The organism is Bradyrhizobium hipponense (assembly GCF_008123965.1).
GTDB classification, from domain to species: Bacteria; Pseudomonadota; Alphaproteobacteria; order Rhizobiales; family Xanthobacteraceae; genus Bradyrhizobium; species Bradyrhizobium hipponense.
The window spans coordinates 1-57,671 of record NZ_VSTH01000124.1 but is presented as its reverse complement, the minus strand read 5'-3'; the positions used below and the strand labels follow the sequence as shown (position 1 = coordinate 57,671).

At 63.7% G+C, this 57,671-nt stretch carries 47 protein-coding genes and 1 pseudogene (1 of these 48 running past the window's edge); 22 read left to right on the top strand and 26 right to left on the bottom strand.

Going from position 1 to position 57,671, the window contains the following annotated elements:
* Positions 1–175, bottom strand: the beginning of a protein-coding gene (locus FXV83_RS31190; RefSeq protein WP_148743420.1) for a sigma-70 family RNA polymerase sigma factor. Its footprint begins 371 nt before the window's first position; the window shows 175 of its 546 coding nt (coding positions 1–175); the start codon lies at positions 173–175; its stop codon lies beyond the left edge, outside the window.
* A 287-nt stretch (positions 176–462) separates the two neighbouring features.
* Here FXV83_RS31190 and FXV83_RS31185 point away from each other — a divergent pair, with 287 nt between their 5' ends.
* From FXV83_RS31185 to FXV83_RS31155, 7 genes are all read left to right on the top strand, one after another.
* Positions 463–1,155, top strand: a complete 693-nt coding sequence (locus FXV83_RS31185; protein ID WP_148743419.1) for a hypothetical protein — start codon at positions 463–465, stop codon at positions 1,153–1,155.
* Positions 1,156–1,269: 114 nt separating this feature from the next.
* The gene (locus FXV83_RS31180; RefSeq protein WP_148743418.1) at positions 1,270–2,049 is read left to right on the top strand and encodes an enoyl-CoA hydratase; all 780 of its coding nucleotides are present in this window, start codon (positions 1,270–1,272) and stop codon (positions 2,047–2,049) included.
* 202 nt (positions 2,050–2,251) lie between these two features.
* Positions 2,252–3,682: a TolC family outer membrane protein gene (locus FXV83_RS31175; RefSeq protein ID WP_148743417.1), complete on the top strand. Its 1,431-nt coding sequence runs from the start codon at positions 2,252–2,254 to the stop codon at positions 3,680–3,682.
* 95 nt (positions 3,683–3,777) lie between these two features.
* Positions 3,778–4,068: a type II toxin-antitoxin system RelE/ParE family toxin gene (locus FXV83_RS31170; RefSeq protein WP_148743416.1), complete on the top strand. Its 291-nt coding sequence runs from the start codon at positions 3,778–3,780 to the stop codon at positions 4,066–4,068.
* The gene (locus tag FXV83_RS31165; RefSeq protein ID WP_148743415.1) at positions 4,068–4,418 is read left to right on the top strand and encodes an addiction module antidote protein; all 351 of its coding nucleotides are present in this window, start codon (positions 4,068–4,070) and stop codon (positions 4,416–4,418) included. The genes FXV83_RS31170 and FXV83_RS31165 overlap by 1 nt, the downstream gene beginning before the upstream one ends.
* Positions 4,419–4,496: 78 nt before the next feature.
* Positions 4,497–5,054, top strand: coding sequence for a P-loop NTPase family protein (locus tag FXV83_RS31160; protein ID WP_148743414.1), 558 nt, complete (start codon positions 4,497–4,499; stop codon positions 5,052–5,054).
* Between the two features lie 94 nt (positions 5,055–5,148).
* Positions 5,149–6,060 carry an amidohydrolase family protein gene (locus FXV83_RS31155; protein ID WP_148743413.1) on the top strand — a complete coding sequence of 304 codons (912 nt, stop codon included), beginning with the start codon at positions 5,149–5,151 and terminating at the stop codon, positions 6,058–6,060.
* Positions 6,061–6,065: 5 nt separating this feature from the next.
* On the opposite strand, the gene FXV83_RS31150 is transcribed toward FXV83_RS31155, so the two are convergent.
* The 3 genes from FXV83_RS31150 to FXV83_RS31140 all read right to left on the bottom strand — a co-directional run bounded on the left by FXV83_RS31150 (position 6,066) and on the right by FXV83_RS31140 (position 12,205).
* On the bottom strand, positions 6,066–9,182 hold the full coding sequence (locus FXV83_RS31150; RefSeq protein WP_148743412.1) for an efflux RND transporter permease subunit: 3,117 nt from the start codon (positions 9,180–9,182) through the stop codon (positions 6,066–6,068).
* Between the two features lie 221 nt (positions 9,183–9,403).
* Positions 9,404–10,648, bottom strand: a complete 1,245-nt coding sequence (locus FXV83_RS31145) for an efflux RND transporter periplasmic adaptor subunit (protein WP_148743411.1) — start codon at positions 10,646–10,648, stop codon at positions 9,404–9,406.
* A gap of 156 nt (positions 10,649–10,804) precedes the next feature.
* Positions 10,805–12,205, bottom strand: a complete 1,401-nt coding sequence (locus FXV83_RS31140; protein ID WP_148743410.1) for a CoA transferase — start codon at positions 12,203–12,205, stop codon at positions 10,805–10,807.
* Positions 12,206–12,260: 55 nt separating this feature from the next.
* Between FXV83_RS31140 and FXV83_RS44415 the strand changes: the two are divergent.
* A pseudogene (locus tag FXV83_RS44415) lies at positions 12,261–12,546 on the top strand (hypothetical protein).
* A gap of 135 nt (positions 12,547–12,681) precedes the next feature.
* On the opposite strand, the gene FXV83_RS31125 reads toward FXV83_RS44415, so the two are convergent.
* Genes FXV83_RS31125 through FXV83_RS31115 form a run of 3 tightly spaced genes read right to left on the bottom strand, consistent with a single transcriptional unit; the run spans position 12,682 to position 18,411 of the window.
* The gene (locus FXV83_RS31125) at positions 12,682–16,140 is read right to left on the bottom strand and encodes an error-prone DNA polymerase (protein WP_148743408.1); all 3,459 of its coding nucleotides are present in this window, start codon (positions 16,138–16,140) and stop codon (positions 12,682–12,684) included.
* A complete protein-coding gene (locus FXV83_RS31120) occupies positions 16,137–17,726 on the bottom strand; it encodes a Y-family DNA polymerase (RefSeq protein ID WP_187436287.1) in 1,590 nt (529 codons plus the stop codon). The genes FXV83_RS31125 and FXV83_RS31120 overlap by 4 nt, the downstream gene beginning before the upstream one ends.
* Positions 17,626–18,411: an ImuA family protein gene (locus tag FXV83_RS31115; RefSeq protein ID WP_148743407.1), complete on the bottom strand. Its 786-nt coding sequence runs from the start codon at positions 18,409–18,411 to the stop codon at positions 17,626–17,628. Before FXV83_RS31115 ends, FXV83_RS31120 begins: the two co-directional genes overlap by 101 nt.
* A 165-nt stretch (positions 18,412–18,576) precedes the next feature.
* On the opposite strand from FXV83_RS31115, the gene FXV83_RS31110 reads away from it, so the two are divergent.
* Both FXV83_RS31110 and FXV83_RS31105 read left to right on the top strand, forming a co-directional pair.
* Positions 18,577–19,986, top strand: coding sequence for a UdgX family uracil-DNA binding protein (locus FXV83_RS31110; RefSeq protein WP_148743406.1), 1,410 nt, complete (start codon positions 18,577–18,579; stop codon positions 19,984–19,986).
* Between the two features lie 98 nt (positions 19,987–20,084).
* Positions 20,085–21,713, top strand: coding sequence for an inorganic phosphate transporter (locus FXV83_RS31105; protein WP_148743405.1), 1,629 nt, complete (start codon positions 20,085–20,087; stop codon positions 21,711–21,713).
* A gap of 167 nt (positions 21,714–21,880) precedes the next feature.
* Here the strand turns inward: FXV83_RS31105 and FXV83_RS31100 are convergent, their stop codons facing one another.
* Positions 21,881–23,053, bottom strand: a complete 1,173-nt coding sequence (locus FXV83_RS31100) for a M20 aminoacylase family protein (protein WP_148743404.1) — start codon at positions 23,051–23,053, stop codon at positions 21,881–21,883.
* Positions 23,054–23,229: 176 nt separating this feature from the next.
* On the opposite strand from FXV83_RS31100, the gene FXV83_RS31095 reads away from it, so the two are divergent.
* Positions 23,230–24,849 (top strand): GMC family oxidoreductase, encoded by a 1,620-nt coding sequence (locus FXV83_RS31095; protein ID WP_148743403.1) that lies wholly within the window; start codon positions 23,230–23,232, stop codon positions 24,847–24,849.
* Between the two features lie 83 nt (positions 24,850–24,932).
* Here the strand turns inward: FXV83_RS31095 and FXV83_RS31090 are convergent, their stop codons facing one another.
* The 4 genes from FXV83_RS31090 to FXV83_RS31075 all read right to left on the bottom strand — a co-directional run bounded on the left by FXV83_RS31090 (position 24,933) and on the right by FXV83_RS31075 (position 28,558).
* On the bottom strand, positions 24,933–26,165 hold the full coding sequence (locus FXV83_RS31090; RefSeq protein WP_148743402.1) for an ABC transporter permease: 1,233 nt from the start codon (positions 26,163–26,165) through the stop codon (positions 24,933–24,935).
* Entirely contained in the window at positions 26,165–26,884 is a 720-nt protein-coding gene (locus FXV83_RS31085; RefSeq protein ID WP_148743401.1) for an ABC transporter ATP-binding protein, read from the bottom strand. The genes FXV83_RS31090 and FXV83_RS31085 overlap by 1 nt, the downstream gene beginning before the upstream one ends.
* A complete protein-coding gene (locus tag FXV83_RS31080; RefSeq protein ID WP_148743400.1) occupies positions 26,881–28,053 on the bottom strand; it encodes an efflux RND transporter periplasmic adaptor subunit in 1,173 nt (390 codons plus the stop codon). The genes FXV83_RS31085 and FXV83_RS31080 overlap by 4 nt, the downstream gene beginning before the upstream one ends.
* A 187-nt stretch (positions 28,054–28,240) precedes the next feature.
* Positions 28,241–28,558: a hypothetical protein gene (locus FXV83_RS31075; RefSeq protein ID WP_148743399.1), complete on the bottom strand. Its 318-nt coding sequence runs from the start codon at positions 28,556–28,558 to the stop codon at positions 28,241–28,243.
* A 381-nt stretch (positions 28,559–28,939) separates the two neighbouring features.
* Here FXV83_RS31075 and FXV83_RS31070 point away from each other — a divergent pair, with 381 nt between their 5' ends.
* The 4 genes from FXV83_RS31070 to FXV83_RS31055 all read left to right on the top strand — a co-directional run bounded on the left by FXV83_RS31070 (position 28,940) and on the right by FXV83_RS31055 (position 31,655).
* A complete protein-coding gene (locus tag FXV83_RS31070) occupies positions 28,940–29,878 on the top strand; it encodes a metallophosphoesterase family protein (protein WP_148743398.1) in 939 nt (312 codons plus the stop codon).
* 13 nt (positions 29,879–29,891) lie between these two features.
* On the top strand, positions 29,892–30,230 hold the full coding sequence (locus tag FXV83_RS31065; RefSeq protein ID WP_148743397.1) for a cupredoxin domain-containing protein: 339 nt from the start codon (positions 29,892–29,894) through the stop codon (positions 30,228–30,230).
* Between the two features lie 115 nt (positions 30,231–30,345).
* A complete protein-coding gene (locus FXV83_RS31060) occupies positions 30,346–30,894 on the top strand; it encodes a sigma-70 family RNA polymerase sigma factor (RefSeq protein WP_187436286.1) in 549 nt (182 codons plus the stop codon).
* Positions 30,891–31,655, top strand: coding sequence for an anti-sigma factor family protein (locus FXV83_RS31055; RefSeq protein WP_148743395.1), 765 nt, complete (start codon positions 30,891–30,893; stop codon positions 31,653–31,655). Before FXV83_RS31060 ends, FXV83_RS31055 begins: the two co-directional genes overlap by 4 nt.
* A gap of 153 nt (positions 31,656–31,808) precedes the next feature.
* On the opposite strand, the gene hpnO is transcribed toward FXV83_RS31055, so the two are convergent.
* Positions 31,809–33,200, bottom strand: coding sequence for an aminobacteriohopanetriol synthase HpnO (gene hpnO, locus FXV83_RS31050; RefSeq protein ID WP_148743394.1), 1,392 nt, complete (start codon positions 33,198–33,200; stop codon positions 31,809–31,811).
* Positions 33,201–33,342: 142 nt separating this feature from the next.
* Here hpnO and FXV83_RS31045 point away from each other — a divergent pair, with 142 nt between their 5' ends.
* Positions 33,343–33,975 carry a DUF2147 domain-containing protein gene (locus tag FXV83_RS31045; protein ID WP_187436285.1) on the top strand — a complete coding sequence of 211 codons (633 nt, stop codon included), beginning with the start codon at positions 33,343–33,345 and terminating at the stop codon, positions 33,973–33,975.
* On the opposite strand, the gene hpnN is transcribed toward FXV83_RS31045, so the two are convergent.
* Positions 33,943–36,531: a hopanoid transporter HpnN gene (gene hpnN, locus FXV83_RS31040; protein WP_148743392.1), complete on the bottom strand. Its 2,589-nt coding sequence runs from the start codon at positions 36,529–36,531 to the stop codon at positions 33,943–33,945. The genes FXV83_RS31045 and hpnN overlap by 33 nt on opposite strands.
* A 461-nt stretch (positions 36,532–36,992) precedes the next feature.
* Between hpnN and ispH the strand changes: the two genes are divergently transcribed.
* Positions 36,993–37,919 (top strand): 4-hydroxy-3-methylbut-2-enyl diphosphate reductase, encoded by a 927-nt coding sequence (gene ispH, locus FXV83_RS31035; RefSeq protein WP_148743391.1) that lies wholly within the window; start codon positions 36,993–36,995, stop codon positions 37,917–37,919.
* Between the two features lie 35 nt (positions 37,920–37,954).
* Positions 37,955–39,115: an adenosyl-hopene transferase HpnH gene (gene hpnH, locus FXV83_RS31030; RefSeq protein ID WP_148743390.1), complete on the top strand. Its 1,161-nt coding sequence runs from the start codon at positions 37,955–37,957 to the stop codon at positions 39,113–39,115.
* A gap of 125 nt (positions 39,116–39,240) precedes the next feature.
* On the opposite strand, the gene FXV83_RS31025 is transcribed toward hpnH, so the two are convergent.
* From FXV83_RS31025 to FXV83_RS30995, 7 genes are all read right to left on the bottom strand, one after another.
* The gene (locus FXV83_RS31025; protein WP_148743389.1) at positions 39,241–39,543 is read right to left on the bottom strand and encodes a hypothetical protein; all 303 of its coding nucleotides are present in this window, start codon (positions 39,541–39,543) and stop codon (positions 39,241–39,243) included.
* Between the two features lie 430 nt (positions 39,544–39,973).
* A complete protein-coding gene (locus FXV83_RS31020; protein WP_187436284.1) occupies positions 39,974–40,723 on the bottom strand; it encodes a phosphorylase in 750 nt (249 codons plus the stop codon).
* Positions 40,720–42,672: a squalene--hopene cyclase gene (shc, locus tag FXV83_RS31015; RefSeq protein ID WP_148743387.1), complete on the bottom strand. Its 1,953-nt coding sequence runs from the start codon at positions 42,670–42,672 to the stop codon at positions 40,720–40,722. The genes FXV83_RS31020 and shc overlap by 4 nt, the downstream gene beginning before the upstream one ends.
* Before the next feature lie 68 nt (positions 42,673–42,740).
* Positions 42,741–44,009, bottom strand: a complete 1,269-nt coding sequence (gene hpnE, locus FXV83_RS31010) for a hydroxysqualene dehydroxylase HpnE (RefSeq protein ID WP_148743386.1) — start codon at positions 44,007–44,009, stop codon at positions 42,741–42,743.
* Positions 44,009–44,848, bottom strand: a complete 840-nt coding sequence (gene hpnD / locus FXV83_RS31005) for a presqualene diphosphate synthase HpnD (protein ID WP_148743385.1) — start codon at positions 44,846–44,848, stop codon at positions 44,009–44,011. The genes hpnE and hpnD overlap by 1 nt, the downstream gene beginning before the upstream one ends.
* The gene (gene hpnC, locus FXV83_RS31000; RefSeq protein WP_148743384.1) at positions 44,838–45,722 is read right to left on the bottom strand and encodes a squalene synthase HpnC; all 885 of its coding nucleotides are present in this window, start codon (positions 45,720–45,722) and stop codon (positions 44,838–44,840) included. The genes hpnD and hpnC overlap by 11 nt, the downstream gene beginning before the upstream one ends.
* 182 nt (positions 45,723–45,904) lie before the next feature.
* The gene (locus FXV83_RS30995; RefSeq protein WP_148743383.1) at positions 45,905–46,138 is read right to left on the bottom strand and encodes a hypothetical protein; all 234 of its coding nucleotides are present in this window, start codon (positions 46,136–46,138) and stop codon (positions 45,905–45,907) included.
* Positions 46,139–46,598: 460 nt separating this feature from the next.
* On the opposite strand from FXV83_RS30995, the gene FXV83_RS30985 reads away from it, so the two are divergent.
* A complete protein-coding gene (locus FXV83_RS30985) occupies positions 46,599–47,096 on the top strand; it encodes a hypothetical protein (RefSeq protein ID WP_148743381.1) in 498 nt (165 codons plus the stop codon).
* A gap of 100 nt (positions 47,097–47,196) precedes the next feature.
* Here the strand turns inward: FXV83_RS30985 and FXV83_RS30980 are convergent, their stop codons facing one another.
* From FXV83_RS30980 to FXV83_RS30965, 4 genes are all read right to left on the bottom strand, one after another.
* Positions 47,197–49,563 (bottom strand): efflux RND transporter permease subunit, encoded by a 2,367-nt coding sequence (locus tag FXV83_RS30980; RefSeq protein ID WP_148743380.1) that lies wholly within the window; start codon positions 49,561–49,563, stop codon positions 47,197–47,199.
* Positions 49,564–49,771: 208 nt separating this feature from the next.
* Complete coding sequence (gene eutC / locus FXV83_RS30975; RefSeq protein ID WP_148743379.1) at positions 49,772–50,557, bottom strand: ethanolamine ammonia-lyase subunit EutC; 786 nt, start codon at positions 50,555–50,557, stop codon at positions 49,772–49,774.
* Complete coding sequence (locus tag FXV83_RS30970; RefSeq protein ID WP_148743378.1) at positions 50,554–52,140, bottom strand: B12-binding domain-containing radical SAM protein; 1,587 nt, start codon at positions 52,138–52,140, stop codon at positions 50,554–50,556. The genes eutC and FXV83_RS30970 overlap by 4 nt, the downstream gene beginning before the upstream one ends.
* Positions 52,141–52,320: 180 nt before the next feature.
* Positions 52,321–53,703: an ethanolamine ammonia-lyase subunit EutB gene (locus tag FXV83_RS30965; RefSeq protein ID WP_148743377.1), complete on the bottom strand. Its 1,383-nt coding sequence runs from the start codon at positions 53,701–53,703 to the stop codon at positions 52,321–52,323.
* Positions 53,704–54,038: 335 nt separating this feature from the next.
* Between FXV83_RS30965 and FXV83_RS30960 the strand changes: the two genes are divergently transcribed.
* The 3 genes from FXV83_RS30960 to FXV83_RS30950 all read left to right on the top strand — a co-directional run bounded on the left by FXV83_RS30960 (position 54,039) and on the right by FXV83_RS30950 (position 56,822).
* Positions 54,039–55,769, top strand: a complete 1,731-nt coding sequence (locus FXV83_RS30960; protein ID WP_148743376.1) for a methyl-accepting chemotaxis protein — start codon at positions 54,039–54,041, stop codon at positions 55,767–55,769.
* Between the two features lie 463 nt (positions 55,770–56,232).
* Positions 56,233–56,403: an RNA polymerase sigma factor region1.1 domain-containing protein gene (locus FXV83_RS30955; RefSeq protein WP_148743375.1), complete on the top strand. Its 171-nt coding sequence runs from the start codon at positions 56,233–56,235 to the stop codon at positions 56,401–56,403.
* A gap of 107 nt (positions 56,404–56,510) precedes the next feature.
* The gene (locus FXV83_RS30950) at positions 56,511–56,822 is read left to right on the top strand and encodes a 1-deoxy-D-xylulose-5-phosphate synthase (RefSeq protein WP_148743374.1); all 312 of its coding nucleotides are present in this window, start codon (positions 56,511–56,513) and stop codon (positions 56,820–56,822) included.
* Positions 56,823–56,962: 140 nt separating this feature from the next.
* Here FXV83_RS30950 and FXV83_RS30945 read toward each other — a convergent pair whose 3' ends face one another.
* Positions 56,963–57,595, bottom strand: a complete 633-nt coding sequence (locus tag FXV83_RS30945) for a CPBP family intramembrane glutamic endopeptidase (RefSeq protein WP_148743373.1) — start codon at positions 57,593–57,595, stop codon at positions 56,963–56,965.
* Positions 57,596–57,671 lie beyond the last annotated feature (76 nt).

Sequence of the window (57,671 nt, the reverse complement as noted above, 5' to 3'; positions counted from 1 at the left end):
TCTCCTGCACGATATCCTCGGCCTGGTCGGGAGGCTGCCCAGCCCGCGCCAGGCCGCGCCTCGCGGCAGCGCGCAGCACCGGCGTGACCGCCCTCAACAGACGATGATACGCTGCATCATCCCCTGCCATGGCCGACCGCATCAGGCCGGTCCACTCGTCCTCACGTCCGCGCACGCGCGCTCCTACACGGCAATTCGGCCGCTCTTTCAATTTGTTACGCCGGCACCCCAGAGATCACGAAGTCGTGATCAGGACGCAACCCAAAGGCTCCGATCCATCCTAAAGGCCGGGAGGCTCATAACACCGATCGGTTCGACTCGCATCCGGGTGGCTGGGGCGCTGCCCTGATTTGCCCCGCTTTCGCCCGGTCTAGCCCGAAGATTCCCATTTTTTGCCCCGCTGTCGTCATGCGCCGGGGTCTCTGTTCGGTTCGGGATGGCGCAATCGGGGAGACCCTCAACATGTTGAAAGCCAGCAGGCGTGCGGCATTGCTTCTCTTGGCCGCGGTATTCGTGCTGTTCGGCGGCGCGGCGCAGGCGGCGCCAAGCTCGACCGCAAGCTCCAAGGAGGACAGCGCCAGCAAACAGGCAGATGACGTCAAATCCGGCAAGCAGCGGCGCCGAGCTTCTCACCATCGCACCGATAGCAAGACGGCGCAGAAATCCTCGGGCGACAGCGCGGACAAGAAAGAGGCGACAAAAGCAGACGACGCCAAGGCTGGCGATGCAAAGGCTGGCGATGCAAAGACCGCCAGCGACGTGCCGGCCTCCAGCCAGATGCCGCCCGCAGTCGCCGACGCCAATGCACAGCTCGCGGCCGGCGATACTCCGCCCGCGGCGGCGGCCTCCGCGATGACCGGTCGCGCCAACGACAATGTGCAGGCAGCGGCCGATGATACCGCCACCTCCGGCGCGGAGAACCAAGTGGTCCCACCCGACCAGCTCAACGACCTCGACCGTGCCCTGCAACAGGACAGTTCGACTGCGCAGAAGGCGGTTATTGCCGCGACCGACGCACAACCGCGACCAGCGCCGGTGATGGCGAGCAGCCAGCAGAATTCGGCCTGGGACCAGAGTTCGCTGATCGGCAAGATCTTCATCGGCGTCGGCACGCTGCTGACGCTGGCCTCCGCCGCGCGCATGTTCATGGCCTGACGGCCGGTTCCGTAAGGGCGCGCGGCACGCGCGTCCCTGCGGGGCGTTTGGCCCTCTTGAAGCCCACCGCGCCAGCGGGCACATTGCTCGCTCATTCAAATGCGTGGGTGGAGCATGAGCACGTTCGAACACATCATCGTCGAAAGCAAAGGCGCGGTCGGCATCATCAAGCTGAACCGGCCGAAGATGCTCAATGCGCTCTCCTTCGGCGTGTTCCGCGAGATCGCCTCCGCCGTCGACGATCTGGAGGCCGATGACGTGATCGGCTGCATCGTCGTGACCGGCAGCGAGAAGGCCTTTGCCGCTGGCGCCGACATCAAGGAGATGCAGCCGAAGGGCTTCATTGACATGTTCTCCGAGGACTTTGCCGCGATCGGCGGCGATCGCATCGCGCGCTGCCGCAAGCCGACGATTGCCGCGGTCGCAGGCTTTGCGCTCGGCGGCGGCTGCGAGCTCGCGATGATGTGCGATTTCATCATCGCCGCCGACACGGCCAAATTCGGCCAGCCCGAAATCACGCTCGGCACTATCCCGGGCATCGGCGGCACCCAGCGCCTGACGCGCGCGATCGGCAAGTCCAAGGCGATGGACCTTTGCCTCACCGGCCGCATGATGGATGCAGCCGAAGCCGAGCGAAGCGGCCTCGTCAGCCGCATCGTGCCCGCTGACAAGCTGATGGACGAGGTGATGGCGGCGGCCGAGAAGATCGCCGCGATGTCACGGCCCGCAGTCGCGATGGCCAAGGAAGCGGTCAACCGCGCCTTCGAGACCACGCTCGCCGAGGGCATGAGCGTCGAGCGCAACCTGTTCCATTCGACCTTTGCGCTCGAAGATCGCTCCGAAGGCATGGCCGCGTTCATCGAGAAGCGCAAGCCGGTGAACAAGAACCGCTAAGGCGAGCACCGGCAAGACGAGCGCAGGTAAGGCTGGTGTAAGGCTCTGACGCCTCCAGCAGAATCCCTGTGACGAAGCTGCAACAAGCACGGAATACATGGGGGTTTTGCCCGCGGCAGTTTGCCTGCGGGACCGGCGCTGGTTAAACAGGTAAGAGGGCGGCCGTTGGCGGGGGCGGACAGCCGAAAGTTTGCGGGATTACATGATTGGGCGTGCCGCCAGAGCTGGTCGCGTGATGATGCGGCATCGATCGGGCGTGGCTCCTGTCCTGGCGACATGGACCGCGCTGACGCTGTCCTGCGCCGTGACTGCCACCGCCAAGGCTGAAGCCTTGCCGGAAGCGCTGGCAAAAGCCTACCAGACCAATCCGCAACTCAACGCCGAGCGAGCGCGGCAGCGCGCCACCGACGAGAACGTGCCGCAGGCGCTCGCCGGCTACCGCCCGCAGATCGTGGCAAGCCTCAGCGCCGGTCTGCAGTCGGTGCGCAATTTGCTGCCCGACAACACCATCCAGACCGCGAACCTGAAACCATGGGTTATCGGCGTCACCGTGACGCAGACCCTGTTCAATGGCTTCCGCACCGCCAACAGCGTGCGGATGGCGGAGCTCCAGGTGCAGTCGGGCCGCGAGGCGCTGCGCAATGTCGGCCAGGGCGTGCTGCTGGACGCTGTAACCGCCTACACCAACGTGCTGGCCAACCAGTCGCTGGTCGAGGCGCAGCGCTCCAACGTCGCATTCCTGCGCGAGACGCTCGCCGTCACCCAGCGCCGCCTCAACGCCGGAGACGTCACGCCGACCGACAGTGCACAGGCCGAGGCCCGGCTCAACCGCGGGCTCGCCGATCTCAATGCCGCCGAAGTCGCGCTGGCGGTGAGCCAGGCGACCTACGCCCAGGTGGTCGGAAATACCCCGTCGCAGCTTCGGCCCGCCGAGGTCGTCGATCGCTATCTGCCAAGGAGCCGCGAGGACGCGATGACGATGGCGATCCGCGAGCATCCGGCGGTGATGGCAGCCAGCTTCGACGTCGATGTCGCCTCCACCACCATCCGCATTGCCGAAGGCACGCTGCTGCCGAGCGCGAGCATTCAAGGCAGCGCCAGCCGCAGCCGCAACAACGACCCGACGCTCGGCACCCTCGCAGAAGACCAGGCCTCGATCGTCGCCAACGTCACCGCACCAATCTATGATGGCGGCCAGGCCGCCTCGCAGACGCGGCAGACCAAGGAGATTACGGCGCAGAGCCGGCTCGTGCTCGACCAAGTGCGCAACCAGGCGCGCACGGCAGCGACCAGCGCCTGGGTCACCAATGAGGGGGCCAAGATCGCTGTCTCGGCCTCGGAATCCGAAGTGAAGGCGGCAAGCGTGGCATTGCAAGGCGTGCAGCGCGAAGCGTCCGGCGGACAGCGCACGACCGTCGACGTCTTGAACTCGCAGGCCGACCTGATCCAGGCCAGGGCCCGCCTGATCGGCGCGCTGCGCGACCGCGTGATCGCGTCCTACACGCTGCTCAGCGCTGTCGGCCGCCTCGACGTCAAGACGCTGAGCCTGAACACGCCGGACTACCTACCCGAGGTGCACTACCACCAGGTCCGCGACGCCTGGCACGGATTGCGCACGCCCTCGGGGCAGTAGCCGTCCGCAACGCCTTCAGCCTCCCTGCACCGCCCACCGTCCGGCGCGCCACTCTTCTTGACATTTTGTAGCCCATGGACTACAGTTGCGCTCTCATGATCGAGGTGAGACAAACCGAGCATTTTTCGGAGTGGCTGAACCGCCTCAAAGACGCCAGCGCGGTTGCCCGGATCACTGCCCGCATTCGCCGCATGGAGATGGGCAATCCCGGCGACAGCAAGAGCGTCGGCCGTAAGGTCCGGGAAATGCGCATCGACTACGGACCGGGCTATCGGATCTACTATGTGCAGCGCGGAACGCAGATCGTGATCCTGCTGTGTGGTGGGGACAAGCGAACGCAGCGACAAGACATCAAGCTAGCCCAGCAACTAGCGGAGACATTGTGATGCCAAAAGCAGCGAAAACGACGGTCAAAACGGCATCCAGGACGACACGCTTCGACGCTGCCGACTATCTCAACACCGAAGAGCGTCAGGCGGCCTATATCGCGGCCGCATTGGAGACTGGCGATGCCGATTTCGTGCGTGACGCGCTTGGCCTCGTCGCGCGTGCGCGCGGCATGAGCGCGATCGCGAAGAAAGCCGGCTTGAACCGCGAAAGCCTGTACAAGGCACTCGGAGAGACCGGAAATCCCGAGTTCGGCACGGTCATGCGTATTGTCGGAGCGTTAGGCCTGACATTGTCGGCCCAACGCGCGACAAGCGGTCGTCCATCAAAGCGCCGCCGCGCCGCGTAAGGGAGCGCACCGCGCCCTGGAACGTAGCGATCGCGTCACGGCCGCCAAAATCGGTTCAGACAGTCTCAGGATGTGAACATGAAGAGTCGTCGCATCCATCTGATGGGAGCTTCAGGCTCCGGCGTGACGACGCTCGGTCGCGCGCTCGCCGACAGGCTTGCCCTTCCCCATCACGACAGCGATGATTATTTCTGGTTGCCGACTGCGCCGCCCTACCAGACCACGCGCCCCGCCTCCGAGCGCCTGCACCTGATGCGCGAGATGTTTCTGCCGCGTCTCGATTGGGTGCTGAGCGGATCCGTCACCGGCTGGGGCGAGGAGCTTGTGCCGTTCTTCGATCGCGTCGTCTTCGTGGCCGCGCCGCGCGAAATCCGGTTGATGCGATTGCGCGCGCGCGAGGCCGCCCATTTCGGCGCCGATGCCGTCGCGCCGGGCGGCTGGCGCCATGACGAAACCGAAGCCTTCGTCGAATGGGCCTCCCATTACGAGGCCGGTGATCGCGAAGGCCGCAATCTTGCAAAGCATGACGCGTGGCTCGCCGGCCTGTCCTGTCCGGTGGTACGCGTTGACGGCTCACGCCCGCTTGCGGACCTTGTCGAGCAGCTATGCAGCGAAGCACAACGGTTGTCCGACTGATGTGATATTCTCCCGGTGCCCGCCGCCAAAAGATAAGCAGGGAGACAACCACCGACGCAGCGTCCTGCTTGCCTCCCTTGCCGCCGGAGTAGCCATGACCGACAAAGCCCGCGCCAAGCCGTCGCAGCCTGCGACGCAGGTCAATTTCGACGTGCCGCCGCATGCCTGCGACTGCCACACTCATATCCATGGCGATGTCGAAAAGTTTCCGTTCTTCGCCGGGCGCGTCTATACGCCGGAGCCGGCGAGCCCGGAAGAAATGGCGGCGCTGCACAAGGCGCTGCATATCGAGCGGGTGGTGATCATCACCCCGAGCGTCTACGGCACTGACAACTCCTCCACCCTGTTCGGCATGAAGGCGCGCGGCGCGACCGCGCGCGGGGTCGCCGTGATCGATGACAAGACGACCGAGGCGCAGCTCGACGCGATGCGGGCGGACGGCTTCCGCGGCATCCGCATCAATCTCGCGACCGGCGGAATCAGCGATCCCAATGTCGGCCGCGCCCGCTTCACGGCGGCCGTCGAGCGCATGAAGTCGCGCGGCTGGCACGTGCAGCTCTACACCACACTGCCGATGATCTCGGCGATCAAGGACCTGGTGCTGGCCGCACCGGTGCCCGCTGTGTTCGACCATTTCGGCGGGCTCGAGGCTTCGCTCGGACTGGAGCAGCCGGGATTCTCCGACCTCGTCGCGCTCGTCAAATCCGGCAGGGCCTATGTGAAGATTTCGGGAGCCTACCGCTCGTCTAAGCTCGTACCCGAATACCAGGACATGGTTCCATTCGCGCAGGCGCTGATCGCGGCGAACGCGGATCGCATCGTCTGGGGCACCGACTGGCCGCATCCGGATTCGAGCCATGTCGAGGGACGCAAAGCCACCGACATCGCGCCGCTCTACAATATCGACGACGGGCGCCTGCTCAACCAGCTTCTGGTGTGGGCGCCGGATGCGGATGTCCGCAGGAAGATCCTCGGCGACAATCCGGCCCGGCTTTACGGGTTCTGACTGCCCTAGCGTGCGCGGCGGGAGAAGAAGGAGATCAGGACGGGCAGGGTCACCAAGATCACGACCGGCGCCAGCATCATGCCGGTGACCACGACCACCGCAAGCGGCTTTTGCACCTGCGAGCCGATACCCTCCGACAGGGCGGCAGGCAGCAGACCGATGCCGGCGACGACGCAAGTCATCAGCACCGGCCGGAGCTGCAATTCGCCGGTACGTATCACTGCGCTCATGCGGTCCATGCCTTCGTCGATCAGCTGGTTGAACTGCGACAGGATGATGATGCCGTCCATCACTGCGATGCCGAACAGCGCGATGAAGCCGATGGCGGCGGAGACGCTGAACGCCGTACCGGTGATCAATAGCCCGAGCACGCCGCCGAAGATCGCCATCGGGATCACGCTCATGGCGAGCAGCGTGTCGGTCATCGAGCCGAAATTGAACCAGAGCAGGACGCCGATCAGCGCCAGCGAGATCGGTACCACGATCGACAGCCGCCGGATCGCGTCCTGAAGATTGCCGAACTCGCCGACCCAGTCCATGTGCGCGCCGGGCGGCAATCGCACCTGATCGGCGATCTTCTGCTGCGCCTCGCGGATCGCGCTGCCGAGGTCGCGCTCGCGCACCGAGAACTTGATCGGCAGATAGCGCTCCTGCTGCTCGCGGTAGATGTACGCCGCACCCGAGACGAGGCTGATGCTGGCGACCTCACTGAGGGGGATCTGCGTGACGGTGCCGTTCGGGCCGGGCGCGCCGATCCGCAGGTTCTGGATCGCCTCGGCGCTCCTGCGGAATTCCGGCGCAAGGCGAACGATGATCGGGAAGTGGCGGTCGCTTCCGGGCTCATAGAGATCGCCCGCGGTGTCGCCGCCGATCGCGACCTTGATGGTGGCGTTGATGTCGCCGGGCGCGAGCCCATAGCGCGCGGCCTTGGCCCGGTCGATGTCGATCTGGATGGTCGGTTGTCCGAGCGAGGTGAACACCGCAAGGTCGGTGACGCCCTGCACCGTCGCCAGCACCGACTTGATCTTGTTGGCGGTGTCGGTGAGCGCTTGCAGATCGCTGCCAAACAGTTTGATCGAGTTCTCGCCCTTCACGCCGGAGACGGCTTCGGAGACGTTGTCCTGGAGATATTGCGAGAAGTTGAACTCGACCCCGGGGAAGCGGTCGTCGAGCTGCTTGAGCAACTGCGCTGTCAGTTCCTCCTTGTCATGCGTGCCGGGCCAATCGCTGGCGGGCTTGAGCGGCGCGAAGAACTCGGCATTGAAGAAGCCCGCCGCGTCGGTGCCGTCATCTGGACGGCCGTGCTGCGAAACCACGGATTCCACTTCGGGCCGGGCGCGTATCAGCTTGCGCATCTCGTTGACGTAGGTGTTGCCTTCCTGGAGCGAGATGGTCGGCGGCAAAGTGGCGCGGATCCAGAGGTTGCCCTCTTCCAGCTTGGGCAGGAATTCGAGGCCGAGCAGCCGGCTCAGCGCCACCGTCATCAGCACGAGACCGAGCGCGCCCGCGAGCATGATCTTGCGGTTGGCGACCGCCCAATTCAGCACCGGCATGTAGATCCGGTGCAGGATCAGCATGATCCTCGTCTCGGTCTCCTCGACATGCGCGGGCAGGATGATCGCGGACAGCGCCGGGGTGACGGTGAAGGTCGCAAGCAGCCCGCCGGCGAGCGCGTAGGCATAGGTACGCGCCATCGGCCCAAAGATGTTGCCCTCGACGCCGGAGAGCGTGAACAGCGGCAGGAACGCCGCGATGATGATGGCGGCGGCAAAGAAGATCGAGCGCGACACGTCCGCCGCGGCGCTGAGGATGGCATGGCTCTTCATGCCGAACAGCGTCTCGTTCGACATCTGCTCGGATTCCGACATCGGCGTCGTCTGGGTCAGTCGGCGGAAGATCGCTTCGACCATGATGACGGTGGCGTCGACGATCAGGCCGAAATCGATCGCGCCGACCGACAGCAGGTTCGCCGATTCCCCGCGCAGCACCAGAATGATCACTGCGAAGAACAGCGCGAATGGAATGGTGGCGCCGACGATCAGCGCGCTGCGCAGGTCGCCGAGGAAGATCCATTGCAGCAGCACGATCAGCAGCATGCCGAGCACCATGTTGTGCAGCACGGTGTGGGTGGTGAGCTCGATCAGGTCCCCGCGGTCGTAGATGCGCTCGATGCGTACGCCGGGCGGCAGGATGCTGGAATTGTTGATGGTTTGAACGAGTTGGTGGACGCGCTTGATCGTCGGCGAGCTCTGCTCGCCACGGCGCATCAGCACGATGCCCTGCACGATGTCGTCGGCCTCGTCGAGGCCGGCGATACCGAGACGAGGCCTCTGGCCCACCGTAACCGTGGCGACGTCCTTCACCAGCACCGGATTGCCGCCGGTCTGGGCCACCATGGTGTTGGCGAGGTCGTCAATGGACCGGATCAGGCCCACGCCGCGCACAACCGCCGATTGCTGGCCGATATTGACGGTGTTGCCGCCGACATTGACGTTGGAGTTGCCGACGGCCTGGAGCAGCTGCGGCAGCGTCAGACCGTTGGCGACCAGCTTGTTGAAGTCGACCTGAAGCTCATAGGTCTTGCTCTTGCCGCCCCACCCCGTCACGTCGATCACGCCGGGGACGGCGCGGAAGCGGCGCTGGAGGATCCAATCCTGGATGGTCTTGAGGTCGAGCACGCTGTAGTTCGGCGGACCGACCAGCCGGTAGCGGAAGATTTCGCCGATCGGGCTGAGCGGCGATATCTGCGGCTGCACGTTGCCCGGCAGCGGCGCAAGCTGCGCCAGGCGGTTCAACACCTGCTGCAGCGCCTCGTCATAGGTATAAGCGAAGGAGAACTGGAGTTTGACGTCGGAGAGGCCGTAGAGCGAGATGGTGCGGATGGTCGTGAGGTTCTTCAGACCGGCGACTTGGGTCTCGATCGGGATCGTGATGTAGCGTTCGATCTCCTCCGCCGACAGGCCGGGGCTCTGCGTCACGATGTCGACCATCGGCGGGGTCGGGTCGGGATAGGCTTCGATGTTGAGCTGATTGAACGCGATCAGGCCGCCGATCAAGACGGCGACGAACATTCCGACCATCAGGAAGCGCCGGTTGACGGCAAGGGCGACGAGGCGATCCATTCAGGTCTTCGGGCGTTCTCCCTCGCCCCGCTTGCGGGGAGAGGGCTGGGGTGAGGGGGACTCTCCGCGGGGACGGCGAGAGTTGGACTCGCGGAGAGTCCCCCTCACCCGGATTGCACCGGACGACGCTTTGCGTCGCCGAGCGCAATCCGACCTCTCCCCGCAAGCGGGGCGAGGTGAACTCGTGCGCTGAGCAGCTGATTCAATCAAGCGTCACTGCACTAGCTACCGGACGCCGCACGGTCGATGAACAGGCTGCCCTTGGTGATGATCTGCTCGCCGGGCTTGAGGTTGCTGGTGACCTCGACGAGATTGCCGTTGATGAGGCCGATCTTGATCTGGCGCAGCTCGACCGACTTGTCCTCGCGCGCGACCCAGATGCGGACCTGGTCGGCTTCATAGATCAACGCCTGCTTCGGGACCGCGGGTGCAGCGCGGTCGCCGGCGGAATAGATCGTGACGTTGGCGAACATCTCCGGCTTGAGCAGTCCGTCCTTGTTGTCGATGGTGGCGCGGACGAGGAGACGGCGGGTGCTGGGGTCGATCGCCGTGGCGACATAGTTGACCTTGGCGGTCAAGGGACGGCCCGGCAGCGCCATGACATCGACGGTGATGTCCTGCCCGATGCAGACCGAAGCTGCATCGCTTTCGCGTACGAAGGCGGTGAGCCAGACCGTGGAGAGATCGCCGATCACGAAGACCGGATCGCTGGCGCCGGAATTGACGTACTGGCCCGGACCGATCTTGCGCTGCACGACCGTGCCCGCGATCGGCGAGTAGATCGTGACCTCCGGATTGATGGCGCCCTTGTCCTGGAAGGTCTTGATAGTCTCGTCGGTGAATCCGAGGATGCGCAGCTTGTTTCGCGCAGCTTCCAGCGCTGTCGCCGAGGAGCGCACGTCGTTCTGCGCCTGGATCTGGGTCACTTCGGCCTGCTGATAATCCTTCAGCGGAATGGCGTGGCCTTCGTAGAGATCCTTGGCGCGCTTGAACTGAATGTCGGCGAGATCGACCGCCGACTTCGCCTTGTTCTGCGAGGTCATCGCCGTGATGAAATCGTTCTGCGCCTGCACGGTGTCGGCGGCCTCGATCGTGAACAGCGGTTGACCCTGCTTCAGGCTCTCACCGGGCTTGGCGAGCAGCTTGGTCACACGTCCAGCATAGGGCGAGAACACCGGCGTCGAGCGATCCTCGTCGACCGCGACCTTGCCCTCGGTGACATATTCAGCCCGGAACGTCTTGGCCTTGACCGGCTCGATCGTCAGCGTCGCCCATTCGGACGGCGTCGGCGTGAAGTTCTGCGCATTCCTGCGCGACTGGCTGGAGATTTCGGAGTGGCTCTTCTGCTTGGTCCCAGCATAGAGGAAGCCGTAGGCCCCGGCGCCGGCGAGTGCCAGTAAAACTACGGATACGATCATCCGTTGTTTTGTAAACACCTGCAATCGCTTGGTATTTTCAACTGCCATGGGGCCCGGTTAAATCTGCGATGATCTCGGCAAATGACTGCCTGTTCGGTCGCGCTAATAGTGCCGAATTCAGATTTCAAACAACCTAAAAAACGTGGTGCGCCTTTCGGTTTGCGTTAAAATTTTGCGACACGTCAGCTCCAAGTAAGCTCGGTGTCAGGTTCGCACCGGCCATTCGGGTGGATGAGTGCCGAGCGGCATTGCCGGACGGCTCCATCGTGCCGGCGTTTTCGACAGCACCGCCGAATGCTTCACTGCCTTCAACGTGCCGAAGCCGGATGGCATGCTCTCGATGAATGCAGCATGTACGGCCTCGCCCGGAAGATCCGGGGTGTTCAGTCCATGCTCGAGCCGGCCGAGATTCCACAGCCAACGCCCGGTCTGCGCCAGCGACACCCGCAAGTGCCAGCTGCCGCCTTCGCGGACCTGACGGGCCTTGGCCATCATCGCGCCGAACGCCATCAGATAGCCGGTGGCGTGGTCGAGCATCTGTGCCGGCAATTCCTTCGGTCCATCGATGCCGGCAGCCTGTCCCTCGGCATGGTTGAAGCCGGTCGTGGTCTGCACCAGTGAATCGAAGCCGCGACGATCCGCCCAGGGGCCGGCATGGCCATAGGCCGACAGCGTAACGTAGACGATGCCGGGATTGATCTTCGCTGCATCCTCGGGCGCAAACCCGAAGGCTGCGAGCGCGCGCGGGCGATAGCCTTGCGAGAAGATGTCGGCCTCTTTCAGAAGTCCGCGCAATTGCGCCTGCCCCGCCTCGCTGCTGAGCTCGATCAACGTGGTGAGCTTGCCGCGCCCGGTATCGATGGTGAGCCAGGGAATGGAGGGCAGCTCAGGCCCCGAGACCAGAAGCACGTCCGCGCCGTGGGCCGCGAGCGTGCGGCCGGCGACCGGGCCTGCGATCACGCGGGAGAGATCGAGCACGCGAAGGCCGGCCAGCGGGTGATCGCCGTGAGGCCAGGATTTTGGCGGGGCATCGCCGATCTTCTCGATCGAGATCAGCGGCAATTCGGCGAGCGCTCGTGCCTGCGGCAGCGCGGACCATTCGTCATGGCTGCGCATCAGGGCGACGACGCCGCCGGCGGCGTAAGTCGCAGTTTCAAAATCCTCGCCCTTCCATCGCATCAATGCGGCCTGCACTTTCTCGCGCTCCGGCTCGCAGCCGAGCACCTTGCAAACGGCGTCGCGGTGATGCCTGAAATTGGTGTGGCAGCGGACGAAGCGCCCATCGCCGGTCCTGTAGACGCCAGCAATGGCATCCCAGGCCGGTGGCGGTGGCTTGTCGTCGACGCGCAGGTAACGTTCGGAGCGGCATTCGACGACGGCGTGCCGCATGTCGATGCTAACGTCCTGTGCCTCGCCGCCGCGCATCTTCCAGATTTCGGCAGCGGCAAGGCCAGCCGCGGCAATCGTCGTCTGTCCGGCAACGGCAACGCGAAACGAAGACGGGATCTGCGGCTCCTCGCCAGTCAGTCGCACGCATTGCAGAGCTGTGGCGTCACCACCGACAGAAGTCCAGATGCCCTTGAGTATCTCGCTCGGACTTTGCATGCCTATCTGCTCCCGCTAACGTTGCAAGCTTTTCACGATCACGAAAGGGAATGCAATGACTGCCATAGATCCCCTCACCGCCGGCGCCGTGCTCCTCGCAACGGCGGCCACCGACGCGGTCTATGTGATGTTCACGTCAGCCGTAGTCGCGCGCAAGCGCGTGCCGGCGGCGAGCTGGAGCGCGATCTGGTACCTGCTCTCCTCCTATGCCGTGATCAGCTACGGAAAACGCCTTCTATGTCGCTTTCGCGGCGATCGGCTCCTGGGTCGGCGCCTACGTCTCGCTCACCTTCCTGCACCGCCCGCCCGGCGGCCCGCCGGTGGGGGCAGCGCCGGAGTGAGGGCGGGCCTCTCTCCACGTCGTCATTGCGAGGAGCTCTTGCGACGAAGCAATCCAGACTGCCGCGGCGGATACATTCTGGATTGCTTCGCTGCGCTCGCAATGACGAATGTGGTGACGTTCTGCGCAACGGCCTTCAATGAAAATCCCGTGACGGCGGCAGGATGCGGACGTTGCGGGGGTGGCGGATTTTCTGGGCGGGAGCATCCACGTGGTCGCGGCGGTCGTCGTTGAGCGGCTCAATCAGGTCGGCACCGGCGGGAACCGGATGCCTGCGGCTCAGCGCGTCATTGGCGAGGCCGATCAGATCCTGCGAGCGGTCGATCATGCGCTGGGCAATGAGATGCGTCACCTTTTCGGGGCTGCTCTGGATGTAGCCCTCGACCAGGATGAGACGCGCGCCCATCACCTCCTTCCTGTACTGCTCCATGATCTTGGGCCACACCACGACATTGGCGATGCCGGTTTCGTCCTCCAGCGTCATGAACACGACGCCGCTGGCGCTGCCCGGCCGCTGCCGCACCAGCACCACGCCGGCGCAGCGGACGGGCTTCCGCTCGTTCTCATGACTGATGTCCTTGCAGGCCACGACGCGCTCGCGCGAAAACATCTCGCGCAAAAATTCCATCGGGTGGCCTTTGAGCGAAAGGCGGATAGTCTGGTAGTCCGCGACTACCTGTTCGGCGCGCGGCATCACCGGCAACGGTTTTGCGTGCTCGTCCGGCTGCTCGCGCGCGGTGGCCGCTTCGAACAGCGGCAGCGGCACGTCGTCGGGCAGCCGCCGCACCTGCCACAGCGCCTCGCGGCGGTCGAGCCCGAGCGAGCGGAAGGCATCGGCATCCGCCAGCAGGATCAGCGCGCGCTTGGGCAGGCCGGTGTCGCGGGCAAAGTCTTCCAGCGAGGTGAAGGGCCGGCGATTGCGGGCGGCGACGATGCGGTCGGCCCAGTCCTGTTCCTTCTCTATATTGTCATTCCGGGGCGCGTCAGCGTCGAGCCCGGAATCCATTTCGCCAGGCGTATGCTGCCAGATGGATTCCGGGTTCGCGCTTCGCGCGCCCCGGAATGACAGCTGGGAACGTTTTAGCCTTTCCTCATCCCGATCCAGCCAATGGAAGCCATCGATCTGACGGAAACCCAGGCGCACGGCGCAGTATTTGCCGCTTCCCTCTTCCAGCGTGTTCTGCGCAAAGCTGTAGGACACGTCGATGTCGCGCACCTCGACGCCGTTCTTGCGGGCGTCGCTGACGATCTGCGCCGGGGCATAAAAGCCCATCGGCTGCGAGTTCAGCAGGCCGCAGCAGAACGCGTCGGGATGATAGTGCTTCAGCCAGGACGAGATGTAGACGAGCTGCGCGAAGCTTGCGGCGTGGCTTTCCGGAAAGCCGTAGGAGCCAAAGCCCTTGATCTGTTCGAAACAGCCTTTGGCGAATTCGGGATCGTAGCCGCGCGCGACCATGTTGCCGATCAGCTTGTCCTCGTATGTACCGATGGTGCCGAGATTGCGGAACGTCGCCATCGAGCGGCGCAGCCCATTGGCTTCCTCGGAGGTGAATTTTGCAGCCTCGATGGCGATCCGCATCGCCTGCTCCTGGAACAGGGGCACCCCGAGCGTTTTGTGCAGCACCTTGTAAAGCTCGTCCTTGTCGCCATGCTCCGGTGACGGCGATGGATAACTCACTTTTTCCAAGCCGTTTCGCCGCCGCAAATAAGGATGCACCATGTCGCCCTGGATAGGACCCGGGCGCACGATCGCCACCTCGATGACGAGATCGTAGAAGGTCCGCGGCCTCAACCGCGGCAGCATATTCATCTGCGCGCGGCTTTCGACCTGGAACACACCGAGCGATTCCCCCAGGCACAGCATGTCGTAGACTTTGGGGTCATCCTGCGGGACGCTTGCCAGCACCCAGCGTTTCCCCTTGTGCTGATCGATCAGATCAAAGCACTTGCGGATGCAGGTCAGCATGCCCAGCGCCAGCACGTCGACCTTCATCATGTTGAGTGCATCGACATCGTCCTTGTCCCATTCGATGAAGGTACGGTCGTCCATCGCGGCGTTACCGATCGGTACATAGGTATCGAGCCGGTCCTGCGTGAGCACATAGCCGCCGACATGCTGGGAAAGATGCCGCGGGAATTCGATCAGCTCGGTCGCAAGCTCGACGGCGAGGTTGATCATCGGATTTATGGGATCGAGCCCGGCCTGCTTGACCTGCATGTCGTTGAGGCCCTTGCCCCAGCTTCCCCATACGGTGTCGGCCAGCGCGGCGGTGACGTCCTCGGTCAGGCCCAGCGCCTTGCCGACGTCGCGGATGGCGCTGCGCGGGCGATAATGGATGACGGTGGCGATGATTGCGGCGCGGTGGCGGCCGTAGCGGCGATAGACATATTGCATCACCTCCTCGCGGCGCGAATGCTCGAAATCGACGTCGATGTCCGGCGGCTCCAGCCGCTCCTTGGAGATGAAGCGCTCGAACAGCAGGTCGACCTTGGTCGGATCGACCGAGGTGATGCCGAGCACGTAGCAGACGGCTGAGTTCGCCGCCGATCCCCGCCCCTGGCACAGAATGTTCTGGCTGCGGGCGTAGTGGACGATGTCGTGCACGGTGAGGAAGTAGTGCGCGTATTTCAGCTCGGCGATCAGCGCGAGCTCTTTTTTCAGGGTGGCGCGAAGCTTGTCGTCGATATTGTCGCCGAAATACTTCTGAACGCCCGCCCGGGTCAGGTCCTCCAGGTGCTCTTGCGCGGTCTTGCCCGGCGGCACCGGCTCGTCCGGGTACTGGTATTTGAGCTGGTCGAGCGAGAAGTCGATCCTGTCCGCAAAGCGCATGGTCTCCGCGATCGCACCTGGAAAATCGCGGAATAGCCGCGACATTTCTCCGGGAGTCTTCAAAAACCGCTCGGCATTGGCCTCGAGTTTCCTGCCGATCGCATCGATCGTGGTCTTTTCCCGGATGCAGGTCAGCACGTCTTGCAAGGGACGGCGCGCGGGGTGGTGATAGAGCACTTCGTTGGTCGCGAGCAGCGGCACTTTTGCTGACGCTGCGAGATCGCCGAGCCGCACCAGGCGGCGCCGGTCGTCGCCGCGATAGAGCAGGCTCGCCGCCAACCACACGCCCTCGGCGCGACTTGCCTTGAGTTTTGCGAGAATATCCAGTGCTTGCGCCGGCTCGAACCGATGCGGCAGCGTCAGGACCAAAAGCTGACCTTCCGAAAACGCCAGCAGGTCCGCAAAAGTGAGATGGCACTCCCCCTTCTCGATTCGTGTGATGTCGTCGCCGCGCTTGCCCCGGGTGAGAAGCTGGCACAGCCGGCCGTAAGCCGCGCGGTCGCGCGGATAGACCAGAATGTCGGGCGTGCCGTCGATGAAGACGATGCGCGCGCCGATCAGCAGCTTCGGCTTGTTCAGCACCTCGGCATTGTCGAGTTCCTTGTAGGCACGCACGACGCCGGCAAGCGTGTTGTGATCGGCGATGCCGATCGCGGGAACGCCGAGGATGCTGGCCTGGTGCACATAGGCGCGCGGATCCGAGCCGCCGCGCAGGAAGGAGAAATTGGTGGTGATGCCGATCTCGGCATAGGCTGATGTCGTCATGCGAAGAGGCCGTGAACATACCAGTTGGCGGGAACGGGCTTGCCCTCGTCATCGATGAGCTCGCTGTCGTAAAGACCGTCGCGAAAGATCCAGAAGCGCAGACCTTCGGCATCTTCGATGCGAAAATAATCCCGCGTCAGCTGCTTGCCGTCCTGCCGCCACCATTCCATGGCGATGCGCTCGGGCCCCTCCACCCGCACCACCGCATGCAGCGCGCGCCGCCAGGTGAATTGATGCGGGGCGCCGTCCGGGACGGTTGCGAACGGCACCTTGATCGGCTCCGGCCTGTCGAACAGCCGCAAGGGCCGCAGCGGCGGTTCGCTCGCGACGCGCGCCGGCCATTCGGCCTGCATGGCGGCGGCGAGATGGTGCTGCGCAGGCGCGGCCAGCACCGCATGCTCCGGGATATGGGTGTCCTGCGGCAGGTGCACGACGACGCGCTTTCCGCCGATGCGCGCGGCGATGCGGTCGATCAGTGCGGCAAGCTCGTCATTGTCGTGGACATGGGCGTCGAGATCGCGCTGCTCCTGCACCACGATCTCGGTGCGGCTGGCCGACAGCCGCACCATGTCGAAGCCGAAACCGGGGTCGAGGGGATCGGCGAGCGCATCGAGACGCTCGCGGAAGAGACGGTCGATGACCGCGCTTTGCGTCACCGGGCGCCCGGTCTCGACCATGATCGCACGCACCACGCCGTCGGTGCGGAAGAACGCGGCCTCCAGCCGCCGCGCGCCCTTGCCCTGCTTCTCCATGGAGGCGATCAGCGTGTCGGCGAGCCGCGACAACGTCATCGCGATCATGGTGTCGGTCGCGATCGGCTCGGCAAAGCGTTTTTCCACTATGTAGTCGGGCAGCGGTTTTCGCGGGCTGATCGGTGCATCGCCCTGCCCCAGCGCATGCGCGAGCAGGGTGGAGAATCGCGCGCCGAACCGTGCCGTGATCTCATGGGAGCTGCGGGAGGCGACATCGCCGATGGTTTTCAGCCCGGCACGGCGCAGGCCGGTGGTGATGGCCTCGCCGGCGCCGAGTGCGGACACCGGCAAGGCGCTGATCGCCTCCGCCTCCCCGCCATCGGCGACGATGGTGCCAGGTGCCTGCCGCGTCAGCGTGCGCGCGCAGACCGAGGTGCCGGCGATCGCCGCGCTGACCGCAAAACCCTGGCGGGCAAGCGCACGGACCAGCGTCTGCAACAGCGCGGCTTCGCCGCCGAACAGATGCGCACAGCCGGTGATGTCCAGGAACAGCCCATGCGGCGGATCGAGCGCCACCAGCGGTGTGAAGCGGTCGCACCAGTCGGCGATGTCGCTGAGCGTCTTTGCATCGGCCGCGACATCGGCGTCGAACACTTTCAGGTCCGGACACATCGCCCGTGCATTGGCCAAGGGCAGGCCGATGTGCAGGCCGAGGCGCTCGGCGGCCTCGTCGAGCGCATGGATCACCAGCGCGTTGTTGTCCTTGGCGACGACGATGCCGGGTTCATTATTTCTACCCAGCCCGCCGTTGAAGAACCGCTTGATCCGGTCGATGGGCAGGCGCGGCAGCCACAGGCTGAGGATACGCCGACGATTCAGAGAACTGGCACTCATCACACTTCCATTCCATGATCCACCGGCCACACGGGCCATGACGATTGCGCAAGAGCTCGGCATCAAAGCGCGGCGCGCCCCAGGCACCCCACATCGCCCCCGGCGGCGAATCTGCCGCGCGCAGCATCCATCTGGTCTCCGCGGTCGAGGGCAAAGGATGCGCAGCCATCCGCAGCAGCAGGCCGGTCACGCCTGACGACTGCGCGGCCAACGTCAGCTTGCGGCTTGCCACGAGGTCGAACTGTCTGGTCTCGCCCCAGAGCTCGAGCACGACAGCGCCAAGCGCATCGCAGGCGAGCGCATCGGCCGAGGTGCGCAGCGCGCTCTCGACATCGGCGGCACGCACCATCACCACGCGGCGCGGATCGAGGCCGAGCTCGGCGAGCCCGTGCATCGACAGCGCACCTGTTTCCATGTCCGAAAATTCCTGACGTATCCACAGCAACGGCTTGCGCTCCGTCACACGACCCGCAAGCCCGCTGACAAAGCCCGTCGCGGCCGTGCCCTGGCGGCCCTCACAAAACACCTCGTGGATCGCCGCGCGCGCGAGCCCGCCCTGCAGTGCCCCATCGGCTTCCGGGTGGCCCAGTGCCACGCGATCGCGATGGTGCACGGTATCCGAAATCTCGATGCGCTCGATCTGGCCGCGCAAGGTCGCAAGCGCGCTCCTACGTGCGCCGCTCATGCTCGCCGCTCCTTCAGAGGTGATTGCCGTGGCTCTCGAAAAGAGAACCAACAGCTGGCTCATTTGTTCATGATATGTTCTAATATAAAGCTAACGGACGCATGAGAGTCAATCGAATTGGCACTCTGTCGGATTCATGAGCAGAATCAAAGGGATTCGAATGCCATGTACCTCATTACCCTGGACTGCGAGACCGATTTCGACGGCTGGCGTAAAGCCGCACGCGCGTTCGCGCTGCATCATGTCGCGCCGACGGACGTGACGTGGCGCGTGCAAGGCCAAATAAAAGACCAGGCGCCACCCGGCCTGTCCGAAGCGCCGAGCCTTCCGCCGATCGAGACCGAGGGCACGTTCACTGTGCCGGCCAATTTCATCGAGCTTGCACGCATCGCGATCCTGCATCGCGACGATGAGCGCTTTGCGCTGCTGTATCGCCTGCTCTGGCGGTTGAAAGCCGATCACGACCTGCTGGGCATAATGACCGATCCTGACGTGGCGCAGGCAACTGCTATGGCAGGCGCGGTGCAGCGCGATGCTCAGCGGATGCGCGACCTCGTCCGCTTCCGCGAGATCGGGCGCGAGCAAAAGGCGCATTACGCCGCCTGGTTCGAGCCGGAGCATCACATCGTCGCATTCGCCGCGCCGTTCTTCGCGCGTCGTTTTGCCGATATGCCATGGTCGATCCTCACGCCTGACGTTTGTGCCCATTGGAACGGTCACGCGATCTCCTTCACGCCAGGGATCAGCCGGACGGAATGGCCTACCCCTGGCCGTCTGGAGGAAACCTGGCGGCGCCATTTCCAGCCCGACCGGCTGACGACGACTGACGCGCCGGTGAAGCGCCGGAGGAACCTTCAGGACGCATCGATACTTGGATCGATACTTGGACCTCTGCTCGCTGATGCCGAACGCTGGACCGGCGGACGGATCTCCCCACGCCCGGAAGTCAATTTGGGACGCAAACCTACCACCGACGATCTCGAAGCGCTCCGCGAGGAAGCCGCGCACTGCCGCGCCTGCCATCTCTACAAGGACGCGACCCAGACCGTGTTCGGCGAAGGCCCGAAGTCCGCCAACATCATGCTGGTCGGCGAACAGCCCGGCGACAAGGAAGACCTCGCCGGCCATCCCTTCGTCGGTCCGGCCGGCCAGATGCTCGACCGCGCGCTGGAGGAAGCCGGCGTCGATCGCAAGAAGATCTATGTCACCAACGCGGTCAAACACTTCAAATTCGTGCCGCGCGGAAAAATCCGTCTGCACCAGAAGCCGAACACGCCGGAAATCAGGGCGTGCCGACAATGGTATGAGCGGGAAGTTTCGGCAATCCAGCCCGATGTTATCGTGGCGATGGGCGCGACCGCTGCACAAAGCGTGTTCGGCAAGATCACCCCGATCGGCAAGAACCGGGGCCGGCTGATCGACCTTCCCGACGGCCACAAGGCGCTGGTGACGGTGCATCCGTCCTACCTGCTGCGGCTACCAGATCCGGAAGCCAAGGCGTTGGAATATCGGCGCTTTGTCGAAGATTTGAAGATCGCTGCCGATTTGCAGAAGAAAGCCGCGCGGGCTGCCTAAATACTGGCAAGAAAGCGGCTTTCACGCCTCGGTTGTCATCCAGCCTTCAAATCCATCGCGGACAATACCCTTACTTGAAAGTTAAGGGGCGTCCAGAGATGACCGATGTTGCATTCGACCGCGCGGTAGCCGATCCCGCGCCGATCCAGCCGGCCTCGCGGCCAAATCTCGACAAGGGCTTCAACCCGCTGACGATGATCCTGTTCTTCGGCATCCTCGCCACCGGCCTGCTGTTCGTCGCCTACAGCATCTATGTCGACGTCAACGCGACCGGCGCGCGCGTGACGACCTACCTGCCCTATATCCTGCTGTTCGTCGCACTCCTGATCGCGCTCGGCTTCGAGTTCGTCAACGGCTTTCACGACACCGCCAATGCGGTGGCGACCGTGATCTACACCCATTCGCTGCCGGCCGAAGTCGCCGTGATGTGGTCCGGCTTCTTCAACTTCCTCGGCGTGCTCATGTCCTCCGGCGCGGTCGCCTTCGGCATCGTCTCGCTGCTGCCAGTCGAGCTGATCCTCCAGGTCGGCTCCAGCGCCGGCTTCGCGATGGTGTTCGCGCTGCTGATCGCCGCGATCCTGTGGAATCTCGGCACCTGGTTCTTCGGACTGCCGGCTTCCTCCTCGCACACACTGATCGGCTCGATCATTGGCGTCGGTATCGCCAACGCGGTCATGCGCGGCCGCGACGGCACCTCGGGCGTGGACTGGAGCAAGGCGACCGAGATCGGCTATGCGCTGTTGCTGTCGCCGCTGGTCGGCTTCATCTGCGCCGCCGTGCTGTTGCTGGCGCTCAAGTTCATCGTGCGCAACCCGGCGCTCTATGCTGCGCCCGAAGGCAACAAGGCGCCGCCGCTCTGGATCCGCGGCCTGCTGATCGCGACCTGCACCGGCGTCAGCTTTGCGCACGGCTCCAACGACGGCCAGAAGGGCATGGGCCTGATCATGCTGATCCTGATCGGCACTGTACCGACGGCCTATGCGCTCAACCGCGCACTGCCGGAATCGCAAGTCGTCCAGTTCCAGAAGACCTCCGATGCCGCCTCCAGGGTGATCGCGGCGAAGGGCGCCGGCCACAGCATCATCGGCGATCCCCGTCCAGCGGTGACGCAGTACATCGCGTTGCACCACATCAACGAGGGCACCTATCCCTCGCTCGCCGCGCTGGTGAAGGACGTCGGCGATCAGGTCGCCAGGTACGGCTCGCTGACCAAGGTGCCGGCGGAAGCCGTCGGCAACACCCGCAACGACATGTATCTGACCTCGGAAGCGATCCGCTTCCTGATGAAGGACAGGGAAAACGATCTCAACAAGGAGGAGATCGCCACCCTGAACGCCTACAAGGGCTCGCTCGATGCCGCCACGAAGTTCATCCCGACCTGGGTGAAGATTGCGGTCGCGATCGCGCTCGGCCTCGGCACCATGATCGGCTGGAAGCGCATCGTGGTCACCGTCGGCGAGAAGATCGGCAAGACCCATCTCACCTATGCGCAAGGCGCCTCGGCCGAACTCGTCGCCGCCGCAACGATCGGAGCCGCCGATGTGTTCGGCCTGCCGGTCTCGACGACGCATGTGCTGTCGTCCGGCGTTGCCGGTACCATGGCGGCGAACGGCTCCGGCCTGCAATGGTCGACGATCCGCAACCTGCTGATGGCCTGGGTACTGACGCTGCCCTGCGCCATCGCATTGTCGGCCACGCTCTACGTGATCTTCTCGCGGATCTTCTGAGCTTCCTTCCCTCTCCCCGTTCTTACGGGGAGAGGGTGGGGTGAGGGGCTGGATCCGCGATCACAGTGAGAGACGGACTCGCGGAGAGTCCTCCACACTCGGAATTCACGCTACGCGCGCATTCCACCCCTCCCCGCAAGCGGGGCGAACTGACCACGAGCCGTTCATCACGACGCCGCGAGCGATTCCTCGACCAGCTTGACCCAGTAGGATGTGCCGAACACGATCGCCTCGTCGTTGAAATTGTAGGCGGGATGATGCAGGCCGGCGCTGTCGCCGTTGCCGCAGAAGATGAAGGCGCCGGGCCGCGCTTCCAGCATGTAGGAAAAATCCTCCCCGCCCATCAGCGGCGCCATATCGAGCACATTGGCTTCGCCCGCGACCTGCTGGGCGATGCGCCGCGCTACCTCGGTCTCCGCGGCATGATTGTTCACGACAGGGTAATTGCGCTTGTAGTGCAGGTCGATCGTGGCACCGGTGATCTGGGCCACGCCCGCCACCACTTCGCGGACGCGCTTCTCGACGAGCTTGCGCACCTCCGGCGTCAGCGTCCGAATGGTGCCCTTCAGCTCCGCGGACTGAGGAATGACATTGCGGGCGTTGCCGGCGTGGAACTCGCAGATCGAGATCACGGCCGATTCCAGCGGATCGACGCTGCGTGCAACGATCGACTGCAACGCGGTGATCAGCTGCGCGCCGACCAGGACGGAATCGACGCATTTGTGCGGACGCGCGGCGTGGCCGCCGAGGCCCTCGATCTTGATATCGACTTCGTCGGTCGCCGCCATGATCGGGCCCGGCCGGATCGCGAACGAGCCGACCGGAATGCCGGGGCCATTGTGCATGCCGTAGACCTGCTCGATGCCGAAGCGCTCCATCAGCCCGTCCTTGACCATGGCCGCACCGCCGGCGCCGCCCTCTTCGGCCGGCTGAAAGATCACCACCGCATCGCCGGCAAAATTGCGGGTCTCGGCGAGGTAGCGCGCGGCGCCGAGCAGCATCGCGGTGTGGCCGTCATGACCGCAGGCGTGCATCTTGCCCGGAATCTTGGAGGCGTAAGGCAGGTTGGTCTGCTCCTCGACCGGCAGCGCGTCCATGTCGGCGCGCAAGCCGATTGCCTTGAGCCCCTCGCCGGCCGGCTTGTTGCCCTTGATCACGCCGACCACACCAGTCTGGCCGAGGCCCGTCACGACCTCATCGCAGCCGAACTCACGCAAGCGGTCCGCAACGAATGCTGCGGTGCGGTGGACGTCATACAGGAGCTCGGGGTGCTGATGGATGTCCCGCCGCCAGGCCTGGATATCGGGTTGAAGGTCGGCGACGCGGTTCACGATGGGCATGGATGGGTCTCAAGCTTTGTTGGAAATACAGAACTGTCTACCATGCAAGCGCCAGTCCACCCAACGGCCGCGGGAGGAGGTCTGGCCCTGCCCGCCCGGCATGGCCGGGCTTGTCCCGGCCCGCCGCGTCTGCCTATTAGGGCGGAACGTTAAGCGATCATCCGGGTGGAAGCAGAATGCCAAGGCGGCTCGAAGGTGAATTTGACTACATCGTTGTCGGAGCCGGCACGGCCGGCTGCATCGTCGCCAACCGGCTGTCGGCCGACCCGAAGAACCACGTGCTGATCCTGGAGGCCGGCGGCGACGACAACTGGATCTGGTTCCACATTCCCGTCGGCTACCTCTTCGCCATCGGTAATCCGCGCTCGGACTGGATGTTCAAGACCGAGGCCGAGCCGGGCCTCAACGGCCGTTCGCTTGCCTATCCCCGCGGCAAGGTGATCGGCGGCTCTTCGGCGATCAACGCCATGATCTCTATGCGCGGACAGGCCGCCGATTACGATCATTGGCGCCAGCTCGGCATGACCGGCTGGGGCTATGACGACGTGCTGCCGCTGTTCAAACAGCTCGAGGATCACTTCCTTGGTCCCAGCGAGCATCACGGCGCAGGCGGTGGCTGGCGCATCGAGGCGCCGCGGCTGTCGTGGGCCGTTCTCGATGCGGTGGGTGATGCCGCCGAAGAGATGGGCATCAGGCGCATCCCGGATTTCAACACCGGCGACAACGAGGGCACCAGCTATTTCCACGTCAACCAGAAGCGCGGCCGGCGCTGGTCGGCGGCACGCGGCTTTCTCAAGCCCGCGCTGAACCGCCCCAATCTGCGACTTGAGAAGCACGTGCTGGTCGACCGCCTGATCATCGAGCAGGGCCGCGCCGTCGGCGTCCGCTTCATCCAGAACGGCGAGATCATCGAGGCACGCGCCAAGCGCGAGGTGATCCTCTCGGCAGGCGCGATCGGCTCTGTTCAGGTGCTGCATCGCTCCGGCATCGGGCCTGCCGACTGGCTCTCGCCGCTGGGCGTCGATATCGTGATGGACAAGCCCGGCGTTGGCCGCAATCTCCAAGATCATCTCCAGCAACGCGCGATCTACAAGGTCGAGGGCGTGCGCACGCTGAACGAGACCTATTACAACCTGATCCGCCGCGGCTTGATGGGACTCGATTACGCCTTCCGCCGACGCGGCCCGCTGACCATGGCGCCCTCCCAGCTCGGCATCTTCACGCGCTCGGATGCAACGCGCGCACGCGCCAACATTCAGTTCCATGTGCAGCCGCTGTCGCTCGACAAGTTCGGCGATCCCCTGCACCGCTTCCCCGCGATCACGGTCAGCGCCTGCAATTTGCAGCCGACCTCGCGCGGCAGCGTGCGCCTGCGTTCGGCCGCGCCGGACGAGAAGCCGATCATCGCGCCGAATTATCTGTCGACGGATGATGACCGCCAGGTCGCCGCCGACGCCATTCGCACCACGCGCCGCCTGATGCAGCAGCGGGCGCTGGCCAAATACCGCCCGAGCGAATATCTGCCCGGCCCCTCCGTCGGCGACGACGATGCGTCGCTCGCGAAGGCCGCCGGCGATATCGGTACCACCATCTTTCACCCGGTCGGCACCGCAAAGATGGGGACGACCAACGATCCCATGGCCGTCGTCGACGAGCGCCTGCGCTTCTACGGTCTCGGCGGCTTGCGCGTCATCGACGCCTCGATCATGCCGACCATCACCTCGGGCAACACCAACACGCCGACCGCGATGATCGCGGAGAAGGGTGCAACTATGATTTTGGAGGACGCGAAATAGCTTGGCGTACCGACGGAATTCGGTCGCGACCCGGCGATCCGATTCCCCGCGTCAGCGCCTGGGTGGCACTCAGCCGCGAACCGCTACACTGATCTTAGTATGACGGCCGGATCCAAGCGCGCAGCCCGCTCAGCGGGCAGCAAACCGAAGATGGTCCCGACGAGGCTGGAGCAGGCGATCGCGATCAGTGCCATCCCTTCATTGAACTCGATCGGCCAACCCAGTGCGGAGGGGACCACGCGCGCGCATGCGTAGCCAACGATCAGTCCCAACAGGCCGCCGATCGTGCACAGCAGCACCGCCTCCAACAAAAACTGGCGCCGGATGTCCTGTGGCCGGGCGCCAAACGCAAGGCGAATGCCGATCTCATTAAAGCGTTCGCTCACCGATACGAGCATGATGTTCATCACTCCGATGCCGCCAACCAGGAGCGAGATTCCCGCGAGCGCGGACACCAGCAACGTGAACTGGCGATAGGTCCGATCGCGTGTCTGGGCGATCTGGATGAGGTTCTGAATCCGGAAATCGTCGTCCTTGTGTCCCATGATCCTGTGACGCTGCCGCAGGACGTCGGCAATCGCACCTCCCACTGTCGTCATTGACTGGGCGGAATCGGTCTTCACCAGAATCGTATGCACGGCATCTGGATTGGCCTGGCTCCGTCCGGTGGCGAAAATTCTTGCGGACGACAAGGGAATGAAGATGACGTCGTCCTGATCTCGGCCGGTGAAGTCCTGCCCCTTCTCGGCAAGCACTCCGACCACGACATATGAAGTGCGATCGATCCGGATGAAACGGCCGAGCGGATCACCGCCGCGGAACAGCTCGCGTGCGATGGTACGTCCGATCACTGCGATCTTTGCGACTGATGCGACCTGATCCTGATTGAATAGCTGCCCCTCCGCTATTCGCCACCCACGGGCTTCAAAAAACTCTGGCGTCACGCCCGCAACGAGGGTTGACCAGTTCAAGTCTCTCGCGATCACCGTCTTTTGCCCTCCTACGAATGGCGCTGCAATGACGACGTCGGGCACCTCGCGAGCAAGCGCGAGCGCATCGGTTGTCGTGAGCGACAGGACAGTGCCCGCCTGCTGTCGCACGCCCTGCGCGTTTTGCGCACCCGGCTGTACCAGCAGAAGATTCGATCCAAGCGAGTTGATCTGCCTCGAAATCTCGGCACGTGCCCCTTCCGCCACGGCGACCACGATCAGCACGGCGGCAATGCCGATGACAATGCCCGTTACCGCGAGAACGGAGCGCAACATGTGCGCACGTATCGACTGAAGCGCCAGATAGATGTAGCCGAGCGATCGCATCAGAACTCCGAGACGGTCGAAGTTGAGGAGGTGCAGGAAGTTTTCGAGTCGTCGACGACGGCGCCGTCCCGGAGCCCGATCGTGCGCTGCGCGCGCCCTGCGACCTCGGCGTCGTGGGTTACAAGCATGACCGTGAGGCCGCCACGCCGGAGTTCAGCCAATATCGAGAGGATGGTGTCGCGTGTGCTCGTATCGAGCGCCCCGGTCGGCTCGTCGGCCAAGAGGAGGTCGGGTTCGTTGACGATCGCGCGCGCGACGGCGACACGCTGCTGCTCACCGCCCGAGAGCTGGCTAGGCATATGCTGCATCCTGCTGCCGAGACCGACCCGATCGAGCGCAGCGCGCGCCCTTGCGATCGGATTGCGCAGCCGGTCACGCCGATAGAATAACGGCAATCCCACATTCTCGAGTGCGGTCAGGCGTGGCAACAGGTTGAAGTTCTGAAACACAAAGCCGAAGCGCCGGTTTCGCAGTTCGCTCCAGCGGCGCCTTGACTGCACAAGTACATCCTGACCGTGAAGAAAGTAGCTTCCGGACGAGGGTCGATCGAGGCAGCCGATGATCGAAAGCAAGGTGGATTTTCCTGACCCGGACGGGCCCACGACGGCAACGAACTCTCCCCGATCGATTTGCATGGTTACGTCCGACAGCGCGTGAACACTTTGGCTACCGAACCGGTGTTGCTTGTGGATATGCTCCAGAGCGACGAGCGATGTCATGGCTTGCTACGGTAACCGACGGCGACCCGCTGGCCTATTTGGACGTCCGGCGACAGGATCTGGGTCAGAGAGTCGCTGGTAGCGCCCAATGAAACCGTGGTGTGATCCAGATGGCCGGACTTCGTACGGACCCAGATCACTCCCTGACCGGGAGCGCGATCGGTTGTGCCGTCGCGCACCGGCCGAAAGCTGAGTGCGGCATTGGGAACAACCATCACATCGTGGTGCTCCTGAACCACGATGCGGACATCAGCCGTCATCCCGGGAAGCAGCAAATCTTCCGGATTCGGCGCTGAAATCATCACGGTGTAGGTCACCACGTTTTGGACCATCCGTGCTGCCTTTCGGATCTCAAGTACGCGGCCCTCGAAGGTCCGGCCCGGATAGGAATCGACGCTGAACAGCGCACGCTGGCCGGTTCGCACCGCGCCAATGTCGGCCTCGCTGACGGACACATTGACGCGCATGTCCGACAGATCCCGTGCAATGGTGAAGAGGGTCGGCGCCTGGAGGCTTGCAGCCACTGTCTGGCCAAGCTCGACGCTGCGCCGGATGACTATTCCATCTATCGGCGACTTGACAGTGCTTCGTTCGAGATCAAGTCGAGCCCGTTCGAGGGAGGCGCGCGCAACCATTACACCAGCCGCGCGTACCTGCTCGCGCGCCTGCGCCGCGGACAATTCCGCGGCAAGCGAGCGAGCCGTCATCTGCGATCGCTCGGCGTCGCGTTGGGAAACACTGCCGTTCTTGCTGAGTGAGCTCTTGACCTGAAGATCGCGCAATGCGTCATCGTAGTGCGCCTGCGCACCATCGACGGCTGCCTTGGCCTCCTTATGTTGTGCGAGTGCGACCGTGAGCGCGGCGTCCGCTTCCTTAACCGAGACTTCGAAAGTGGCGCTGTCGAGAGCAGCAAGGGGCTCGCCGGCCCGAACGATGGAATTGTGGTCGGCCATCAGCTTGGCGACTTGCCCCGAAAGCTGCGAGCTGACCTCGACGGTATCAACGGCTTCGAGCGTTCCGGCGGCGTTGACGTTCTGAATGACGTTGTCGCGGGCAACGCTGACATAGCGCAGATCATCATGGTCGCCGCCGGCAGCAGGGAGCGAGCTGTCCGGAGCCCACAACGGATAGGCAACTGCAACCACACAGCCTCCCAGTGCTGCGCGCATTAGAAGGCCTCGAGGCAATCTCAATTGATTATCCGTGCGAATGATAATCTCGCCGCATTAGCTCTTGCGGCGCTCCATGGCTGAACGCAGCCCTCTTCTTGGGAATGACGCAGGCGGCGCGATCAGACGAGAGCTGAGGCTGAACGCGCTGTCTTGGCGCGATTCGAAGCGATCGCAGTCTGCTGGATCAGGGCATGGTCACCAAAGGGCTGCCCGTTGGCACAGTCTTCGTCCCGCTCCGCGCCGGCGGAGGCATCTTAAGCATCTTCACCCCCGTCGTCGTGTCCGTTGCTGGGACGGTATTGTCGTTGCCCTGAAACACGCTGCCTTGACCTGGGACTTCGTCGCCAATCCGACCCGGATTGTTGAATCCATTCTGGAACGGTTGGCTCGTTGCCGACAGACCGCCCGCCGCCACAGCGGTGAATAAATGGTCTGCTGCATAGCTCGGGCAGGCTCCTGCAAGCAGTGATACGCTTGCCGCAAGCATCGCAAGTTTCCTCATCGTCAACTCCTCTTTGATTTTGCGAAATGCCAAGACCATCAATCGCTAGCTGCGCCTCGGCAACGCTTGAATGCAGTTGATCTCGGGCAGTTCCTAATTTTCCCGCGAATAACGTTCAGTGTGTCCATGACGAATGGGTTGGTTTCTGACACACAGGTCAGAATCTCGTTGGAGAGACCACGGCGTCCACCACAAGAACCGCTCAGCAATGCTGCAGTGATGATTCTTGATCACGCCCGACAAGTCGCCCTCACGCTTCGCGTCGCACCGTATCCAGCAGGACACATCCTTCACGAAAACGTCATCGGGCTCCTGCGAATAAACCCGCCCCTCCGCCAATCACCTCCCCGAAGCCCAATTCCGGGCGCGAGGAGATGCGCGATGAGCGGACACGATCACAGGGAAGACGGCGTCAGCCGCCGCAAGGTACTGGAATGCATGACCTGGGCGGGCACCGGCGTGCTCTGGACCATCACCGGCGGCGTGCCACGCTCGCTCGGCATCATCGATTCCGCGCAGGCCGCGACCGCGCCCGGCATGACCTTCCTGCAGATCAGCGACAGTCATGTCGGCTTCGACAAGCCGGCCAATCCCAACGCGCTGGGCACGCTGGAGGAAGCCATCAACAAGATCAACGCGATGCCGGTCAAGCCGTCGTTCATGATCCACACCGGCGATATCACCCATCTGTCGAAGGCCGCCGAGTTCGACAATGCCGAGCGCATCATCTCGCAGAGCAAGCTCGACGTGCACTACGTCCCGGGCGAGCATGATTTCCTCGATGAGGAAGTGAAGTTCTACCGCGAGCGCTACGGCCGCGGCACCAAGGGCCAGGGCTGGTATTCGTTCGACGCCGGCGGCGTGCACTTCATCGGCCTCGTCAACGTCGTCGACCTCAAAGCAGGGGGGCTCGGCAATCTTGGCGCCGAGCAACTCGCCTGGCTGGAGGACGATCTCCGCGGCAAGTCGAAATCGACGCCGATCGTACTGTTCGCGCACATCCCGCTCTGGACGGTCTATCCGGAATGGGGCTGGGGCACCGAGGACGGCGGCCGCGCGCTCGAATACGTCAAGGGCTTCGGTTCGGTCACCGTGCTGAACGGCCACATTCATCAGGTGATGCAGAAGGTCGAGGGTAACGTCACCTTCCACACCGCGCGCTCGACCGCCTTCCCGCAGCCGGCGCCGGGAGCCGCTCCCTCGCCCGGACCGATGAAGGTCGAGGACGCAAAACTGCGCGCGATGCTCGGGGTTGCCAGCGTCAACTTCAAGCAGAACGAGCAGCGGCTCGCGATCATCGACACGCCGCTGCAGGGTTGAATGGAAGCTGACAATGAAGACACTCAATCGCCGCGACTTCGGTGTCGACTTCGGTCTCACTTTGGCCGCGGCCATCCTGCTGCCCGCCACAACTGCCCGCGCCGACGACAACATGGAGGTGCATATCGACAATTTCGTCTTCCAGCCCGCCGAGCTCAAGATCAAGGTCGGCACCACCGTGACCTGGACCAACCGGGACGATATCCCCCACACCGTGGTGTCGGCCGGCAAGTTCAGGTCCAAGACCCTGGACACCGACGACAAGTTCTCCTTCACTTTCACCAATGCGGGCGACTACAAATATTTTTGCTCGTTGCACCCGCACATGACGGGGATGATCAAGGTTGAGTAACATCTCGAACCAAGGCATCTCTGTCTTGCCCGGCCGGTGGTCCCACGCCGGCCGGGCCAGCGCATCTTCAGCCGTGTCCAGGGAAGAAACAGAGCAACAGGCAAGGCGAGAGGCGATGCCCGCCAGCGACGATTTGCAGAAGGCGCAACGCTTCCGCGAGGCGGCGCTGCCTTATCTCGACGACGTCTACACGCTCGCGCGCTATTTGCTGCGCGATGCCTCCGACGCCGAGGACGCCGTACAGGAATGCTATCTGCGCGCGCTGAAGCACTTTGACAGCTATCGCGGGCCGGCAATGAAGCCCTGGCTGTTCGCGATCCTGCGCAACGTCTGCAACGCAGAATACGCAAGGCGCGCGCATTCGCATATCGCGATCGAGGATACGCCTGAAGTCGCCGAGCAGACGCCAATATGGCAAGAGACCGAGGCGAGCCCGGAGACGGAAGTGCTGCGCAGCCGCGACGCCGGCGCCGTTCGCAAGCTGATCGATGCGCTTGCCGAACCGTTCAAGGAAACCTTCGTGCTGCGCGAGATCAGCAATCTGTCCTATCGTGAAATCGCCGAAACTGTCGGCGCGCCTGTCGGCACCGTGATGTCCCGCCTCGCACGCGCCCGCGCCATGCTGCGCGCGGCCTGGATGGCGGAAGAGGAGCACTCGAAATGACCTGCGACGAAGCAAAGATCCTGCTTCACGCGCTGCTCGACAACGAGCTCGATGCCGGCCATGCGCGCGAGGTCGAGGCGCATATCGCAAGCTGCCCGGCCTGCGCCGCGGAGCTTGCGGCACAGCGCGAGCTGCAACGCGTACTCGCCGACACCAGCTTGCGCTACACTGCGCCGGCAAGCTTGCGCGCCCGGATCGAGGCGTCGATCCCGCAACCGCAGCGCCAGCCGACCCGCCGCTCCGTGCTGCGCGGATTTGCCATGGGCTCGGCGGTCTCGGCGCTCGCCGCCTCCGGCGTCGTCGCCGTCGTGCTGCGCCAGGACGACCAGCAGCGCATCCTCTCGGAGGTCGTCTCCGCCCATCTGCGCTCGCTTCAGGCCGGCCACCTTACGGACGTGATCTCGACCGACCAGCACACCGTCAAGCCGTGGTTCAACGGCAAGCTCGACGTCGCCCCGCCCGTGATCGATCTTACCGCGCAGGGTTTTACGCTGGTCGGTGGCCGGCTCGACTATATCGACGCGCGCGCCATCGGCGCCGTCGTCTACCGGCGGCGACAACACGTAATCAACCTGTTCGTGTCGCAGACCGCCAGCACCGAGCACCGGCCGCCGAAGACTCAGACAATGCAGGGCTTCAACTGCCGCCGCTGGGGCAATCGCGGCCTGAACTTCTGGGCCGTCAGCGATCTCGGCACTGACGAGCTCGCGGAGTTCGTCGACAAATTCGAGGCGGCGATGAAGGCGAATGTGGAGGGATAGCGGCCTCTACCGTCATTGCGAGGAGCTCGCGACAAAATTGCGAAGCAATTTTGCGCTGATGCGACGAAGCAATCCAGACTGTCTCTTTGGAGGTAGTCTGGACTGCTTCGCTACGCTCGCGATGACGATCGTCGAAGAGATCCGGCAAAAAAATCAGGCCGACCTTCTCACCGCGTTGTCCACCAGCGTCTTGCCGAGCGACCAGATCGCGCCGGGGACCTTGTGGCTGCCGGCGATGACGTCGTCGAAGGCGCGCTCGATCCAGCTGCAGTCTTCTTCGGTGATCGTGAGCGGCGGCAACAGCTTGATGGTATGGCTGCCGTGGCCGGCAACCTGGGTCAGGATCTTGTGGTCCTTGAACAGCGGCACGGTGATGAGCTGGCAGAACAAGCCTTTGTTGGCCGCCTCCAGCACGTTCCACGAGGCCTTCAGGCGCAGTGATTTCGGCGGGCCGAACTCGATGCCGATCATCAGGCCCTTGCCGCGCACTTCCTTCATCAGCTCGTAGCCGGGCACCATGCGCGTCAGCGCCAGCCGCAGCTCGGCGCCGCGCTTGGCGGCGGACTCGATCAGCTTCTCGGACTCCATGATATCGAGCGTGGCGATGCCCGCGGCCATTGCCAGGTCGTTCTTGGAGAAGGTGGAGCCGTGCACCACCGCACGGTCCATCTGGTTGAAGATCTTGTCGAAGATGCTCTTGCGCGTCAGCACCGCGCCGACCGGCACATGGCCGCCCGACAGCGATTTCGAGAGCAGCACCATGTCGGGCTCGACGTTCCAGTGCTCGACCGCGAGGAAGCGGCCGGTCCGGCCCATGCCGGTCTGAATCTCGTCGGCGACGAGCAGCGTGCCGTATTTCTTGCAGAGCGCGGCCGCGCCCGGCAGGAACTCGTCGGAGGGCATGTTGACGCCCTTGCCCTGGATCGGCTCGACGATGAAAGCGGCCACTTCGCGCGAGGCCAACGCCTTTTCGAGCGCGGCCAGATCGTTGAACGGGACTGAGGTGCAGCCCGGCAGCAGCGGCTCGAAACCGCCGCGGAAGTTCGAATCGCCGGTCAGCGACAGCGCGCCGTAGGTGAGGCCGTGATAGGCATGGGCACAATAAACGATCCCGGGCCGCCCGGTGGCGCCGCGGGCGAACTTGATCGCCGCCTCGACACATTCGGCGCCGGAATTGGCGAAGAACGCCTTGTCGAGATAGGGGACGTATTTCAAAAGCCGCTCGGCGAGCACGCCGGCGAGCACCGAGACGTCGAATTGGACGAGATTGGGCAGATCGGCATCGAGCACGCTCTTGAGCGCCTCGCGCATGACCGGATGATTGCGCCCGATCGCGAAAACGCCAAAACCGGACAACAGGTCGAGATAGCGCGCGCCGTCGCGATCATAGAGGTACTGTCCCTGCCCCTTTTGGAAGCCGACGTCGTAGCCGATCGTCTTCAGGACCCGAACGAACTGCTCGTTCAGGTACCGGTTATGCAGGGCGCTGCGCTGGGCCTGACGGTCCGCGAACAGCTGAGACATGTCTGGATTTGGACTGTTCATCCGCTACATACTTCGATTGAGGGCCGCTTCGTCAACTGAAAACGGTCAGCAAACGGAAAAGGGCCTGTGCGGCCTTTTGCCCTTTTTCGGACCATCTTCGCAAGCACAGCTTTAGACCATGTTGCATCGCCGAGGAACACTCATGCGTTTGACCATTTATACCGGAATATTACTGGCTAGCGGTTTCACATGCCTGACCCCGGCAGTTGCAGCCGATCCCACCGGCGACTGGCGGGTTGCCGACGAAGTCGCCAACATCCGTGTCGCGCAGTGCAATGGCAGCATGTGGGGCGCGGTCGCCTGGGAGAAAGCCCCCGGCGGGCGCGACGAAAACAATCCCGATGTGTCAAAAAAGAACAGGCCGACAATGGGCATGCCCACCCTGATCGACATGAAGAAGAAGCCCGGCGTCGATCAGTGGGAAGGACAGGTCTACAACGCGAAGGATGGCCAGCTCTACAGCGCAACCATCACGCCGGTCGGTGCCGATCAGCTCGAGATCAAGGGCTGCGTGATGGGCTTCCTCTGCGGCGGCGAGACCTGGACGCGGGTCGGCCCCCCGATCCCTGCGAGCCCCGCCAACACTGCCGCCAAGGGCGGCGCGCCGAAGACCACCGGGGCGGCGCCCAAAGCCGCAGGAACGGCGGCCGCCGCACCTGCGCCGGCCACCGCAGCCCCGAAGAGCGCCGCTGCGGCCAAGCCGGGTCAGAAGGGCGTCGCCGACGTCGTCGGCGACATCTGCCTACTCCCTGAGATTGCGGGGTTTGCCCATTAGGGCCGGCTGGAACAGCAGCACGGCGGCGAGCGTCGTCACCAGCGAGAGCGCCAGCAGCTTGCCCATGCTGGACGTACCGGGATGGCTCGATAGCCACAGGCTGCCGAACGCGGTCGCCGTCGTCAGCGCGCTGAAAAAGATCGCACGCGTCAGGCTAGTCTGGAGCAGGTTAGTTCTGCCTGAGCGCCAGGCCACGACATAATAGATCTTGAAGGCGACGCCGACGCCGAGCAGCAACGGGAACGCGACGATGTTGGCGAAGTTGAGCGGCAGTCCGATTAACACGCAGATCTCGAGTGTCACCGCGCCCGCAACCAGAAGCGGCACCAGCGTCATCAGCACATCGACGAACCGGCGCAGCGTGATCCACAACAGCAAGCCGATCACCAGCAGCGCGTAGATGCCGGCGTGGATGAACGCCTTCACCACCGTGTCGCCGGATTTCAGGATCGAGACCGGCCCGCCAATCGCGGTCGGCTCGGCGGCGAGCACGGCTGCCGCGAATTTACGCAGCGTGTCGTTGTCGTTGGGATCGCCCTTCGGCAGTGCTTCGACGCGGATGACGCCGTCCTTGCTCTTCCAGCCGCTGACGAGATCAGGCGGCAGCGATTTCAGAGTAACCGGTTCGGCCTGCATTGCGCTCCGGAGCTGGTCGAACACGATCTTCATCGGCGTCACGAACACGTCCTGCGCCTTGTTGCGCGTAGCCTCATCCGCATTGGCGAGCTTCTCGAGCCCATCCGCAAGCCGCCGCGAAGCGACTGCGCCGGGGCCCTTCGCGTCGCCGGCAGTCCTGCGCAGATTGTCGACGGCGGATTTCAGCGACTCGACATTCTCCTGGTCCGAGGGCGCCGCGTCGATCTGGTCCGGATTGAGCGCGGGGTTCAGCACCTTGGCGCCCTGCGCGAGCAGCTTCAACTTCGGCGGCTGGTCCTCCGGCACGAAGCTGTTGAGCGACATCACCCGCAGCACTTCCGGCACCTTTTCCAGCTTTGCCTCGACCTGTTTGGCCTGCTCCTCAGACGTCGTCATCACGTTGATGGCGTTGGCGCCGGTGTTGGGATCGTTGCGCAGGTCGAGGAAAGTCGCGATCGACTCGGCCCTCGGGTTGCGCAGGTTCATGGGGTTGAAGTCGAACTTCATAAAATAGAGCAACGGCAGGCCGCCGAGTGCCAGCAGCAACGTGCCGCCGACAATCAGCACGCGATGCTTCTCCAGGAAATGATCGAGCGGCGCCAGGAAGGCGTAGCCGACCGGCTCCTGCTCGCCGGGCGGATTCAGAAGCTTCAAGAGCGCCGGCAGTACGGTGATCGAGGAGATGAAGGCCACCAGCATGCCGACGCCCGCGATCTGGCCGAGTTCGGCAATGCCCTTGTAGTCGGTGGGGATGAAGCAGAGGAACCCGGCCGCGGTCGCCATCGCCGCGAGCGACAATGGTATCGCCGAGCGCTTCGCCGCCAGCACCAACGCGCCGGTAAGATCGTTGTGCTTGTAGCGCTCCGAGCGGTAGCGGACACTGTACTGGATGCCGAAGTCGACGCCGAGCCCGACGAACAGCACCGCGAACGCGATCGACAGCAAATTGAGTGAGCCGACCATCATCAGGCCGGCAGCAGTCGTCAGCGCAAGGCCGACGAAGAGATTGATGAACACCGCGAAGATGATCTTCGCCGAACGCAGTGCCAGCCACAGGATGAGCAGCACGACGAGCACGGTGCCAATGCCGTTGACGACGGCGCCCTCCTGTACGGTGGCGTATTCCTCATTGGCGATCGGCACCGGGCCGGTCAGCCGCACACGCGCCTGATATTTGGTCGGGAAATTCAGCTCGGCCGCAGCCTTGCGGATCGCGTCGGTGGCGTCCTTGCCGGGCTCCAGCGCGTTGTAGTCGAGGATCGGCTTAAACTCGATGAAGGCGCGCTTGTCCGAATCCGACAGCGGCTCGTCGCTGACGAGCTCACGCCAGGAGAAGCTGGCATTGCCCTTGTTCAGCACAGTCTCGACCGTCTGCGCGATCAGATTGAAGGGCCGCTCGGTGTTTTCGAGCTTCACCTGACCGCGCTTGACGCCGGCAAGTCCCGTTTCCAGCGCGCCGGTCAGGCCGCGGATCGAGGGATCGCCGGCCATGATCTCGATCAGGGGTGCCGCGGATTCGAACTGGCCGGTGATCTTGCCGACCTCCTCGGTCGGCAGGAACAACAGTCCGTTCTTCTCGAAGAACTCGCCGGAGCCGAGCTGCTGCACCGACTGGAAGTTGGTCTTGTCGTCCTTCAGCTTGGCAAAGAGCGCATCCGCCGCCGCGCTCGCCATCTCCGGCGTCCTGGCCTCAACGACGGCCGTGATCGTCGCATCCCGGTCGAAGGAGCGGTCAAACTGCTGGTCGCGCTGGCGCCAGTCCAGATTCTGGGCAATCAGCGAATTGATGTCGGTGTTGATGGCGAAGTGCCGCAACGTGTAGTAGCCCGCTCCCACCGCCAGCAGGAGCCCGAGGACGACGACGAGGGAGGCAAACCGGGTGCAGGCCCTGACGATGGCAACGACGACGCTTTGCAGCACTTCTTTTCTTTCTGCGGTTAACAGCTTGCCGGAAACGCCCGCTGTTTATCGGAGTTCCCAGGCGAAACCTATTGCTGTTTTGAGTGGCACTCGCCGGAACAAGGTTCGAAGTAAACGGCGCGAGAGCGGGGCAAAATCATGCGGGGCGGCCGGTATAGACGGGGAGTTGAGGCGGGAAAGTGACGAAGAGGGTGAGGACAAAACGCCGCTCCTGGCTTCCGTAGCGCTACCCACTATGATACCGCTAACCCGCCTCACATGGAACTCAGCGCGCATTCCGCCTTTCCTTGCTGCCGATTTTTTGACACAAAGCGCTGTGCCCTCGTACGCCGAAGCTCCAAATGGGTGGGCGGCTACCGCGTGCGCGAACCGATGGTGCGGATATTGCAACTCATTGGTTAGTATCGGAGTGCCGCTGGGGCGATTGAGCGGATTGGTGCAACTTGCGTGATGGGCAGCCAATGGAAGTTTATCTGGCGCAACCGCGCGGCTTCTGCGCGGGCGTGGTGCGTGCAATCGAGATCGTGGAACGGGCCCTGCAGAAGTACGGCCCGCCCGTCTACGTGCGGCATGAGATCGTGCACAATAAGTACGTCGTCGAGAGCCTGAAGAACAAAGGAGCGATCTTCGTCGAGGAGCTGTCCGAGGTGCCGCCCAAGGCCGTGACCGTGTTCAGCGCCCATGGCGTGGCCCGCAGCGTCGAGGAAGAGGCCGCCGCACGCGACCTTCCGGTGCTCAATGCCACCTGCCCCCTGGTCACGAAAGTTCACAATCAGGGGAAGCGCTACATCACCAAGGGCCGCACCCTGATCCTGATCGGCCATGCCGGCCATCCCGAAGTCGAAGGCACGATGGGCCAGGTCCCGGGGCCGGTGCTGCTGGTCCAGAGCGTTGAAGAGGTTAAGGCCCTGACACTGCCTGCAGATACGCCAGTGGCCTACATCACCCAGACCACCCTGTCGGTCGACGACACCAGGGACATTATCGGGGCCCTTCAGGCCAGATTTACAGATATTCAAGGTCCTGACATCCGGGATATCTGCTATGCGACACAGAACCGCCAATCTGCGGTAAGGGACCTGAGCAAGCTGGTCGACGTGATCTTGGTGGTGGGCGCCGCCAATAGCTCGAACTCGAATCGGCTCCGCGAAATCGGCACCGAGGCCGGTGTCGCGAGTTATCTGATCGCCGATGGCAGCAAGCTCGATCCGGAGTGGTTGAAAGGTGCCAGGACCGTCGGCCTCACGGCCGGCGCCTCGGCGCCCGAGGTATTGGTGGATGACGTGATCGAAGCTCTGCGGCGGATCGGACCCGTGACGGTCTCGGTGCTCCCGGGCCGCGAGGAAAACATCGAATTCCGGCTTCCGGCCGAACTGGCCGCGAGCTGACCTATCCGAATTCCAAGCCCAGAAAGAAACTTGTAATGGCTATACCCTTCTTCAAGGAAATGCGTATCGGCGGCTATTTGCTCAAGCAGAAACTGCTTGGCTGCAAGCGCTATCCGCTCGTGCTGATGCTGGAGCCGCTGTTTCGCTGCAACCTCGCCTGCGTCGGCTGCGGCAAGATCGATTATCCAGACGCGATCCTCAACCGCCGCATGACGGCGCAGGAGTGCTGGGATGCGGCCGACGAGTGCGGCGCTCCGATGGTCGCCATTCCCGGCGGCGAGCCGCTGATCCACAAGGAGATCGGCGAGATCGTGCGCGGCCTCGTGGCGCGCAAGAAGTTCGTCTCGCTCTGCACCAATGCGCTGCTGCTCGAGAAGAAGCTCGATCTGTTCGAGCCCTCGCCCTATCTGTTCTTCTCCGTGCATCTCGACGGCCTGAAGGACCACCACGACAAGGCCGTATCGCAGAAGGGTGTGTTCGACCGCGCCGTCTCCGCGATCAAGGCGGCCAAGGCGCGCGGCTTCACCGTCAACGTCAACGCCACCATCTTCGACGGCCATCCGGCCGAGGAGATCGCAAAATTCCTCGACTTCACCGTCGAGCTCGGCGTCGGCGTGTCGATGTCGCCGGGCTACGCCTATGAGCGTGCACCGGACCAGGAGCACTTCCTCAACCGCACGAAGACCAAGAAGCTGTTCCGCGACGTCTTTGCGTTGGGCAAGGGCAAGAAGTGGAACTTCATGCATTCCGGCCTGTTCCTGGACTTCCTCGCCGGCAACCAGGAATACGAGTGCACGCCCTGGGGCATGCCCGCCCGCAACATCTTCGGCTGGCAGAAGCCCTGCTACCTGCTCGGCGAAGGCTATGCGAAGACCTTCAAGGAGCTGATGGATACCACCGACTGGGAAACCTACGGCACCGGCAAGTACGAGAAGTGCGCCGACTGCATGGCCCATTGCGGCTACGAGCCGACGGCAGCGACCGCGGCGCTGAACAACCCGCTCAAGGCGATGTGGGTGTCGCTCCGCGGCATCAGGACCACGGGGCCGATGGCCCCGGAGATCGACATGTCCAAGCAGCGTCCGGCGCAATACATCTTCTCGGCCGAAGTGCAGAAGCGCCTGTCGGAGATCCGCAAGGACGAAGCCCTCGCCGCCCAGCAGAAGGCCGCCCGGAAGGCTTCGACTGCCGCGTAAGCGCGATGACCCTGTAGCCCGGATGGAGCGCAAGCGAAATCCGGGACGGTCCCTCCACGTTGAAGGCCGGATTGCGCTTCCGCCTTCGCTCTTCGAGCTACGGCGGACAAGTCGCTCCATCCGAGCTACGCACCCGAAACAGAAAAGGCCCGTTCGCCAATGGCGACCGGGCCTTTTCTTTTGTTCAGCTCAATGCGCAGGCGGCCCTCCCTCCCCTCCGTGCTGGGGTCAGTTAGCCTTCCCGCAAAAAAATCAAAAACAACCCCATGCACAGTAGAAACGCGACTGCCGAACGGCACAATGTCCGTTCGGTAAGCCATTGCCGCGTCGAGCAAATCGGCGGCAAACGGGCAAAGGCCGGGGATTCTGCAGTGCTGCACCGCAATTCGAGGCGCGCCGTCAGTTTGAGCGCAATCGAAGGCAAGCATCAATTTCGTATTTTACGAATGTCGTTTGACGCGTCGGGCAAAACAGTGGCACTATGCAATGCTGGCCCCGGTTGAAAGCCGCACCGGCAGTCGTCGTACCCGACGCGCGGAGTCCCGGCTTTCGCGAAATCCAATGGACGAGCGATTCTCATTCCATGCTGGACTAGATACTTTCGCTAAAAGATCAGAAACCATCCAGTATGCTTGATCGCTTTCAACTCGTACGCCGTCGGAAACCGACGGGTCTTTCCTCTCGCTGCCACAGGTCATCCTCAAAATGAGCCTGTCACTGCAATTATCGTGTCTCATTCAAGGGGTGCAGTCCAGCACTGTCACCGTAATTGCGCGTAAGCGCACTAGTCGGCACGAACGAAAAACGCTCGGTCGTTATCGCGACCGGGCCTTTTCTTCTGTCAGTCGATAAAGCCGCTCACACCGTCTCGGCAACCAAATCCGCGCTGTCGGCAAGCTCGGTGCCGATCAGGAAGTCGCGGCAGCCGCGCAAGCTACGCAGCGCGCGGTTGAAGTCGAGTCCGGTCGAGACCAGTCCATGCAGCGCGGCAGGATTGCGCACGATGCCGCGCAGCACGGCGACAAGGTCGATCTGGCCGTTCGGCTTGATGGCAGCGCGGGCCAGCGCCGGCAGTGCGCGGTGGGCGGGGTCGCTGATGACCCGGACCGCGGCAAAGGGCAGCCCGGCCTCGGCGGCGTAGGCGGCCGCGATGTGGCTCTCCATGTCGACGGCGGCAGCTCCAGTCTCCGAATGCAGCGCCGCCTTGCAGGACCGGCCGGTGACCACTTCTTCCGCGCCGGCGAGGCTGCGCCGCACCACGCGGCGGCGTCCTGACGTCAGACGCTCGATGAGGTCGTCGCCGAGCGACAGCCCGGCAGCCCAGCGTGCATCGCCCGCCAGCACCTCGGTCGCCACCACGACGTCGCCGGAGCGCAGCATCGGGTCGAGCCCGCCGGCCACGCCGAAGGAAATGACGCCGCGAATCGTCTCGGGATCCAGCACCGTCAGGAGCGCGCGCAACTGGGTCGGGCTGCTGGACGAGCAGATGACAGCCATTCCGGGCCCTGCCGCGATGCGGGCCTCCTGAACCAGTCCAGTCACGATTAATATTGGCCGCGGATCAATGGCATTGCCCGCGGTAACATAGTCCCCCGTCCCCAAAGTCACATTCCGACCCCTACCACCCTGCTGTTGGTGTCCCGCAAGTTCCGATACCGCGCCAACGCCCACAGCGGGAAGAACTTCGCGTACCCATGGTACCGCAGATAGAATACACGGGGGAAGCCTGTGGCCGTGTACCGCTGCTCGTCCCACAGTCCTTTTTCGTTTTGTGTTGCAATCAGGTACTCCACCCCGCGGGCGACGGCCGGGTGATCAACCTCGCCTGCTGCCATCAAGGCAAGCAAGGCCCATGCCGTTTGCGAGGCGGTCGACGGCGCCGCCTCCCATCCCTTGTAGTCGAGCCGGTAGCTGACGGCGTTCTCGCCCCAGCCGCCGTCCGCGTTCTGGATCGAGGCCAGCCAGCCAGTGGCTTTCCGGATCATCGGGTCGTCGTGGCGGACGCCGGCCATGTTCAGGGCGCAGAGCACCGACCAAGTGCCGTAGATGAAGTTCATCCCCCAGCGGCCGTACCAGGAGCCCTCGGGATGCTGGGTCTTCCTGAGGTAGGCGACCCCATCGGCCACGTGCTTGCTGGTCTGCGCGGTCTCGCCGAGCTGGGCCAGCATGGAGATGCAGCGGGCGGTGACGTCCTCGGTCGGCGGATCGAGCAGCGCGCCGTGGTCAGAGAACGGGATGTTGTTCAGATAATATTCGAGATTATTGACGTCGAAGGCGGCCCAGCCGCCGTCGTCGCTCTGCATCCCCTCGATCCATTCCCGGCCGCGATCGATCGCAGCATCGTAGCCGGTGGCGCCGTGCTCGCGCCGCATGCGGTCCATGGACATCACCACCACCGCGGTGTCGTCGAGATCGGGATAATAGGCGTTGTTGTACTGGAAGGCCCAGCCGCCCGGGCGCACGTCGGGCCGCTTCACGGCCCAGTCGCCCTTGACCTCGAGCTCCTGCTTCGGGATCAGCCAGTCGAGGCCGCGCTTGGCGGCCGGCACGGCCTCTGCGTTGCCGGCCTCGAGCAGCGCGTGCGCCGTCAGCGTCGTATCCCACACCGGCGAGACGCAGGGCTGGCAATAGGCCTCCTCCTCGCGGATGACAAGGAGCTTGTCGATGCCCCGGCGCGTGACCGCGCGCGGCGGATAATTCTCGTCCTTGCCGAGCGCGTCGTACATCATGACGATGTTGGCCATCGGCGGATAGATCGCGCCCATGCCGTCCTCGCCGTTCAGCCGCTCCTCGATGAAGGCGAGCGCCGCATCGATGGCGCGCTTGCGCAGGCTCTTCGGAAACATCGGTTCGACCACGCGCAGGATGCCGTCGAGCGCGCGAAACAGCATGAACCAGGCCATGCTCTGGTGCGGCGCCTTGGCGGTCATCCCGATCGAGCGCGGATCCTGCAGGAACAACTCGTCGATGCCGACGCCTTTCGGATTCTTCGCGCGCGGCTTGAGCGCGGCAATAACCATCAGCGGCACCATGGTGGTGCGCGCCCAGTAGGAGATCTTGTTGATGTGGAACGGCGACCAGAACGGCAGCAGCACGATCTCGATCGGCAGCACCGGCACCGCGCGCCACGTCACGACGCCGAACATTGCCAGCATGAAGCGCGTGAAGACGTTGCTTTGGATGGCGCCGCCGCGGGCGTGGATCGCCTCGCGCGCGCGCACCATGTGCGGCGCGTCGATGGAATCACCGATCATCTTCAGCGCGAAGTAGGATTTCACGCTGGCGCTCATGTCGAACTCGCCGTCATGCACCAGCGGCCAGCCGCCATGGGCGCCCTGGACGCGTCGCAGGTAGTTGCCGATCTTGGCCTCGAGCACCGTGTCGACGGGCTCTGCGAGATAATGGCGCAGCAGGACGTATTCGGCCGGAATCGTGCAATCGGCTTCGAGCTCGAACACCCAATGGCCGTCGGATTGCTGGAAGCCGAGGACGCCTTGCGTGGCCGACGCAATGCTCGATTCCAGTACTTCGCGGGCGGTCGCGTTCACGGAATCCATCTTGCTCGATTACTCCGATAGTTAGCTTGAATTGGCCGGGACAAATAACCACCCGTCAGGGCCGCTTTTCAGGATCCTTTGGCGGCCAGAACCAGATCGGCGGCGCGATCGCCGGATCGAACCGATCCCTCGATGGTTGCAGGCAATCCCGTAGCAGTCCAATCCCCGGCAAGAAACAGGTTTTTAAGCGCGGTGACCGGCCCGGGACGTAAGGAATTCTGCGCTGGGGTCGCTGCAAATGTGGCGCGGCGTTCGCGCACGATCTGCCAGGGAGGCAATTGAAGCGAGAGCTCGCCGGAAAGGCCGGCGGCCTTGCAGACATCGTTCCAGATCGCCTGCGCGAGGTCCTCGCGCGGCATGTCGACCAAGCGATCGCCATTGCTGATGGTCACGGAGAGCCGGTTGGGGAATGCGAAGAGCCACTCGACGGTACCGCCGATCACACCCAGGATCGGAGCTGAACCCGGCGGCGGCTCAATGCGGAAATGGGCGTTGACGATGGCGCGAAATTCGGTGGGCGTCTTGATGCCCGGCAGCAGGTTCGAGGCCGCGCGCGGCGGCACCGCCATCACGACGACGTCGCCGTCGCTGAGCTGGGTCACATCCTCGCCGCCGAAATTCAGCGCGCCGACCTTGCCGTCGTTGGTCGCGAAGGAACGCAGCTCGTGACCGAGTTGCACAGCGTGTCCGCGCTCGGTCAAGAATGTCACGGCCGGCTCGATCAGCACGGCACTGAGGCCGTCGCGCGCGATCAGCGGACGGCAGGCCTGCCCGCCGGCGAGCAAGGTCTCGCGCACGATCGCACCGGCAAGTCCGGCCGAGCCCTCGGGCGGATCGACGTTGAGGGCTGCGAGCAGCAGCGGCTGCACCAGGCGCTGATAAAGCACGCCCTCGCAGGGAATGGAGTTGCCGACCAGCGTCTGCTCCGAAGCCCAGATCAGCGGCGCAAGCTTCAAATAGTCGGTGAGCCCGGTGTCGGGAACGCGGCGGCTTTCGTCGAGCACCCAGGTTGGCAGACGGCCGTCACCGAGATCGATCTGCCAGCGCTGCCCGGTCGCAAGATCGACGAACGGAAACTGCGCTCGCTCCGGCCCGACCAGGCCCGCCTCGGTGCCGATCGAACGTGCGTAGGCCCGCGCGTGACTGTTGCCCGACAGCAGCAAATGATTGCCGTTGTCGATGGTGAGGTTGGTTGCGCCGTCGAAATAGGAGCGGCAGCGCCCGCCGGCCTGGTGCGTCGCCTCGTGCACGGCGACCTTGAAGCCGGCATTGGCGAGCCGCACAGCGGCGGAGAGGCCGGAAATTCCAGCGCCGATGATATGAGCTGTGTTTTGCATCAGAGAAAAGCGTAACGGAGCAGGATGGCAATGCGTGTGATCTTCGACACACGCACGGGCTCGCGCGGCGCGTTGAACCCGCGCGCGATCAGGAGGTCCAGAATGGCGTGATAGTATTTCGACATGATCCGCGGCGCGCGCACCGCGCGGCGCCGGTTGCGGTTCATGATCTCGTCCGATGTCTCGAAATGCGCCTTCGCGCGCTGCGCCAGCGGCAGGCAAACCTTCGGCAGTGCGCGCTCGGCGATCACGCGGTCGGGATCGCTTGAGGTGATGCCCGCATGCAGCAGGGCTTCGCGCGGCAGGTAGAGCCGCCCGAGCGTCGCGTCCTCGTCGATGTCGCGCAGGATGTTGGTGAGCTGGAGCGCGCGGCCGAGGTGATGGGCGAGCAGGATGCCGTCTTCCTCGGGCAAGCCGAACACCCGCACCGACAGCCGCCCCACGGCGCTCGCGACACGATCGCAATACAGGTCCAGCGTCGCCATGTCGGGCGCGCGGATGTCCTGCGGGACGTCCATCTCCATGCCGTCGACGATGGCAAGAAAATCCTCGCGCTTCAGCCCGAACTTCTTCACCGAAGCGACGTAGTCTTTCAGGCGCTCCGGCGGATGGCCCCGATAGAGCGCGTCGATGTCGCCTCGCCACTGCTGGAGCGCGGCGAGCCGCTCCTCGCGCGGGCCGTCGGAATCGGCGATATCGTCGACCTGACGGCAGAAGCTGTAGATCTGGAACATCGCCTCGCGCTGGTCGCGCGGCAGGATGCGCATCGCGGCATAGAAGGAGCTGCCGGATGCGGTCGAGCCATAATTGGCGCCGGGCGAGGCCGCCTCAAGCGTCATGAGCAGTCCCCGGTTTGGTCATGGCCCTGCGCCCGATCGCGCGGCGGCCGACTTCGCCGATCATGCCGGCAAGGCTGAAGGTGAGGAGCTCGAGCTTGTTCAGGTGCACCCGCTCGCGCAGGGGATCGCGCACCTTGAGCAGGCGCACGATGCGGTCGGCATAGGCCTGGATGACGGAGATGTCGACGCCGAGGCGGAAGTCCCTCACCTCTGCGCTGAGCGACTTACTCCGGTTGAGAAGCGTTTCGTTGCGCACAGCGAGCGCCTGCAGGCAGGCCAGCAGCGCCGGCGGCGACTGCGTCAGGGCGAGCTGCTCGACCGAGGCGCCGCTCGCGGCCAGCGCATCGCGCGGCAGATAGACGCGATTGAGCTCGCGAAAATCCTTGCCGCAATCCTGCAGGTGGTTGTTGATCTGCAGCGCCGCGCAAAGCGCATCCGATGCGGCCCAGGTCGAGGTGCTCTCGCCATGGACGTCGAGCATGAAGCGGCCGACCGGCATCGCCGAATAGCGGCAATAGTGAATGACCTCGTCCCAGGTCTCGTAGCGAAGCTTGGTCACGTCCATGCGGAACGCGATGAGCACGTCGAGCGCATGGCGCGGGGCCATGCCGCGTTCGGCCAGCGCACGCCGCAGGCCGACGGCCTCGGCCTGGGTATCGCCCTTACCGAGCAGTTCCGTTTCGAGCAGGTCAAGATAGGCCAGCTTCTCGTCGGCCGGCAGCGTCGCATGGTCGGCGATGTCGTCGGCGGTCCGGACGAAATTGTAGTACGCCAAGATCAGGGCGCGATGACGCGGATGAATGATCCAGGACGCGACGGGAAAATTCTCGTCGCGGTCACCCTTGCCGGATCGCAATTCGTTCGCAGAGGTCATCGAGGGCTGATCAACAATCGTTTGGACAGAAGGCTTTTTTTCGCTCGCGCCAGCGATGCCGCCGCGGCCCCCATATAGGGGAATACGGCAGCAAAACCAATCCTGTCTCGCGATGGCGGCCCTTGCGGATCGGGCTCGAAAAGGCAGCCCCGGGGCCGCCTTTTGTGGGCCAGCGGCCGAGCTTACTGGTTGTGGTTCTTCAGGACCTGATCGCAGGCCTGCGAGATCTTGGCCCGGTTCTCCTTGAGGCAGGCCAGGACGGTGAAATCGCCCTGATCGATGACCGGACGGCAGAACTTCTGCACATCGCGCGTGCAGGCCTTCTGCTCGGAATCCGTGCCGCGGCCTTGCTGGGCGAACGCCGCCGTGGAAAGGGATGCCGACAGCAGGGTGAGAGCGACAAGAAGCTTACGCATTGTATTCCTTCATTCTGACGGCAGAATCGCACCGATCCCGGACAGCACAGGGCAGACGGCGGGAACGGATTGTTCTGGTGGCGAGTTGCCGCGGAGACTGCGACATCGGAGAAGGCACAAGTGCTGGCAAATGCGGCCAAATTGGCGCCGCGCCGACCAGATCGGGTCTTCCCTGGGCCTTCCTTGGCAGATGTAAGGGGTTGATACTACGTCATAATTCTGGCATCCCGCGTTTTGCCGGCAGCTGTTGCAGACCTGCATCTGTCGTCGGCGTCTTTCCCCACCAGAAACACTGCGAAACATTGGAAATCTCGATACCGATCACGGCGGGCGCGCTCGGCGATGCCGGTGTCCCCGCCGGTCAGGCTTTGAACCTGACACCGGCTCGGAACACTAAACCTTCGATGTGGCGAGACGTCCTGTGCTTGAGCGGACGCCGTTCCAAAACGGGATATTTAAGATGAGATTCTTTGGGCGATCTGGACTGGCGATCAAGGCGGTCGGAATTGGCGCTACGCTGCTCTTCTCGGTCACGGCAGGCCATGCACAATCGTCCGGGCCGTTTGCCGGCTTCGACGGGGCGTGGACGGGCACCGGCACGGTGTCGTTGTCCGACGGCTCCACCGAGCGCATCCGCTGCAAGGCGGACTACAAGGTTGCGGGCAGCGGCCTCAACCTGAAGCAGGCCCTGCACTGCGCGTCCGATAGCTACAAGTTCGACCTCACCAGCGACGTGACGAGCCAGGGCGAGCGCATCTCCGGCAATTGGAGCGAGGCCAGCCGCAACATCTTCGGCAACCTGCAGGGCACCGCCGGCGGCGGCCAGATCGAGGTGTTCGTCGAGGCCAACGGCTTTGCCGCCAACCTGTCGCTGCGCACCAACGGCACCAAGCAGACGGTGCAGATCTCCTCCAAGGGCGAGATCCGCGGCGTCAACATCACGATGACGAAGAGCTGACGCGCTTCGCGCGCCAACGGCTCAGATCAAAACAAACCCCTGGCTTTCGCGAGCCAGGGGTTTTTCTTGTCTTGATGTATGACCACCCGTCGCGATCGATTCAGATCGCGCGCTTGTCCGCACCCTGCAGCTTGGCGTGCAGGTTGATCAGCCACATCGCCGTCGGCCGTAGGATGAAGAGGTCGGCGACCAGCGCCATGACCATCGAGAAGGCGCTGAGCCAGCCGAACAGCCGCAGCGACGGCAGGTCGGAAAACACGGTGACGACGAGGCCGCAGGCCAGCACCACCGTGGTGAGGATCAGCGCCGGGCCGACCAGCACGGTTGCACGCTCGACTGCGAGCCCCGAGCCGACACTCGGCTTGCTCTCCAGCCTGAGGCGGTTGAGGAAGTGGATGGTCGCACTCAGCCCCAGGCCGAACGAGACGGTGAGCGCAACGACGCTGGCGAATTGCAGCCCCTCGCCCATCGCCCACAGCACCGTGCCCGACATCACCACCGGGAAGATGCCCGGCAGGATGCAGGCGAACATCACCACCCAGGAGCGGAAGGCGAGGCCGATGAAGATCGCGACCAGCGCGAACTCCACGGTGAGCCCGCGATTCAGCTTCTCGATCATGCCGGCCGAGTTGCGCGCCGCAATCGCGGCGAGACCCGTCACCGCCACCTCGTAGCCCGGATGTTTCTTGCGCACCGCGTCGAGCTCGGTGTCGAGCTTTTCGACGATCGGCAGGAGCTGGCTGGAATCCTTGTCCGGCACGCGGCCTGCGACCACGACGGCGTCCTGCTCCGCATCGATGAAGCGGCGCACCAGATGCTCGGGGATGAGGTTCACATATTCCTTCAGCGTCGCGACGTCGGCGCTGCCGGCCTTTTCCGCAAGCCAGCGGCGCAGGGTTTCGACCGACCAGACGTTGCCGACACCGGCCGTCTTTTCCACGATCGCATGCACGTCCGCGATCGTCTGCAGCGTCTCTGGCGAATAGAGCGATTCACCTTTGGGGAATTGAATCAGCACGTTGACCGGGTTGGCGCCGGTGAGCTTGGCGTCGAGCCGGTCGCTGGCGGCCACCGCCTGGCGCTTGTCCGGTACCTGGTCGGCGAGCCGGTAGCGCGGCTCCAGATTGGCGTAGATCACGCCGAGGCCGGCGACGAATAGCAGCGCGATCAGACTGAACAGGCCGGGCCGGCCTACCATGCGCACCGCGATCCAGTAGCAAAAATTGCGCAGCGCCTGGACACCGGCGTCCGCACTCTGGAACTTGGTCGCAAAGACGTTCTCGTTGCGCACGAACAGCACGCCGAACACCGGCACCAGCGACAGCACCGCGACCAGCGCGATGATGGTGGCGGCGAGGCCCGCCTCGCCGAACTTGCGGATCAGGTCGGAGTTGGAGAATTGGAGCGCGATGAAGGAAATGCCGGCGGTGCCGTGCGTCAGCACGCAGGCAGGTCCGACCACCAGCACCGCGTTCTTGAACGCGGTGAACTTGTCCTGGCCCGCGATCAGCCGGTCGCGCGCGGCGAAGGTGAGCTGCATCGAATCCGAGAAGCTGATGACCATGATGAGCGGCGTCATCACGTTCAGGAACATGTTGAGATTGAAATTGGCCCAGCCGAGCGCGCCCAGCGCCAGCAGGATCGCGATCATCGGCGGGAATGCCGCCGCCACCATGAAAGAGATTTTTCGGAAGAAGATGATGGCGATGACGCAGCCGGCGAGAATGCCGAGGATGTTGTAGGTGAGGCCGTCGCGTTCGACCGCGTTGCGGATCTCGAGCTGCATCACCGGCACGCCCGAAAGCTGCACGTTAAGGCCGGTGTCGCCGAGGTCCTCTTTCGTCAGTGCGCGGATGTCGCCGACGGTCTTGGTCAGCTTGTTGGAGGCGACCACCTCCGGATCCAGCGAGAGCACGATCAGCGCGAGCGTGCCGTCCTCCGACAACAGCTTGCCGCGGATGATCTCGTTGGATTTGACGGTTTCGATGAACTTGTCATAGGCCGCGCCCTCGGGCAGCTCGCCCGGGAACAGCGCCGCCGGCAGCTTGCCCGGCGCCGGCGCCTGGCGCGCCGAGAACAGCGAGACCAGCCCGCGCGTACCCTCGACAAGTTGCAGGTCGGTGATGAAGTCGCGCAGCTTCTCGAGGTTGTTTCGGGCCAAAAGGTCCTTGCCCTCGACCACGACCAGGACGTCGAACTCCTCGGCCGGGAACTTCTTCGTCACCTCTTCGTATTGGTGGAATTCGCGGGAATTGGAGCGAAATAGCTGCGACAGCGAATCGTCGATCTTGATCCGATAGATGCCGAACACGGCGCCGACGATCAGCACCAGCAGCACGATGCAGGAGACGATCGGGGCCCGGACGGCGATCAGCCCGATGCGCTCCAGCCCGAAGGCAATGGAGGACCCCGGTCCCTGCTCGAGCTTGTCGACATGAACCTCACTCTCGCTGTGTTTTTCGAGCATGCCTTGTCCAGTTCCTAAATCGGCTCGGTCTGTGAGCTTATTGCGCCCCGCGAACGGCTTGAAAACGCCATACCAATGGGGAGGCTTGCCCTTTGAAAATGCGCGGAAAATCGCCGTGAGGGGTTTAGCAGGTCAATACCCCGACCCGCAAGCAGGCGAAGTATGGCCAAACCAATCAAGATGCGGCGATCTGGCCCCCCGATTTCGGTCATCTTTCCGACGCTGTGCCAATTCGACGCGGCGCGCGGTCTGCGCTCTCGTCTTTCAGCGCCACGCCGGTGACCTGTCGGGCCAGCCCCTCGCGCACCAGCCAGGCGATCTTGAAGGCGGCTTCGTCAGAGCTCAGCCCGGCGTGGTGGATGTTCGAGACGCAGTTGCGTTCGGCATCGGTACGCCCGGGCTTCGGAGCAAAGGTCAGATAGGCGCCGAGACTGTCAGGGGCCGACAGGCCCGGCCGCTCGCCGATCAGCATCAGGGCCATGCGCGCGCCGAGAATGGCGCCGATCTCGTCGCCAAGCGCGACGCGCGCGCCTGAGGCGACAACGACACGGCCGACCGCGACAGCCTGCTCGGCCGCGAGCCGGGGCAGCAGGCTCTTCAACACCGCGGTCGCATGGCCATTCACGGCCGCCGCCGACAGGCCGTCGCCGATCACGACCGCAAGTGGAGACGGCGTCGTGGCGAGCTGCGCCAGCGCATCGGCCGAGCCGGCATCAAGCTGTCGTCCGAGATCCGGCCGCCGCAGATAGTCCCGGCGATCGGCCGCCCGGCTCCTCACCTCGGTGACGGCAAGGCCGAGCTCGCCGAGCCCGGCGACCAGCCGCGGCGCGTCGAAGGCGGCGTGCACGGCATCGCGGGCGCGGGCGTGATCCAGCGTGAAATCGAGCAGCGGTTTCGTCGGCATACTCGCGCCGCTGCGCCCGAGCGCGACCCGCGCGGGCGTGAATGACCGCAGATCAAGGGTCGGGCGAACTGGAGCGGGCTTGTCGCTCATTCGGCGGGAACGGCGGCCTCGCGCAGCCGCACCGAATAGTTCGACGCGTTCTGCTTGCCGCTGGAGGCCGCGCGCGCAAAGGTGATGAGATGATGCGCGACCAATGTGCTGCCGATCAGGCCTTCGAGATCGCCGCACCGGATGCGTCCCAGCGCGAACTTCCAGAACACGCGCCTGTAGTTGCCGAGCACCCCGACCTTCCAGAAGATGTTCCTCAGCATGACGAGCGCGCGCCTGATGTTGGGCCAGGTCTTCATCTCATCGGACACCGGCACCTTGAGGCGGTTTGAATAGGTGTGGTCGCACTGATACTGGAAGCGCGCATAGACCTTCGCGGGCTCGTAGGCGACTTCCATGCAGTGCTTCCAGGATGCGACGACGTCGTCATAGGGCAGCAGGAAGTCGACGTTGGAATCGCGGCCGTCGTCGTTGATCAGGCGTCCCTCACGCTCCAGCCGGTCCCACAGCGGCGTCTTCGGCAGCGCCTGAAGCAGGTTGATGGTGAGCAGCGGGATCTGGGATTCCTCGATGAAGGCAAGCAGCACATCGGATGTATTCGGCTTGTCGCTGTCCAGCCCCATGATGATGCCGGACACCACCTCCATGCCGTGGGAGTTGATGGTACGCACACCCTCCAGGATCGGGACCATCATGTTGTGGTCCTTGTGCATCGCCTTCAGCGCATCGGGATCTGGCGTCTCGATGCCGCAGAAGATGGTGGTGAAATAGGCCTCACGCATCTTCTCCAGAATCTCGGGCCGCTTGGCGATGTTCAGCGTGGCCTCGCAGGCGAGCCGCATCACATAGCCGGTCTTCTTCTGCCATTCGATCAGATGCGGCAACAGGTCCATCGCCGCCTTGCGGTTGCCGATGAAATTGTCGTCGACGAAATAGATCGTGTCGGTCATGCCGCATTCGCGCAAACGGTCAAGCTCGGCGATGATCTGCTCGGGCGACTTGATGCGCGGGTTACGGCCGTAGAGACCGGGGATGTCGCAGAACTCGCACTGATATGGGCAGCCGCTGGAATACTGGATGCTGCCGAGGAAGTATTTCTTCACGTCGGCAAGCTCGTAGGCCGGGATCGGGAACTCCGTCATCGGAATTCGGTCTTTGGTGGTCAGAACCACCTGATGGTCGGGGCGCGAGGTGTCGCGCGACAGGATCTCGATCAGCTGGTTGGTGGCGTCGCCGAGCTCGCCGACATGGAGATAGTCGAACGACGGATAATAGTCGGGACAGGCGCTGACCGAGGGCCCGCCGAGTGCGACCGGCAGATCGAATTCATGGGCGTGGCGGCAGATGTCGTTCATCTGCTGGCGCTGGATATGCATGCCGCTGACGAAGACCGCTTCCGCCCATTCGAACTCCTCCGCGGTGGTGCGACGGAGGTTCTCGTCGACGAACCTGACCTGCCATTCCTTCGGCAGATAGGCGGCGAGCAGCAAAAGCCCCTGCGGCGGCATGAAGGCACGCACGCCGTCGGTCAGGGGGTAGGCGTACTCGAAAGTGCCGAAGGACGAGGTGTAGCGCGGGAAAACGCAGAGAATACGCCGGATCGTTCCGTTGCTTTCAGCGCGCATCGAAATTTCCCCAACCACATTCTACGAACGGTACTGACGAGGCCACCAGAAACATAACGTAACGCTGGGACCGAATTTCCTCAATATTGTGGCAGCGAACTAATTCGTAAGACGCGCCAATGGTTTCCCCGGTTCAGGCCGGCCGGTGAAAGATTTTCGGGGGCTTTTCCCGATCCACCCTCACGCGATCAGCCGCGAGGCAAAATCGGGCAGCAGGCTTGCATCGCCGGCAAGGCGAAAATCGGCGCCCGCGATGCCTGCCTGCACCAGCCAATCGTCGAATTCCGGCGCCCGTCGCAGGCCGAAGACATCGCGGACATAGAGCGCGTCGTGAAACGAGGTCGACTGGTAGTTTAGCATGACGTCGTCGGCGCCCGGCACCCCCATGATGAAGGTGACGCCGGCGGCAGCGAGCAACGTCAGCAGATTGTCCATGTCGTCCTGGTCCGCCTCGGCATGGTTGGTGTGGCAGATGTCGATTCCGAGCGGCAGGCCGAGCAGCTTGCCGCAAAAATGGTCCTCGAGCCCCGCCCGGATGATCTCCTTGCCGTCGTAGAGATATTCCGGCCCGATGAAGCCGACCACGCTGTTGACCAGCAGCGGCGCAAAAGCGCGGGCGACCGCATAGGCGCGCGCCTCGCAGGTCTGCTGGTCGACACCGTGATGGGCATTGGCCGACAGCGCCGAGCCCTGGCCGGTCTCGAAATACATCACGTTCTGGCCGATTGTGCCGCGCTTCTGCGACAGCCCGGCCTCCTGCGCTTCCCGGAGCAATGCGAGGTCGATGCCAAAACTGCGGTTGGCGGCCTCGGTGCCTGCGACCGACTGGAAGACGAGGTCGACCGGCACGCCCTGCCCGACCAGCGACAGCGTCGTCGTGACATGGGTCAGCACGCAAGCTTGGGTCGGGATCTTCAGCCGCGCGATGATCTCATCGAGCAGCCGCAGCAATTGCGCGATCACGGCCGGATCATCGCTCGCCGGATTGACGCCGATGCAGGCATCGCCGGCCCCTAACAGGAGGCCGTCGAGGATCGAGGCGGTGATGCCCTTGGCATCGTCGAAGGGATGGTTGGGCTGGAGCCGCGTGCTCATCCGCCCTTTGAGCCCGATGGTATTGCGGAAAGCCGTGGTAACCTCGCATTTTCGCGCGGCCAGGATCAGGTCCTGGTTGCGCATCAATTTGGAGACCGCGGCCGCCATTTCCGGCGTGACGCCGGGCGCCAGCTTGCGCAGGATCTCGGGCGTTGCGGCGTCGGACAGCAGCCAGTCGCGGAAGCCGCCGACCGTCAGCGCAGACACCGGCGCGAAGGCCTTTGCGTCGTGGCTGTCGACGATAAGGCGGGTGACCTCGTCGGCCTCATAGGGGACGACGGCCTCCTGCAAGAACTGCCCGAGCGGGAGGTCCGCGAGCGCCATCCGCGCCGCAATCATCTGCTCGGCGCTGCCAGCCGCAATCCCGGCCAGCCGGTCGCCGGAGCGCAGCGGCGTCGCCTTGGCGAGGAGGTCGCGCAGGTCGGGGAAGGTGTAGGTCGTGGCGTCGATGGCGTGGCGATAGACCAAAGGCCTCTCCGGGGTTCGTCGGCCAATGGCCGAATCCAAATCGATGTCGAAGGCGATCGATCTTGAAAGCGTCCTGGCCTCAGGGAATACGCTCTTGGCGATCGCTGCGCATGCAGATGTTTACGGCACGCCGTCCCTTCCCGCAGGCTCAAACTGCCGAGAACCGATAGCGTCACGCCAAACAACTGAAATGACAAGCGTTTCGTTCGACCAAGGACCAACGCCTGCAGCGGCTTGCGTTAACACTGCGTCCATCTTCGTTCTGCATAGTTTTGCATAGTTTTTACACAACCGCGCTCACCGGCCGCTCCAGGCCATCCGGGCCCCTGAACATCATGACCATTGACCGATCTGGGAATGCCGCCGGCCCGGCCGGCCGGTTTACGCTTGCCGCCAGGCTCTACGCGATCTTCGCGCTGTTTGCGCTGCTCACCGCGGCGATCGCGATGCTATCCGACTACAACAGCCGCCGCGGCGCCGAACTGGCCGGGGCGATCGAGACGGCGAACGCCGCCGCGCTGAACGTCGAGCGCGTCAACTCGCTGGTCTATGCGGTGGTGATGGAGTCGCGCGGCGTCTATATGTCGACCGACCCCGCCGTGGTGAAGAAATACGGCGAGGGCCTGCTCAAGTTCAATGGCCAGATCCTCGACGTCGTGAAGCGCTGGGAAACCATCGTCAGGGCAGACGACGCCGCCCAGTTCGCCACCTTCAAGAAGCGCATCGAGCAGTTCGTCGACTTCCGCAAGGAGCTGGTGCGCCGCGGCATCGAGATCAATGCGGCCGCGGGCCGCGAATGGGGCGACAACGACGCCAACCGCTCGGTGCGCTCCGCGCTGAACAAGGATCTCGAGGCGCTGTCCAAGGTCTATGCCGAGCGCGCCAGGCAGATCGCGCAGCAGACCGAGACCAACCGCATCCTCTCCCTCGTCTTGACCTGCCTCGGTGGCGTGGCGCTGGCGCTGGTCGTGATCGGCATCGTCATCATCGCCCGCTCGATCGCGCGGCCCCTCGCCTCGATCACCGCAACCATCAAGCAGGTTGCGGACGGGGCCGAAAGCGTCGTGGTGCCCTACAGCGGCCGCGCCGACGAGATCGGCGCGCTGGCCCGCGCCATCCAGGTGTTCCAGGACGCGATGGGGCGCAACCGCAACCTCGCCTCGCAGGTCACGCAGGACTCCGCCGCGCGCGAGCAGCGCGCCCGCCACATCGAACAGTCCGTCGAGACGTTTCGCGAGGCGATCGGCGCGGTCATGCGCGGCCTCACCGACAACGCCACCGTCATGCGTGAGACCGCGCAGACCATCACGCGCGTCACCGCGGATGCGAGCAGCCGCGCCGGTACGGCGGCGAATGCCACCGAGCAGGCGTCCCACAACGTCACCGCGGTGGCAGGCGCCGCCGAGGAGCTGTCGGCGTCGGTGGTGGAGATCGGCCGGCAGGTGCGGCAGAGCGCCAGCGCGGTCGAGCAGACCGGCCAGCGCACCGAGAAATCGATCACCGAGATCGAGAGCCTTGCCGCCGCGACCCAGCGCATCGATGGCGTGCTCAATCTGATCCAGGCCATCGCCGAGCAGACCAATCTGCTGGCGCTCAACGCCACCATCGAAGCCGCGCGTGCCGGTGACGCCGGCCGCGGCTTTGCCGTGGTCGCCCATGAAGTCAAGGCGCTGGCGGGGCAGACTGCAAAGGCCACCGCCGAGATCGGCGAGAACGTCTCCATGATCCAGGCCTCCACCCGCAACGCGGTCGACGCCGTCCGCGAGATCGGCGGCGCGGTGCGCGAGATCAACGACGTCACCTCGGCGATTGCGGGGGCCATCGGCCAGCAGGACGCCGCCACCCGCGAGATCTCGTCCAACGCGCAATCGGCCGCGCAAGGCAACGAGACCTTGGTTGCCAACATCACCTCGCTGCGCGATGCCATCGGCGAGACCGACACCGCGGCGTCCTCTGTGCTGACGGCGGCGAGCAGCCTCACTGCCACTGCGGAGACGCTGTCACGGGAGGTCGAGAAGTTCTTCCAGAACTTGCGGTCGGATACACGCACGGCCAAGGCAGGCTAGCAGGGGGTCGCGCGCCGCGACGCCAGGCAGCGGCACCTCGAACCAAAAGCGCGAAAACAACCCCATGCACAGTAGCCGGCGGCAGCTTTATCAATGGCATGCCGGCCGGCGCGATGCCTCTCGGATTTTACGAAGCGGTTTGACTCGTCGGGCCAAACACCGGCAGTATTGCATCATGGCGGTGGCGCGCCCTCCCCTCCCTCCGTGAACATCTTCCTAAGCAGCGGTGCACGCATGGATTCGATCGGCGAACGCATGCCTTGTCCGCTCCGCCCTTGTGAGCGGATAAGGCCTGCCCGCACTAGCAAGTCGGCAGATGGCCATGAGCGGCGGTCACCGCAACCATCATGCAACGTCCGGTCTCCCGCAGACAGCGGACATGGCGGCGGCTCGTTCTTTGTTCAGCTCAGGGCCACAACCCGACTCTCTCTCCGTATAGTAGAGCTGCTGAAACGGAGAGAACATGAACGTGCCGGAAATCATTCGACGAGCCATCGAAATCGGTGAACGGAACGGCAATATTACCTTCGATGAGTTGAATCAATTGTGTGACAGTGAAGAACTGGACCCCAAAGACATCGAACGTATTCTCAACACTCTGAGCGAAGCAGGAATTTGGATTGAAGGGGACTGACCCTTGGCTCTGGTGTAACGATATAGGTCTGCAAAGGGTGTAAACGTGAAGTGAGCGAGCGCGGTTATCCAACCGCCATCAAGCGCCTAGCCATCTCGAGTTCAAGCATGCCGAAAACGCGCATCATGTATGTTGAGAATAAATCAGCGTCGCTGAACGGCCCGGCGCGGATTGGGCGCGTCACGTTCTCGAAGACGGGCAAATCTATCGGCTATGGAGGGCGCACTTTCCAAAGCCCGAAAGGTAGCGGGTTCAAGGCAAACTACTTCGACGTTGAGACTGGAGAAAGGTTCTGGATTTCAGGTCCGCGAAAAGATGGCAAAGATCGCCTCTATGCTGAGAGCTCCGCGCCTATCGAAATCGACCCCGACGTCGCGGAGGAATACTGGCGCGACATTAGAGGACAGCGCTCCGAATGAGCTCCACAATAGCCGGCCGTCATGTCGGTTGTGGGTCAAAATGCGAAGAACTCAGAGTGAGCAAAGTCAGTCCCCTCTACCCCACCAAGCGGACAATGAAAGGTGTCGCCACTTCGCTGATGGGCCAAAAGGCGACCTTTTCAAAACGCGAAGTCCACTATGTCAGTCAGGTAGTGTCCAAGAACTGCAGGCCAAAGTGCCCCGGATCGGCGGTACAACATCATCAACAAGCCACCTATCACCATAGCCTCGCCAATATTCCCGAAACCCGTCCACCAGTGATAGGCTCCAAACAAAAAAGATGTTGCGAGAACCAAGGCATAGCCGTCATCCAAATAGCTCTGGAGCAGATGACGCGCACAGCGGCGGAATACGATCTCCTCACTTAAGGCGACTAGCCCAAGACCAAAAAAGATATCGACGACATGTAGCCAGCCTTGCACTTCAGGATATGCCCCGAGCACTGTTGCAGGTAGGACTCCATTAATGGTTCGTCGGATCCACCCACCCAAATAGTGGTCCGTGAGGACAATGCCGACAATCCAGATGGTCACTTCCCATCGCGCTATTCGAAGTGGTTCAAATCGGAAGGCTATCGTCCGCGCAGCAGGTATGGCGCTCAGAACTGCCAAAGCCCCGAGGCGGCCTGCGTAATCCCAAACGATCCATGCTGCCGGATCGGATTGTTGCAGTCTTACAATTTGCGACACAACCATTGGAAAAAGGGCCGCCGCGAACCAGAGAGGCGTGGGTATCGAGCGAGCCATCATCATGTATCTTTAGCGCGGCTGATGCATTCACCGCAATGCGGCCTAGCGAGCACGGGCACGTCCGCTAATGGGATGGTCC

Bases quoted from the DNA above. Each gene is read 5' to 3' on its own strand.
- FXV83_RS31185 (WP_148743419.1), top strand. From the start codon at position 463: ATGTTGAAAGCCAGCAGGCGTGCGGCATTGCTTCTCTTGGCCGCGGTA.
- FXV83_RS31180 (WP_148743418.1), top strand. From the start codon at position 1,270: ATGAGCACGTTCGAACACATCATCGTCGAAAGCAAAGGCGCGGTCGGC.
- FXV83_RS31175 (WP_148743417.1), top strand. From the start codon at position 2,252: ATGATTGGGCGTGCCGCCAGAGCTGGTCGCGTGATGATGCGGCATCGA.
- FXV83_RS31170 (WP_148743416.1), top strand. From the start codon at position 3,778: ATGATCGAGGTGAGACAAACCGAGCATTTTTCGGAGTGGCTGAACCGC.
- FXV83_RS31165 (WP_148743415.1), top strand. From the start codon at position 4,068: ATGCCAAAAGCAGCGAAAACGACGGTCAAAACGGCATCCAGGACGACA.
- FXV83_RS31160 (WP_148743414.1), top strand. From the start codon at position 4,497: ATGAAGAGTCGTCGCATCCATCTGATGGGAGCTTCAGGCTCCGGCGTG.
- FXV83_RS31155 (WP_148743413.1), top strand. From the start codon at position 5,149: ATGACCGACAAAGCCCGCGCCAAGCCGTCGCAGCCTGCGACGCAGGTC.
- FXV83_RS31150 (WP_148743412.1), bottom strand. From the start codon at position 9,182: ATGGATCGCCTCGTCGCCCTTGCCGTCAACCGGCGCTTCCTGATGGTC.
- FXV83_RS31145 (WP_148743411.1), bottom strand. From the start codon at position 10,648: ATGGCAGTTGAAAATACCAAGCGATTGCAGGTGTTTACAAAACAACGG.
- FXV83_RS31140 (WP_148743410.1), bottom strand. From the start codon at position 12,205: ATGCAAAGTCCGAGCGAGATACTCAAGGGCATCTGGACTTCTGTCGGT.
- FXV83_RS31125 (WP_148743408.1), bottom strand. From the start codon at position 16,140: ATGACGACATCAGCCTATGCCGAGATCGGCATCACCACCAATTTCTCC.
- FXV83_RS31120 (WP_187436287.1), bottom strand. From the start codon at position 17,726: ATGAGTGCCAGTTCTCTGAATCGTCGGCGTATCCTCAGCCTGTGGCTG.
- FXV83_RS31115 (WP_148743407.1), bottom strand. From the start codon at position 18,411: ATGAGCGGCGCACGTAGGAGCGCGCTTGCGACCTTGCGCGGCCAGATC.
- FXV83_RS31110 (WP_148743406.1), top strand. From the start codon at position 18,577: ATGTACCTCATTACCCTGGACTGCGAGACCGATTTCGACGGCTGGCGT.
- FXV83_RS31105 (WP_148743405.1), top strand. From the start codon at position 20,085: ATGACCGATGTTGCATTCGACCGCGCGGTAGCCGATCCCGCGCCGATC.
- FXV83_RS31100 (WP_148743404.1), bottom strand. From the start codon at position 23,053: ATGCCCATCGTGAACCGCGTCGCCGACCTTCAACCCGATATCCAGGCC.
- FXV83_RS31095 (WP_148743403.1), top strand. From the start codon at position 23,230: ATGCCAAGGCGGCTCGAAGGTGAATTTGACTACATCGTTGTCGGAGCC.
- FXV83_RS31090 (WP_148743402.1), bottom strand. From the start codon at position 26,165: ATGCGATCGCTCGGCTACATCTATCTGGCGCTTCAGTCGATACGTGCG.
- FXV83_RS31085 (WP_148743401.1), bottom strand. From the start codon at position 26,884: ATGACATCGCTCGTCGCTCTGGAGCATATCCACAAGCAACACCGGTTC.
- FXV83_RS31080 (WP_148743400.1), bottom strand. From the start codon at position 28,053: ATGCGCGCAGCACTGGGAGGCTGTGTGGTTGCAGTTGCCTATCCGTTG.
- FXV83_RS31075 (WP_148743399.1), bottom strand. From the start codon at position 28,558: ATGAGGAAACTTGCGATGCTTGCGGCAAGCGTATCACTGCTTGCAGGA.
- FXV83_RS31070 (WP_148743398.1), top strand. From the start codon at position 28,940: ATGAGCGGACACGATCACAGGGAAGACGGCGTCAGCCGCCGCAAGGTA.
- FXV83_RS31065 (WP_148743397.1), top strand. From the start codon at position 29,892: ATGAAGACACTCAATCGCCGCGACTTCGGTGTCGACTTCGGTCTCACT.
- FXV83_RS31060 (WP_187436286.1), top strand. From the start codon at position 30,346: ATGCCCGCCAGCGACGATTTGCAGAAGGCGCAACGCTTCCGCGAGGCG.
- FXV83_RS31055 (WP_148743395.1), top strand. From the start codon at position 30,891: ATGACCTGCGACGAAGCAAAGATCCTGCTTCACGCGCTGCTCGACAAC.
- hpnO (WP_148743394.1), bottom strand. From the start codon at position 33,200: ATGAACAGTCCAAATCCAGACATGTCTCAGCTGTTCGCGGACCGTCAG.
- FXV83_RS31045 (WP_187436285.1), top strand. From the start codon at position 33,343: ATGCGTTTGACCATTTATACCGGAATATTACTGGCTAGCGGTTTCACA.
- ispH (WP_148743391.1), top strand. From the start codon at position 36,993: ATGGAAGTTTATCTGGCGCAACCGCGCGGCTTCTGCGCGGGCGTGGTG.
- hpnH (WP_148743390.1), top strand. From the start codon at position 37,955: ATGGCTATACCCTTCTTCAAGGAAATGCGTATCGGCGGCTATTTGCTC.
- FXV83_RS31025 (WP_148743389.1), bottom strand. From the start codon at position 39,543: ATGCTTGCCTTCGATTGCGCTCAAACTGACGGCGCGCCTCGAATTGCG.
- shc (WP_148743387.1), bottom strand. From the start codon at position 42,672: ATGGATTCCGTGAACGCGACCGCCCGCGAAGTACTGGAATCGAGCATT.
- hpnE (WP_148743386.1), bottom strand. From the start codon at position 44,009: ATGCAAAACACAGCTCATATCATCGGCGCTGGAATTTCCGGCCTCTCC.
- hpnD (WP_148743385.1), bottom strand. From the start codon at position 44,848: ATGACGCTTGAGGCGGCCTCGCCCGGCGCCAATTATGGCTCGACCGCA.
- hpnC (WP_148743384.1), bottom strand. From the start codon at position 45,722: ATGACCTCTGCGAACGAATTGCGATCCGGCAAGGGTGACCGCGACGAG.
- FXV83_RS30995 (WP_148743383.1), bottom strand. From the start codon at position 46,138: ATGCGTAAGCTTCTTGTCGCTCTCACCCTGCTGTCGGCATCCCTTTCC.
- FXV83_RS30985 (WP_148743381.1), top strand. From the start codon at position 46,599: ATGAGATTCTTTGGGCGATCTGGACTGGCGATCAAGGCGGTCGGAATT.
- FXV83_RS30980 (WP_148743380.1), bottom strand. From the start codon at position 49,563: ATGCTCGAAAAACACAGCGAGAGTGAGGTTCATGTCGACAAGCTCGAG.
- eutC (WP_148743379.1), bottom strand. From the start codon at position 50,557: ATGAGCGACAAGCCCGCTCCAGTTCGCCCGACCCTTGATCTGCGGTCA.
- FXV83_RS30970 (WP_148743378.1), bottom strand. From the start codon at position 52,140: ATGCGCGCTGAAAGCAACGGAACGATCCGGCGTATTCTCTGCGTTTTC.
- FXV83_RS30960 (WP_148743376.1), top strand. From the start codon at position 54,039: ATGACCATTGACCGATCTGGGAATGCCGCCGGCCCGGCCGGCCGGTTT.
- FXV83_RS30955 (WP_148743375.1), top strand. From the start codon at position 56,233: ATGAACGTGCCGGAAATCATTCGACGAGCCATCGAAATCGGTGAACGG.
- FXV83_RS30950 (WP_148743374.1), top strand. From the start codon at position 56,511: ATGCCGAAAACGCGCATCATGTATGTTGAGAATAAATCAGCGTCGCTG.
- FXV83_RS30945 (WP_148743373.1), bottom strand. From the start codon at position 57,595: ATGATGATGGCTCGCTCGATACCCACGCCTCTCTGGTTCGCGGCGGCC.